49 protein-coding genes (1 of these 49 only partly in view) are annotated in these 56,313 nt (G+C 71.2%); 32 read left to right on the forward strand and 17 right to left on the reverse strand.

Annotated elements, in window-relative coordinates; all coding sequences use genetic code 11:
• Positions 1 to 91 precede the first annotated feature (91 nt).
• The 4 genes from GGQ83_RS19405 to GGQ83_RS19420 form a co-directional block, all read right to left on the reverse strand.
• A complete protein-coding gene (locus tag GGQ83_RS19405; RefSeq protein ID WP_184386655.1) occupies positions 92 to 448 on the reverse strand; it encodes a helix-turn-helix domain-containing protein in 357 nt (118 codons plus the stop codon).
• A 181-nt stretch (positions 449 to 629) separates the two neighbouring features.
• Positions 630 to 1,175, reverse strand: coding sequence for a Smr/MutS family protein (locus tag GGQ83_RS20355; RefSeq protein ID WP_184386656.1), 546 nt, complete (start codon positions 1,173 to 1,175; stop codon positions 630 to 632).
• Positions 1,172 to 1,879 (reverse strand): LutC/YkgG family protein, encoded by a 708-nt coding sequence (locus tag GGQ83_RS19415; RefSeq protein WP_184386657.1) that lies wholly within the window; start codon positions 1,877 to 1,879, stop codon positions 1,172 to 1,174. The genes GGQ83_RS20355 and GGQ83_RS19415 overlap by 4 nt, the downstream gene beginning before the upstream one ends.
• Positions 1,876 to 3,297 carry a LutB/LldF family L-lactate oxidation iron-sulfur protein gene (locus GGQ83_RS19420; RefSeq protein ID WP_184386658.1) on the reverse strand — a complete coding sequence of 474 codons (1,422 nt, stop codon included), beginning with the start codon at positions 3,295 to 3,297 and terminating at the stop codon, positions 1,876 to 1,878. The genes GGQ83_RS19415 and GGQ83_RS19420 overlap by 4 nt, the downstream gene beginning before the upstream one ends.
• Positions 3,298 to 3,426: 129 nt before the next feature.
• Between GGQ83_RS19420 and GGQ83_RS19425 the strand changes: the two genes are divergently transcribed.
• Positions 3,427 to 4,755 (forward strand): aspartate aminotransferase family protein, encoded by a 1,329-nt coding sequence (locus GGQ83_RS19425; RefSeq protein WP_184386659.1) that lies wholly within the window; start codon positions 3,427 to 3,429, stop codon positions 4,753 to 4,755.
• A 21-nt stretch (positions 4,756 to 4,776) separates the two neighbouring features.
• Here GGQ83_RS19425 and GGQ83_RS19430 read toward each other — a convergent pair whose 3' ends face one another.
• Complete coding sequence (locus GGQ83_RS19430; protein ID WP_207017802.1) at positions 4,777 to 5,598, reverse strand: potassium channel family protein; 822 nt, start codon at positions 5,596 to 5,598, stop codon at positions 4,777 to 4,779.
• A 631-nt stretch (positions 5,599 to 6,229) separates the two neighbouring features.
• Here GGQ83_RS19430 and GGQ83_RS19435 point away from each other — a divergent pair.
• The 6 genes from GGQ83_RS19435 to treY are packed head-to-tail and all read left to right on the forward strand — an operon-like array spanning position 6,230 to position 21,401.
• Positions 6,230 to 9,427, forward strand: a complete 3,198-nt coding sequence (locus tag GGQ83_RS19435; protein ID WP_311728799.1) for a maltotransferase domain-containing protein — start codon at positions 6,230 to 6,232, stop codon at positions 9,425 to 9,427.
• A 3-nt stretch (positions 9,428 to 9,430) separates the two neighbouring features.
• Positions 9,431 to 12,664: a maltose alpha-D-glucosyltransferase gene (treS, locus tag GGQ83_RS19440; protein ID WP_184386661.1), complete on the forward strand. Its 3,234-nt coding sequence runs from the start codon at positions 9,431 to 9,433 to the stop codon at positions 12,662 to 12,664.
• Positions 12,661 to 14,814, forward strand: coding sequence for a 1,4-alpha-glucan branching protein GlgB (gene glgB / locus GGQ83_RS19445; RefSeq protein WP_184386662.1), 2,154 nt, complete (start codon positions 12,661 to 12,663; stop codon positions 14,812 to 14,814). The genes treS and glgB overlap by 4 nt, the downstream gene beginning before the upstream one ends.
• 1 nt (position 14,815) lies before the next feature.
• The gene (gene glgX, locus GGQ83_RS19450) at positions 14,816 to 16,921 is read left to right on the forward strand and encodes a glycogen debranching protein GlgX (protein WP_184386663.1); all 2,106 of its coding nucleotides are present in this window, start codon (positions 14,816 to 14,818) and stop codon (positions 16,919 to 16,921) included.
• Positions 16,918 to 18,669 (forward strand): malto-oligosyltrehalose trehalohydrolase, encoded by a 1,752-nt coding sequence (treZ, locus tag GGQ83_RS19455; protein ID WP_184386664.1) that lies wholly within the window; start codon positions 16,918 to 16,920, stop codon positions 18,667 to 18,669. The genes glgX and treZ overlap by 4 nt, the downstream gene beginning before the upstream one ends.
• Positions 18,666 to 21,401, forward strand: coding sequence for a malto-oligosyltrehalose synthase (gene treY, locus GGQ83_RS19460; protein WP_184386665.1), 2,736 nt, complete (start codon positions 18,666 to 18,668; stop codon positions 21,399 to 21,401). Before treZ ends, treY begins: the two co-directional genes overlap by 4 nt.
• Here the strand turns inward: treY and GGQ83_RS19465 are convergent.
• Genes GGQ83_RS19465 through GGQ83_RS19475 form a run of 3 tightly spaced genes read right to left on the reverse strand, consistent with a single transcriptional unit; the run spans position 21,368 to position 23,558 of the window.
• Complete coding sequence (locus GGQ83_RS19465; protein ID WP_184386666.1) at positions 21,368 to 22,033, reverse strand: phosphorylase family protein; 666 nt, start codon at positions 22,031 to 22,033, stop codon at positions 21,368 to 21,370. The genes treY and GGQ83_RS19465 overlap by 34 nt on opposite strands.
• On the reverse strand, positions 22,027 to 23,382 hold the full coding sequence (locus GGQ83_RS19470) for an amidase (RefSeq protein ID WP_184386667.1): 1,356 nt from the start codon (positions 23,380 to 23,382) through the stop codon (positions 22,027 to 22,029). Before GGQ83_RS19470 ends, GGQ83_RS19465 begins: the two co-directional genes overlap by 7 nt.
• Positions 23,379 to 23,558 carry a hypothetical protein gene (locus GGQ83_RS19475; protein WP_184386668.1) on the reverse strand — a complete coding sequence of 60 codons (180 nt, stop codon included), beginning with the start codon at positions 23,556 to 23,558 and terminating at the stop codon, positions 23,379 to 23,381. The genes GGQ83_RS19470 and GGQ83_RS19475 overlap by 4 nt, the downstream gene beginning before the upstream one ends.
• Positions 23,559 to 23,860: 302 nt before the next feature.
• Here GGQ83_RS19475 and GGQ83_RS19480 point away from each other — a divergent pair, with 302 nt between their 5' ends.
• The 8 genes from GGQ83_RS19480 to ychF all read left to right on the forward strand — a co-directional run bounded on the left by GGQ83_RS19480 (position 23,861) and on the right by ychF (position 30,837).
• Complete coding sequence (locus GGQ83_RS19480; protein ID WP_184386669.1) at positions 23,861 to 25,027, forward strand: CaiB/BaiF CoA transferase family protein; 1,167 nt, start codon at positions 23,861 to 23,863, stop codon at positions 25,025 to 25,027.
• On the forward strand, positions 25,024 to 25,911 hold the full coding sequence (locus tag GGQ83_RS19485) for a hydroxymethylglutaryl-CoA lyase (RefSeq protein WP_184386670.1): 888 nt from the start codon (positions 25,024 to 25,026) through the stop codon (positions 25,909 to 25,911). Before GGQ83_RS19480 ends, GGQ83_RS19485 begins: the two co-directional genes overlap by 4 nt.
• A 164-nt stretch (positions 25,912 to 26,075) precedes the next feature.
• The gene (locus GGQ83_RS19490; protein ID WP_184386671.1) at positions 26,076 to 26,381 is read left to right on the forward strand and encodes a hypothetical protein; all 306 of its coding nucleotides are present in this window, start codon (positions 26,076 to 26,078) and stop codon (positions 26,379 to 26,381) included.
• Between the two features lie 10 nt (positions 26,382 to 26,391).
• Positions 26,392 to 27,855: a methyl-accepting chemotaxis protein gene (locus GGQ83_RS19495; RefSeq protein WP_184386672.1), complete on the forward strand. Its 1,464-nt coding sequence runs from the start codon at positions 26,392 to 26,394 to the stop codon at positions 27,853 to 27,855.
• 127 nt (positions 27,856 to 27,982) lie between these two features.
• Positions 27,983 to 28,675 carry a 50S ribosomal protein L25/general stress protein Ctc gene (locus GGQ83_RS19500; RefSeq protein WP_184386673.1) on the forward strand — a complete coding sequence of 231 codons (693 nt, stop codon included), beginning with the start codon at positions 27,983 to 27,985 and terminating at the stop codon, positions 28,673 to 28,675.
• Between the two features lie 15 nt (positions 28,676 to 28,690).
• Positions 28,691 to 29,266: an aminoacyl-tRNA hydrolase gene (gene pth / locus GGQ83_RS19505; RefSeq protein WP_184386674.1), complete on the forward strand. Its 576-nt coding sequence runs from the start codon at positions 28,691 to 28,693 to the stop codon at positions 29,264 to 29,266.
• 1 nt (position 29,267) lies between these two features.
• Positions 29,268 to 29,714, forward strand: a complete 447-nt coding sequence (locus GGQ83_RS19510; protein ID WP_184386675.1) for a hypothetical protein — start codon at positions 29,268 to 29,270, stop codon at positions 29,712 to 29,714.
• Positions 29,715 to 29,742: 28 nt separating this feature from the next.
• Complete coding sequence (gene ychF / locus GGQ83_RS19515; protein ID WP_184386676.1) at positions 29,743 to 30,837, forward strand: redox-regulated ATPase YchF; 1,095 nt, start codon at positions 29,743 to 29,745, stop codon at positions 30,835 to 30,837.
• Positions 30,838 to 31,060: 223 nt separating this feature from the next.
• Here the strand turns inward: ychF and GGQ83_RS19520 are convergent, their stop codons facing one another.
• Positions 31,061 to 31,249 (reverse strand): DUF1674 domain-containing protein, encoded by a 189-nt coding sequence (locus tag GGQ83_RS19520; protein ID WP_242534794.1) that lies wholly within the window; start codon positions 31,247 to 31,249, stop codon positions 31,061 to 31,063.
• Between the two features lie 36 nt (positions 31,250 to 31,285).
• Between GGQ83_RS19520 and htpX the strand changes: the two genes are divergently transcribed.
• The 5 genes from htpX to GGQ83_RS19545 all read left to right on the forward strand — a co-directional run bounded on the left by htpX (position 31,286) and on the right by GGQ83_RS19545 (position 36,833).
• Positions 31,286 to 32,224, forward strand: coding sequence for a zinc metalloprotease HtpX (gene htpX / locus GGQ83_RS19525; protein ID WP_184386677.1), 939 nt, complete (start codon positions 31,286 to 31,288; stop codon positions 32,222 to 32,224).
• 151 nt (positions 32,225 to 32,375) lie between these two features.
• Positions 32,376 to 33,350, forward strand: a complete 975-nt coding sequence (locus GGQ83_RS19530; RefSeq protein WP_184386678.1) for a tripartite tricarboxylate transporter substrate binding protein — start codon at positions 32,376 to 32,378, stop codon at positions 33,348 to 33,350.
• Between the two features lie 69 nt (positions 33,351 to 33,419).
• Complete coding sequence (locus GGQ83_RS19535) at positions 33,420 to 35,078, forward strand: thiamine pyrophosphate-binding protein (RefSeq protein WP_184386679.1); 1,659 nt, start codon at positions 33,420 to 33,422, stop codon at positions 35,076 to 35,078.
• A 16-nt stretch (positions 35,079 to 35,094) separates the two neighbouring features.
• Entirely contained in the window at positions 35,095 to 36,075 is a 981-nt protein-coding gene (locus GGQ83_RS19540) for a 3-hydroxyacyl-CoA dehydrogenase family protein (RefSeq protein ID WP_242534793.1), read from the forward strand.
• Complete coding sequence (locus GGQ83_RS19545; RefSeq protein WP_184386680.1) at positions 36,072 to 36,833, forward strand: SDR family NAD(P)-dependent oxidoreductase; 762 nt, start codon at positions 36,072 to 36,074, stop codon at positions 36,831 to 36,833. Before GGQ83_RS19540 ends, GGQ83_RS19545 begins: the two co-directional genes overlap by 4 nt.
• Before the next feature lie 63 nt (positions 36,834 to 36,896).
• Here GGQ83_RS19545 and GGQ83_RS19550 read toward each other — a convergent pair whose 3' ends face one another.
• Genes GGQ83_RS19550 through GGQ83_RS19560 form a run of 3 tightly spaced genes read right to left on the reverse strand, consistent with a single transcriptional unit; the run spans position 36,897 to position 38,563 of the window.
• Positions 36,897 to 37,805: a CopD family protein gene (locus tag GGQ83_RS19550; protein ID WP_184386681.1), complete on the reverse strand. Its 909-nt coding sequence runs from the start codon at positions 37,803 to 37,805 to the stop codon at positions 36,897 to 36,899.
• Positions 37,802 to 38,191, reverse strand: coding sequence for a copper resistance CopC family protein (locus GGQ83_RS19555; RefSeq protein ID WP_184386682.1), 390 nt, complete (start codon positions 38,189 to 38,191; stop codon positions 37,802 to 37,804). The genes GGQ83_RS19550 and GGQ83_RS19555 overlap by 4 nt, the downstream gene beginning before the upstream one ends.
• Before the next feature lie 33 nt (positions 38,192 to 38,224).
• Positions 38,225 to 38,563 carry a RidA family protein gene (locus GGQ83_RS19560; protein ID WP_184386683.1) on the reverse strand — a complete coding sequence of 113 codons (339 nt, stop codon included), beginning with the start codon at positions 38,561 to 38,563 and terminating at the stop codon, positions 38,225 to 38,227.
• A 134-nt stretch (positions 38,564 to 38,697) separates the two neighbouring features.
• On the opposite strand from GGQ83_RS19560, the gene GGQ83_RS19565 reads away from it, so the two are divergent.
• Genes GGQ83_RS19565 through GGQ83_RS19580 form a run of 4 tightly spaced genes read left to right on the forward strand, consistent with a single transcriptional unit; the run spans position 38,698 to position 43,232 of the window.
• Positions 38,698 to 39,897: a Zn-dependent hydrolase gene (locus GGQ83_RS19565; RefSeq protein ID WP_184386684.1), complete on the forward strand. Its 1,200-nt coding sequence runs from the start codon at positions 38,698 to 38,700 to the stop codon at positions 39,895 to 39,897.
• Positions 39,890 to 41,089 carry a Zn-dependent hydrolase gene (locus tag GGQ83_RS19570; RefSeq protein ID WP_311728813.1) on the forward strand — a complete coding sequence of 400 codons (1,200 nt, stop codon included), beginning with the start codon at positions 39,890 to 39,892 and terminating at the stop codon, positions 41,087 to 41,089. Before GGQ83_RS19565 ends, GGQ83_RS19570 begins: the two co-directional genes overlap by 8 nt.
• Before the next feature lie 24 nt (positions 41,090 to 41,113).
• Positions 41,114 to 42,244 (forward strand): MFS transporter, encoded by a 1,131-nt coding sequence (locus tag GGQ83_RS19575; protein WP_184386685.1) that lies wholly within the window; start codon positions 41,114 to 41,116, stop codon positions 42,242 to 42,244.
• 7 nt (positions 42,245 to 42,251) lie between these two features.
• A complete protein-coding gene (locus GGQ83_RS19580) occupies positions 42,252 to 43,232 on the forward strand; it encodes a glutathione S-transferase family protein (RefSeq protein WP_184386686.1) in 981 nt (326 codons plus the stop codon).
• Positions 43,233 to 43,263: 31 nt separating this feature from the next.
• Here the strand turns inward: GGQ83_RS19580 and atzF are convergent, their stop codons facing one another.
• The 5 genes from atzF to GGQ83_RS19605 form a co-directional block, all read right to left on the reverse strand.
• On the reverse strand, positions 43,264 to 45,000 hold the full coding sequence (atzF, locus tag GGQ83_RS19585) for an allophanate hydrolase (RefSeq protein ID WP_184386687.1): 1,737 nt from the start codon (positions 44,998 to 45,000) through the stop codon (positions 43,264 to 43,266).
• Positions 44,997 to 45,830, reverse strand: a complete 834-nt coding sequence (locus tag GGQ83_RS19590; protein ID WP_184386688.1) for an alpha/beta hydrolase — start codon at positions 45,828 to 45,830, stop codon at positions 44,997 to 44,999. Before GGQ83_RS19590 ends, atzF begins: the two co-directional genes overlap by 4 nt.
• Positions 45,831 to 45,900: 70 nt before the next feature.
• On the reverse strand, positions 45,901 to 46,860 hold the full coding sequence (locus GGQ83_RS19595) for a D-2-hydroxyacid dehydrogenase family protein (RefSeq protein WP_242534792.1): 960 nt from the start codon (positions 46,858 to 46,860) through the stop codon (positions 45,901 to 45,903).
• An 18-nt stretch (positions 46,861 to 46,878) separates the two neighbouring features.
• Positions 46,879 to 48,681 (reverse strand): heavy metal translocating P-type ATPase, encoded by a 1,803-nt coding sequence (locus tag GGQ83_RS19600; RefSeq protein WP_184386689.1) that lies wholly within the window; start codon positions 48,679 to 48,681, stop codon positions 46,879 to 46,881.
• A 38-nt stretch (positions 48,682 to 48,719) separates the two neighbouring features.
• Positions 48,720 to 49,154, reverse strand: coding sequence for an acyl-CoA thioesterase (locus tag GGQ83_RS19605; protein WP_311728818.1), 435 nt, complete (start codon positions 49,152 to 49,154; stop codon positions 48,720 to 48,722).
• Between the two features lie 142 nt (positions 49,155 to 49,296).
• On the opposite strand from GGQ83_RS19605, the gene minC reads away from it, so the two are divergent.
• From minC to GGQ83_RS19645, 8 genes are all read left to right on the forward strand, one after another.
• Positions 49,297 to 50,061, forward strand: a complete 765-nt coding sequence (minC, locus tag GGQ83_RS19610; protein WP_184386690.1) for a septum site-determining protein MinC — start codon at positions 49,297 to 49,299, stop codon at positions 50,059 to 50,061.
• Between the two features lie 27 nt (positions 50,062 to 50,088).
• Positions 50,089 to 50,910 carry a septum site-determining protein MinD gene (gene minD, locus GGQ83_RS19615; RefSeq protein ID WP_184386691.1) on the forward strand — a complete coding sequence of 274 codons (822 nt, stop codon included), beginning with the start codon at positions 50,089 to 50,091 and terminating at the stop codon, positions 50,908 to 50,910.
• Positions 50,907 to 51,188 carry a cell division topological specificity factor MinE gene (minE, locus tag GGQ83_RS19620; protein WP_184386692.1) on the forward strand — a complete coding sequence of 94 codons (282 nt, stop codon included), beginning with the start codon at positions 50,907 to 50,909 and terminating at the stop codon, positions 51,186 to 51,188. Before minD ends, minE begins: the two co-directional genes overlap by 4 nt.
• Positions 51,185 to 52,213 carry a serine hydrolase domain-containing protein gene (locus GGQ83_RS19625; RefSeq protein ID WP_184386693.1) on the forward strand — a complete coding sequence of 343 codons (1,029 nt, stop codon included), beginning with the start codon at positions 51,185 to 51,187 and terminating at the stop codon, positions 52,211 to 52,213. Before minE ends, GGQ83_RS19625 begins: the two co-directional genes overlap by 4 nt.
• Positions 52,210 to 53,733, forward strand: coding sequence for a YifB family Mg chelatase-like AAA ATPase (locus tag GGQ83_RS19630; RefSeq protein ID WP_184386694.1), 1,524 nt, complete (start codon positions 52,210 to 52,212; stop codon positions 53,731 to 53,733). Before GGQ83_RS19625 ends, GGQ83_RS19630 begins: the two co-directional genes overlap by 4 nt.
• Positions 53,730 to 55,424 (forward strand): gamma-glutamyltransferase family protein, encoded by a 1,695-nt coding sequence (locus GGQ83_RS19635; RefSeq protein WP_184386695.1) that lies wholly within the window; start codon positions 53,730 to 53,732, stop codon positions 55,422 to 55,424. Before GGQ83_RS19630 ends, GGQ83_RS19635 begins: the two co-directional genes overlap by 4 nt.
• A 137-nt stretch (positions 55,425 to 55,561) precedes the next feature.
• Entirely contained in the window at positions 55,562 to 56,029 is a 468-nt protein-coding gene (locus tag GGQ83_RS19640) for a peptidase S1 (RefSeq protein WP_184386696.1), read from the forward strand.
• Positions 56,030 to 56,165: 136 nt separating this feature from the next.
• Positions 56,166 to 56,313 carry the start of a peptidase S1 gene (locus GGQ83_RS19645; protein WP_184386697.1) on the forward strand. It continues 320 nt past the right edge of the window, so the window shows 148 of its 468 coding nt (coding positions 1-148); the start codon lies at positions 56,166 to 56,168; the stop codon falls past the right edge of the window.

Here is a 56,313-nt window from a genome sequence, read left to right on the forward strand (position 1 = left end):
CTGCGTTCACATGCGTTCACGCAGCCTGCTCTAACCTTTGTTGAGAGCGGGATTCAGCGTTCTCGGTGATTCCACCTCAACGCATCCCGCTCTAACCGGGCTTGTTCAGTTCCTGCAGGAGGGCTTCCACCCTTTCCTCCGGCAGATCGCGGATGCGACGGGCCAACTGGTTCGCCAGCTCCGTCGCGCGCGGGCTCAGGCCCGAGGTGTCCACCACCACCCTCGGATGGGAGATGCGCGCGAGGCGGACCAGCTCCTCCGCCTCGTCCCAGATCAGCCCGAAGAACTCGTTCACCTGGTGCACCAGCCCGGCCGAGGGGCGGCCGCGCTTGCCGTGCTCCAGCGCGGAAAGATAGGCGGCCGAGACATGCACCGCCGCCGCCAATTCGCTGAGGGTGACGCCACGCTGTTCGCGCAGCGCGCGCAGGCGCAGGCCGAAGGGGGTCATGTTTTTGTGCCCTCAGGCGCCGGGCGCGCGCTCCGCGCGCTTGGCTTGCGCGCCACGCGCTGACGCTCCTGAACCAGCGGGCGGTCGAGGCGCGGCGGCCGCTGTGCGGCCGCATCCTCGGAGCACTGCTCGTTACCGGCAAAGTCGCGCTGGGCGCGCTGGGCCGGGCCGCGTCTGCGGCTCACCTGGCCCGCCGCAGCAGCAGATGCACCGCGCCCGCATTGGCCCGGTGCGGGTGGGCGGCGCCGAGGATCACGGCGCGCAGTTCGGGCGCGTTGAGCCAATGCGGCAATTCGCGGCGCAACACACCCCCCTCCGTGCTGCTGCCCTTGCCGGTGACGATGCACACCACCCGCGCGCCATCCATTTGCGCCGCGCGCAGGAAGGTGCGGACGGCGCCATGCGCGCGCTCGGCGGTCATGCCGTGCAGGTCGAGCTTGCGCTCGGGCCGCAGCGTGCCGCGGCGCAGGTCGCGCCAGCGCTTCGCGTCCAGACCGTCGGGCTGGATGCCGACATTCAGCTCGGGCGGGGGGCGGCGCGGCGGGGGCGGCGCGGGTGTGGCCGGGGCGCGTGGCGGCGGCGTGATGGTGACGCTGGGCGGGGCTGGGGGCGCTTCCGGTTCGGCCAGGGCCTTGCCGGGCAGGGGGGTGATGGTGCGCGCCACCGCCGCCCAGGCCGCGCGGTCCTCGGGCGAGAGCCCGCGGCGGCGCTTCGTGGCGCCGTTCACGGGGCGGGCAGGGCGGCGGGATCGTCATCCAGCAAGAGGATGTGCAGCCTTCTCGGCCCATGCGCCCCCAGTTCCAGCGTCTGCTCGATGTCCGCGCTGCGCGAGGGGCCGGTCACGAACATCACGTTGCGGGGCATGAACCCGCCGGTGCGGGCGTCCTGGTTCTCGGCCCGCAGCAGGTCCCAGGCCTCCTCATAGGCGCCGACGATCCGGCTGGCGCGGAGGAACACCATCTCGGTGTCGGGCAGCAGGTTCAGCGTGGTGGGGCGGTGTGGCGAGGAGGGCAGCATCAGCGTGCCCGTCTCCGCGATGCCGGCGAAGCCGTGCTGGAGGCTGACGGAATCCTGTGGGTCGCCGCGCCGCGCCTCAACCTGGAGCATGGGGCGCGAATCCCAGTCCAGCCCCTGCAATTCCGGGTGCGGCGCCATGGCGATGCGCTGGGGCAGGTTCTGCGCGGCCAGGTACTCCCCGATGGCGGCGGGCATTTCGGCGGCATCCGCCACGCGGCGGACGGTGCCGAACTCCTTCTCGACGTTGCGGATGAACAGCGCCACCTGCTCGGGCCGCGCCACACGGGAGCGCGCGGGGATCAGGTGGCGCGGATGGGTGGCAAGCCGCCCGCCCAGCATGGCCTGCTGGTCGGCGGGCAGGGGGCCGCGGCGCAGGCCGCGCCGGATGGCGGTGAGGATGGCGTCCTTGCTCATCGGTTCCGCATCCGCTTCGCATATTGCGCCATGAAGGTGCCGCCCTGGGGCACGGGCAAATCCCGCCCCGCCGTCCAGCCGCCGGCCAGCGGCAGTGACTTGAACGCGCCCTTGTGGCGGCCCAGCAGCCCCATCAACCCCACCCCGATCCGCGAGGCCAGCCGATAGGCCCCCGGCCGTTGCGCGAACCAGGCCCAGAGGCCGAGCCCGCTGCGGACCCCCTGTGGCGAGAGGTGCCGTTCGAACTCGCGCTCGCGCCAGTGGCGCATCATCTTGGGCAGCGGGATCTTCACCGGGCAGACGCTCTCGCACTTGCCGCAGAAGGTGCTGGCATTGGGCAGGTGCCCGGCCTTCTCCACGCCGATCAGCGAGGGCGTCAGCACCGACCCCATGGGCCCCGGATAGACCCAGCCATAGGCATGCCCGCCCACCGCGCCATAGACCGGGCAGTGGTTCATGCAGGCGGCGCAGCGGATGCAGCGCAACATCTCCTGGAATTCGGTGCCGACCATGGCGGAACGGCCATTGTCCACCAGCACCACATGGTATTCGCCCGGCCCGTCGATCTCCGCCTCGCGCCGGGCGCCCGTGCTGAAGGTGGTGTAGACGGAGAAATCCTGCCCGGTGGCGGAGCGCGCCAGCAGGCGCAGCAGGCTCACGCAATCCTCCAGCGTGGGCACCACCTTCTCGATGCTGGCCAGCGCGATATGGACGCGGGGCAGCGTCTGCGTCAGGTCGCCATTGCCCTCATTGGTGACGATGACGGAACTGCCCGTCTCGGCCACCAGGAAGTTGGCGCCGGTGATGCCGACATCGGCGGCCAGGAATTTCTGCCGCAGGCGGGTGCGCGCCTCGGTCAGGATGTCGCGGCGTTCGTGGAAGACGCGGTCGGGGTCGAGGTCGGTGTGGGCGCGGCGGAAATCCGCCTCCCAATCCTCGCGGTTCAGGTGGAAGGCGGGGGCGATGATGTGCGAGGGCGTCTCGCGCCGCAGCTGGATGATGTATTCACCGAGGTCCGTCTCGACGGGGTCTATCCCGTGCTTCTCCAGGTGGTCGTTGATCCCGAGCTCCTCGGAGATCATGGACTTGCCCTTGGTGACCGTCTTCGCCCCCGCCTTGCGGCAGATTTCCAGCACGGCGGCGCGGGCCTCCTCGGCCGTGCTGCACCAGTGCACATGGCCACCCGCGCGCTCCACATTGGCGGCGAAGGTTTCCAGGTAGAAATCGAGGTTGGCCAGGGTGTGGTTCTTGATGTCGCGGCCGACGTCCCGCAGCGCCTCGAACTCCGGCAGGCGGGAGACGGCCTCGGCCCGGCGTTGCAGGAAGGCGCCCTTGGCTTTGCCGAGCGCCTTCTGCAGCCCGGCATCCTTCAGCGCGTGGGCGGCGTTGTCCTTGAAGGCGGGGGAGGTGGTGAGCACGGGCTGCGGTCCTGGCTGGCTGCCCCCATAGTATAGGGCGGGGCCGGGCATGGTCGAGGTCCACCCCTTTCGCACCCCCTCGCCCCGGGCCTATCCTGCGCCCAGCCCGATCATCCAGGACCCGCGCCCATGAACGAACTCTCCGTCCCGCGCCCGAACAACCTCGACGCGTTCTGGATGCCCTATTCGGACAACAAGTATTTCAAGGGCACGCCGCGGCTCCTCGCGCGCGCCGAGGGCATGAACTACTACACGCCCGAGGGCCGGGAAGTGCTGGACGGCACGGCGGGCCTGTGGTGCTGCAATGCCGGCCATGGGCGACGCGAGATCGTGGAGGCCATCCAGAAGCAGGCCGCCATCCTGGACTTCGCGCCCACCTTCCAGCTCGGCCACCCCATCGCCTTCGAGGCGGCGGCGCGCGTGGCCGACCTGACGCCGGACGGGCTGGACCACGTCTTCTTCACCAATTCCGGCAGCGAGAGCGCCGACACCGCGCTCAAGATCGCGCTGGCCTACCAGCGGGCGCGCGGCCAGGCGCAGCGGGTCCGCCTGGTGGGGCGGGAGCGCGGCTATCACGGCGTGGGCTTCGGCGGCATGTCGGTGGGCGGCATCGGCCCCAACCGCAAGCAGTTCGGCGCCATGCTTCCTTATGTGGACCACTTGCCGCACACCCACCTGCCGGCGCAGAACGCCTTCAGCCGCGGGCAGCCCGAGCATGGGGCAAACCTCGCCGACCACCTGGAGTCGCTGGTCGCCCTGCATGGCGACACCATCGCGGCGGTCATGGTCGAGCCGGTGGCGGGCTCGACCGGCGTGCTGGTGCCGCCCAAGGGGTATTTGGAGCGACTGCGGGCGCTCTGCGACAAGCACGGCATCCTGCTGATCTATGACGAGGTCATCACGGGCTTCGGCCGCATCGGCACGCATTTCGGCGCCGAGCGCCTGGGTGTTGCCCCCGACATCATGACCATGGCCAAGGGCCTGACCAACGCCGCCGTGCCCATGGGCGCGGTCGCGGTGCGCAACGAGATCTACCAGACCATCGTGGACGGCACCCAGGCGGGCATCGAGTTCTTCCACGGCTACACCTATTCGGGCCACCCGCTGGCCGCCGCCGCCGCCATCGCCGCCATTGACATCCATGTGCGCGAGGACCTGCCCGGCCGGGTGCGCGCCATCGAGGGCTATTGGGAGGACGCCGCCCACGCCATGCGCTCGGCCCCCAACGTCATTGACGTGCGGAACCACGGCCTGATCGCGGGCATCGAGCTGGCTCCACGCGAGGGCGCGCCCGGGGATCGCGCCATGCGCGTCTTCCGCCGCTGCTTCGACGAGGGCGTGCTGATCCGCGTGACGGGCGACATCGTGGCGCTCAGCCCGCCGCTGATCATCGAGAAGCCGCATGTGGACCGTATCTTCGGCACGCTGCAGGACGCGATCCACAAGGAAGCCGCCTGAGGCGGCTGTTCATGGCGGGCCCTACTGGTGGGGCTCGCCATGATGATGGCCATGGGCCTTGCGCGCCGCCTCCTTGCGGATGCGCTGCTGCTGCGCGGCGTCGCTGAAGGCCGCGGCCAGGATGCCGGTCGGAATGGCGATCAGGCCGATGCCCAGCACCGCGATGAAGCCCGCGCAGACCCGTCCGAACCAGGTGATGGGCGCCACATCGCCATAGCCCACCGTGGTCAGCGTCGCGATGGCCCACCACATGGACCGCGGGATGGAGCCGAAGGCCTCGGGCTGGGCGTCGCCCTCCACCACGTAGAGCAGCGTGGCCGAGAGCACGAGCAGCCCCCCCGCCACACAGACCCCCAGCACCAGCTCATGGCGGCGTGAGGCCAGGGCCTCCTGAAGGAAGGCGAAGGCGCCGGAGAATTGGCCCAGCCGCGCGAAGCGCAGGATGCGCAGCATGCGCGCGAAGCGCAGCAGGAAGGCCTGCGGGCCCAGATCCTCCAGCAGCAGCGGGCTCAGCGCCAACAGGTCCAGGATGCCGGCGGGCGAGACGATGAAGCGCAGCCGTGCCCGCCAGGCGGGGCCATCGGGGTCGGCCTCCGGCGCCACCCAGATCCGCGTCAGGTACTCCGCGAGGAAGATGCCGCCGAGCAGCAATTCCAGTGTGCGGAAAATCCCCTCATTGCCCGCGTAGATCGTGATTTCGCTCTCGAGCGTGGCCACGCCCACCGAGAACAGGATGAGAAGCCCGATCATCTTGTTCGCGGGCGACATCCCCTCGGCCGGCCATTGCCGCGGGCTGAGCTGCACGAACAGGCGGCGGCGGAGCGAGGGGCGGTCGGGTGCCAAGGCAAGCCTTCCAGCGAGGGCGGTTCAGGGGTGTGGCCCTGTCTCTACGCCTCCGGGGACGGGTAGTCACCCTTGATGGCTTTCCCATATGCCCAGACGATGCTAAATAATCGGACAATCCATCAGGTCATGCGTGGCTGATTTCGTATGAATCCGCCCCGCGAGGCCCAAGGCCGGCCAGTTTTCGAATCGGAATGACGGTCAACCTGCCGTCGAGAAATTCGCCTCTGATTCGATGCATCTGTTGTTGTTGGTCGTGCGTTGGGCTTTGGAAGCGTGGTGTTTCGTCCAGATCATATGCGGTTGATTTTTTTCCGCGAGTGATACTGAGCGTAGCCGCCATGCTGCCCGATCCTGGTTCCCCGACCCAAGGGAGCCGCCGCCATGCCGGGCCCTCCGGCGTGGCGAAACCGCGCGAATGGAGGTCCGGATGGCGGAACACCGCCCGAGCAAGCCAAAGACGGCCCAACCGAAAGCCCGCACCGCGGGCCAGGCGCCCGCCCGTGCCACGGGACAGGCCGCCACACGGGCCAAGGCGACACCCAGGCCAGGTCCGTCTGAAACCATCACCGCGCCGACGGCATTTCCGGCCCAGCCCGCGCCTCGGCTCTATCTGCTGCATCCGTTGCTGGTGGGCGCCCTGCCGGCCTGGGATGCGGCGCTGGAGCGTGCCGCGTCGCTCGGGTTCAACGGCGTGCTGATCCCGCCGCCCGTGGCCCCCGGTGGGGCGGGGCACCTTTACCAGATGGGCGACCCCGATGTGGCGCATCCCGTGCTGGACGCCTCGGGCGACAGCGCCGCGGCGCTGAAGCAGCTTGCCGAGAAGGCGCGGGCGCGCGGGCTCGATCTCTACATGGACCTGGTGCTGGACCGCGTGGCGGCCGATGGGCGCCTGGCCCACGACCATGCCAGCTGGTTCGAGGCCCCCGCCGCCGATGCCCTGCCGGACCCCCGCCTGCCGCCGCCCGACCGCGCCATCGCCCTGGCCCGCTGGAGCGACGCGGAGGCCTCGGAGGCGCTGGGCGCCTGGTGGGAAGAACGTCTGCGCCGCTTCGTCGAGGCGGGCCTGGTCGGTTTCCGCTGTGAGGCGCCGGCTGCCGTGCCGGCCGGGGTCTGGCGCCGGTTGATGGCCGTCGTTCCGCAGGCGCGTTTCCTGGCCTGGACGCCCGGCCTGCCGGCCGAGGCCGTGCCCGGCCTTGCGGGCCTCGGCTTCGTCGGCGCCTTCAACAGCCTGGCCTGGTGGGATCTGCGCGACGGCTGGCTGGCGGAGGAGGCGCAGCGCCTCGCCCCCCTCGGCCCGACGCTGGCAACGGTTGAGGCGCCCTTCGGCCCGCGCCTCGCGGCGCAGGAGGCCGACCCCGGCCTCGCGCGGATGGCCGCGCTGCGCCATCTGCGCCTCGCAGCCGGCATGGGGGCGGGGTTGCTCGTGCCCATGGGCTTTGAATTCGGCGCGCGCCGCCCGCTGGATGCCGCGCGCGACCGTCCTGGCGATTGGGAATGGCTGCGCCGCAACGCCGGCTTCGACCTGGAAGACGAGCTGCGCGCCACCAATGCCACCCTCCAGGACCAGGCGTTGGCCGCGGGCGAGTTGCGGCCGCTGACCGGCCCCGGCGCCCCGGTGGCCGCGCTGCTGCGCGCCCATGGTCCTGATGCGCGAGGGGCGGAGGGCGCCACCCTTACCCTCGCCAACACTGACCTGCACCAGGCGGCCAGCGTGAGCGCGGCCGCGCTGTTGCCCGGCACGGGCGGCGTCTTCACCCGCTTCACCCCCTGCTGCCCGGAGGAGGGCGCGCCCTTGCTGCCGGGCGGCGAGGTCACGCTGCGCGGCGGCGAGACCCGCATCTATCGCGCCGAGGCATCCGCGCCCATCCGTGGCGCGGCCCTGCCCGCCGCCACCGAGGCGCCGCGCCTGGGCATCGAGGCCATCACCCCCAGCGTCGAGGAAGGCCGCTTCGCGGTGAAGCGCATCGTGGGCGAGGTGGTCGAGGTCACTTGCGACATCATCTGCGATGGGCATGACAAGCTGGGCGCCGCCCTGCTCTGGCGCGCGGTGGATGAGGAGGCGTGGCGCGAGGTGCGCCTCACGCCGCTGGGCAATGACGCCTGGACCGCGCGCTTCCCGCTGGAGCGCATGGGCCGCTACGTCTTCGTGATCGAGGCCTGGCGCGACGCCTTCGCGAGCTTCCACGACGAGCTGCAGAAGAAGCACGCCGCCGGTGTCGCCATCGGCGTGGAGCTGGAAGAGGGCCGCCGCCTGGTCGAGGCCGCGGGCCAAGGCGCCGGCGACGAGGTGGCGGCGCTGGCCGCGCGCATCACCGCGGCGGGCGACGCGGAGAAGCTCGCCCTGTTGCTGGCGCCCGACACGGCGCGTCTGATGGCGGCCGCCGATGACCGCCCCTTCAAGCTGCGCTCGCCCGAGATGCCGGTGGAGGCCGAACGCACGGGTGCCGGCTTCGCGAGCTGGTATGAGGTCTTCCCGCGCAGCCAGTCGGGCAGCGAGACACGGCACGGCACCTTCGACGACGTGATCCGCCAATTGCCGCGCATCCGCGGCATGGGCTTCGACGTGCTGTACTTCCCGCCCATCCACCCGATCGGCACCAAGAACCGCAAGGGGCGCAACAACAGCCTGACGCCGGGGCCGGATGATCCGGGCAGCCCCTATGCCATTGGCTCCGAGGCGGGTGGGCATGACGCGCTGCATCCGGAACTCGGGACGCTCGATGACTTTTTGCGGCTGGTGCACGCGGCGCGGGAGCACAACCTGGAACTGGCGCTGGACTTCGCCATCCAGTGCAGCCCCGATCACCCCTGGCTGCGCGACCACAAGGACTGGTTCGAGTGGCGGCCCGATGGCTCCATCCGCTACGCCGAGAACCCGCCCAAGAAATACGAGGACATCGTCAACGTCGATTTCTACGCGAAGGGTGCGAAGCCCGCGCTGTGGAACGCGCTGCGCGACGTGGTGCGGTTCTGGTGCGTGCAGGGCGTCAGGCTCTTCCGCGTGGACAACCCGCACACCAAGCCCTTCCCCTTCTGGGAATGGATGATCGCGGATATCCGCGCGGAGTTCCCCGATGCGGTGTTCCTCTCCGAGGCCTTTACGCGGCCCAAGGTGATGTATCGCCTCGCCAAGGTCGGCTACAGCCAGAGCTACACCTACTTCACCTGGCGCAACGACAAGGCGGGGCTGACGGAGTACCTCACGGAGCTGACGACGACAGCGCCGAAGGACTTCTTCCGCCCGCACTTCTTCGTGAACACACCGGACATCAACCCGAAATTCCTGCAGCGATCGGGGCGGCCGGGCTTCCTGATCCGGGCCGCGCTGGCGACCACCCTCTCGGGGCTGTGGGGCCTTTACCAGGGCTTCGAGTATTGCGAGGCGCGGGCCATGCCGGGCAAGGAGGAGTATCTCGACAGTGAGAAATACCAGCTCCGCGTCTGGCCCGACCGCGCGCCGGGCGACATCATCGACGAGGTGACGCGGCTGAACGCCATCCGCCGCGGCAACCCGGCGCTGCAGAGCCATCTGGGCCTCGCCTTCCACCACGCCTTCAACGACCAGGTGCTGTGGTTCCGCAAGCAGAGCGCGGACCGCACGAACGTGCTTCTCATCGCCGTCAGCCTCGACCCGCATGCGGTGCAGCAGGCCTCGGTGGAGGTGCCGCTCTGGGAATGGGGCCTGCCCGACCACGCGGCGCTGGAGGTGGAAGACCTCATGCGCGGACACAGCTTCACATGGAGCGGAAAAGTGCAGCAGATCACGCTTGATCCTCATGAATTGCCCTTCGGAATCTGGCGCGTGCGCCCGGCGGGGGGCGTCTGAGCCATGGCGCAGGACCCGTACTGGTACCGCGACGCGGTCATCTACCAGCTCCACGTCAAGAGCTTCTTCGACGGCAATGACGACGGCATCGGCGACTTCGCCGGGCTGATGCAGAAGCTGGACTACATCTCGGAACTGGGCGTGGACACGCTGTGGCTGCTGCCCTTCTACCCGAGCCCGCTGCGCGACGATGGCTATGACATCGCCGACTACCGCGGCGTGAACCCGAGCTATGGCAATCTCCGCGACGCGAAGCGCTTCGTGCGCGAGGCGCATGCGCGCGGCCTGCGCGTCATCACGGAGCTGGTCATCAACCACACCAGCGACCAGCACCCCTGGTTCCAGAAGGCACGCGAATCCAAGCCCGGCTCGCCCGCGCGGGACTTCTACGTGTGGTCCGACACGGACGAGAAATATGACGGCACGCGCGTCATCTTCTGCGACACCGAGAAGTCCAACTGGACCTGGGACGACAAGGCGAAGGCCTATTTCTGGCACCGCTTCTACAGCCACCAGCCCGACCTGAACTTCGACAACCCGCGCGTGATGACCGAGGTGCTGGGGGCCATGAAGTTCTGGCTCGACATCGGCGTGGATGGGTTGCGCCTCGACGCCGTGCCCTACCTGGTGGAGCGCGAGGGCACCAACAACGAGAACCTGGAAGAAACCCACGCCATCCTGAAGCGCATCCGCGCCAGGCTGGACCAGGACTTCCCGGACAAGATGCTGCTGGCCGAGGCGAACCAGTGGCCCGAGGACACGCAGATCTATTTCGGCGAGGGCGACGAATGCCACATGGCGTTCCACTTCCCGCTGATGCCGCGCATGTACATGTCCATCGCCCAGGAAGACCGCTTCCCCATCACGGACATCCTGCGCCAGACGCCCGACATCCCCGAGGGCTGCCAATGGGCCATCTTCCTGCGGAACCATGACGAGCTGACGCTCGAGATGGTGACCGACAAGGAGCGCGACTACCTTTGGAGCACCTATGCCGCGGACAACCGCGCGCGCATCAACCTCGGCATCCGCCGGCGGCTCGCCCCCCTGCTGCAGCGCGACCGCCGGCGTATCGAGCTGATGAACGGGCTGCTGCTCTCCATGCCCGGCACGCCCGTGATCTACTATGGCGACGAGATCGGCATGGGGGACAACATCTTCCTGCGCGATCGTGACGGCGTGCGCACGCCCATGCAGTGGTCGCCCGACCGGAATGGCGGGTTCAGCCGCGCCGACCCCGCGGCACTCGTCCTGCCGCCCCTGCAGGACCCGATGTACGGCTTCCAGGCCGTGAATGTGGAGATGCAGGCGCGCGACCCGCATTCGCTGCTGAACTGGATGCGGCGCATGCTGGCTGTCCGCAAGCGCAGCCAGGCCTTCGGGCGCGGCGGCATGCGGCTGCTCTATCCGGCGAACCGCAAGGTGCTGGCCTATGTGCGCGAGCATGAGGAGGACACGATCCTCTGCGTGTTCAACCTTTCGCGCTCGGCCCAGGCGGTGGAACTGGACCTCTCGGCCCTGGCCGGCCGCGTGCCGGTGGAGATGCTGGGCGGCACGAGCTTCCCGCCCGTCGGCCAGCTTCCCTACCTGCTGACGTTGCCGCCCTATGGCTTCTACTGGTTCGTGCTGGCGGCGGACCAGGCACTGCCGGCCTGGCACACGCCCTCGCCCGAGCCCCTGCCGGACCTGCGCACGCTGGTGCTGCGCGCCAATGTGAAGGAGATGCTGGGCGCCACCACGAGGGCGGAGCTGGAGCAGCAGGTGCTGCCCGAATACCTGCCGAAGCGGCGCTGGTTCGCGTCGAAGGGAGAGAAGCTCGGCGCGCTGCGCCTCGACGCCATCGCGACGCTGCCGGAAACCCAGGGCGCCGTGGTGATGGCCGAGGTGGAGGTGAACCTTCCCGGCCGCACCGAGCGCTACGCCCTGCCATTGGCCGGCGTGGAGGACATGGAGGGCAGCGGGCCGCTTTCCTCGCAGCTGGCGCTGGCCCGGCTGCGGCAGGGGCGGCGCGTGGGCTACCTCACCGACGCCTTCGCCGATGACCGCATGCCGGCCGCCGTGCTGTCCGCCCTGCGCGCGGGACAGCGGCTGAACAGCGATGCGGGGGAAATCCGCTTCAACGCCACCTCGCGCCTCACCGACATCGTGATGCCCGAGGGGGCGGAGGTGCGGCGGCTTTCCGCGGAGCAGTCCAATTCCTCGCTGATTTATGGCGAGCAGGTGGTGCTGAAGATCATCCGCCGCATCAACCCGGGCATCCACCCGGAGGCGGAGATGACGCGCCACCTCACCGAGGCGGGCTTCGCCAACATCGCGCCCCTGCTGGGCGAGGTGGTGCGCGTCGCCCCCGACGGCACGCCGCACACGCTGATGCTGGTGCAGGGCTTCGTCCGCAACCAGGGCGATGGCTGGGGCTGGACGCTCGATTGGCTGGGCCGCGCCATTGACGACGCGGCGCTGCATGACGAGACGCCGGAGGATGTCTTCGCGGGCTATCAGGGCTTCGCCGCCCTGCTGGGCCGCCGCCTGGGCGAGCTGCACGCCACCCTGGCCTCCGCCAGCCGCGACGAGGCCTTCGCGCCTGAGACCGCCACCGAGGCCGACCGTGCCACATGGGCGAAGGGCGTGCTGGAACAGCTGGACCCCGCGCTGGACCTGCTGGCCCGCGCCGAGCTGGACGAGGCGGATGCCGAACGCGCCCGCTTCGTGATCGGGAAGCGCAAGGCCCTGCACGCGGCGGCAAAGCGCCTCGCGCAATCGGCCGAGGGCGCGCTCAAGACGCGCGTGCATGGCGACTTCCACCTGGGCCAGGTGCTGGTGGCCCAGGGCGATGCCGTGATCGTGGACTTCGAGGGCGAGCCCGCGCGCACGCTGGAGGAACGCCGCGCCAAGGGCAGCCCGCTGCGGGACGTGGCGGGGCTGCTGCGCAGCCTCGACTACGCGGCGCATGTGGGCGAGGGGAACGACACCGTGGCCGCGGCCCCGGCCGACCGCCGCGCCGCCCTCTTCGCGCGCTGGAAGCAGGAGACCGCGACGGTCTTCCTCGACGCCTACCGCGAGGTGCATGCCGCGGCACCTGAGCCCTGGGTGCCGGCGGGGGCGGAGGCCGCGCTGCTCGACCTCTTCCTGCTGGAGAAGGCCGCCTACGAAATACGTTACGAAGCCGCCAACCGCCCCACCTGGATCGGCGTTCCCCTGCGCGGCCTCGTGGAGCTCGCCGAAAGGATGACGTCATGATCGCAGGATTGGAGGAGCTGGTTACCGGCCATCACGGAGACCCCTTCGCCATCCTGGGCCGCCAGGGCGGGGAGGTTCGCACCTTCCAACCCGGCGCGCGCGCCGTGACGCTGCTGGCGCGCGAAGGCGGGCAGGAAATGGGCCGGCTGGAACCCGTCCACCCTGGCGGCTTGTTTGCCGGCCCGGCGCGGGAGGCCCCCTACCGGCTGCGGATCGAATGGCCCGGTTCCGTGCAGGAAACTGAGGATCCCTATGATTTCGGCCTGCTGCTGGGGCCGCTCGACCTGCACCTGCTGGCGGAAGGGCGGCATTTCGAGATGGGCCGCGTCTTCGGCGCGCAGCCCATGGAGATCGAGGGCATCGCCGGCGTGCGCTTCGCTGTCTGGGCGCCCAATGCGCGGCGCGTCTCGGTGGTGGGCGACTTCAATGGCTGGGATGGCCGCCGCCACCCCATGCGGCTGCGGCGCGAGGCGGGGGTGTGGGAGCTGTTCGTCCCGCGCCTCGCCCCCGGCGCGCCCTATGCCTACGAGATGCTGGCGGCGGATGGCTCCGTGCTGCCCCTGAAGGCCGACCCGGTGGCGCTGTCCACCGAGGCGCCGCCCGCCACCGCCTCGCGCGTGCCGGAAGCGGCGCCCTTCCACTGGACGGACGAAGGCTGGATGGCGGGCCGCGAGGCGCGCCAGGCGCTGGATGCGCCCATGTCCATCTATGAGGTCCATCCCGGCTCCTGGTGGCGCGATGCGAATGGCGATGCGCCTGACTGGGACCGTCTGGCCGATCGCCTCATTCCCTACGCGCAGGGGCTGGGCTTCACGCATCTGGAATTCCTGCCCATCACGGAGCACCCTTTCGGGGGCTCCTGGGGCTACCAGCCCCTGTCGCTGTTCGCGCCCAGCGCGCGCTTCGGCGATGCGGCGGGCTTCGCGCGCTTCGTGGACCGCGCCCATGCGGCCGGGCTGGGCATACTGCTCGACTGGGTGCCGGCGCATTTCCCGACCGACCCGCACGGGCTGTACCGCTTCGACGGCAGCCCCCTCTACGAGCACGCCGACGCGCGCGAGGGTTTCCACCGCGACTGGAACACTGCCATCTACAATTTCGGGCGGAATGAGGTGCGGGCCTTCCTGATCTCCTCCGCGCTGCACTGGCTGGAACGCTTCCATGTGGACGGGCTGCGCGTGGATGCGGTGGCCTCCATGCTCTACCGCGACTATTCGCGGCCCCAGGGCGAGTGGGTGCCGAACCGCCATGGCGGGCGCGAGAATTTGGAGGCCGTGTCCTTCCTGCGCGAACTGAACACTGTGGTGCGCGAACGCTGCCCCGGCGCCGTGATGATCGCGGAGGAAAGCACCGCCTGGCCCGGCGTGACCAAGCCCGTGGAAGAAGGCGGCCTGGGCTTCCACTACAAGTGGAACATGGGCTGGATGAACGACACGCTCGGCTACATGCACCAGGAGCCGATCCATCGTCGCCATCACCACGGCGCCATGACCTTCGGCCTTGTCTATGCCTGGAGCGAGCACTTCATCCTGCCCATCAGCCATGATGAGGTGGTGCACGGGAAGGGCTCGCTGCTGGGCAAGATGCCGGGCGACGCATGGCAGAAGCTGGCTAACCTGCGCGCCTATCTGGGCTTCATGTGGATGCACCCGGGCCGCAAGCTGCTCTTCATGGGCAATGAGCTGGCGCAGCCCGCCGAATGGAACCACGACGCCGCGCTCGCCTGGCCGTTGCTCGACCAGCCGGCGCATCGCGGCGTGCAGCATCTGCTGCGGGACCTGAATGCCCTCTACCGCGCGCAGCCCGCCTTGCACCGGGCGGACGCCCGGCCCGAGGGCTTCCGCTGGATCACCGCCGACGATGCCGATCACAGCGTGCTGGCCTGGCTCAGGCTGGGCGCGGAAGGAGACGAACCCGTGCTGGTCGCCTGCAACATGACACCCGTGCCCCGGCACGGATACCGCCTCGGCGTGCCCGAGGGCGGCGAATGGGCTGAGCTGCTGAACTCAGATGCCGGCCTCTATGGCGGCGGGAACATGGGCAATGGCGGCGCCGTGCGGGCCGAGCCCGTCGCGGCGCATGGCTTCGCGCAGTCGGTGGCGCTCACGCTGCCGCCGCTGTCCACACTGGTCCTGGGGCGGCGCGCCTAGGATGGCCCCCCTTCCGGACCGGCTGCTGCCTGGCCGCGCGGACCCGCTCGGCGCCCATTGGGATGGGCTCGGCGTGAATTTCGCCGTGTTCTCGGCCCATGCCGAGCGCATCGAGCTCTGTCTCTTCGACCCGGCCGGCCGGCGCGAGATCGCGCGCCTGCCCCTCCCCGAATGCACCGACGAGGTGTGGCACGGCTATCTGCCCGAGGCGCGGCCGGGCATGCTCTACGGCTATCGCGCCCATGGGCCCTATGACCCGCGCCAAGGCCACCGCTTCAACCCGAACAAGCTGCTGCTTGACCCCTATGCGCGGCAGCTCTCGGGCGAAGTGCGCTGGTCCGACGCGCTGTTCGGCTACCGTCTGGGTGCAGGCCGCGGGGACCTCACCTTCGACCGGCGCGACAGCGCGCCCGCCATGCCCAAGGGCGTGGTGGTGGATGAGAGCTTCCACTGGGGCGACGACCGCTCGCCGGAAATCCCCTGGGACCGCACCATCATCTACGAGGCGCATGTCCGCGGCCTGACCAAGCTGCGCGAGGACGTGGCACCCCGCGAGCGCGGCACCTTCGCCGCACTCGCCGACCCGCGGATGATCGAACACCTGCAGCGCATCGGCGTGACGGCGGTGGAGCTGCTGCCCATCCACGCCTACCTCCAGGACCGCTTCCTGGTGGAGAAGGGCCTCAGGAACTACTGGGGCTATTCCACCCTCTCCTTCTTCGCGCCCGAGCCGCGCTACCTCGTCGAGCCCTGGATGCGGAACGAGCTGAAGGTGGCCGTGCGCCGCCTGCACGCCGCGGGCATCGAGGTGATCCTGGACGTCGTGTACAACCACACCTGCGAAGGCAGCGAACTCGGCCCCACGCTGTCCTGGCGCGGCCTGGACAACGCCTCCTACTACCGGCTGCTGCCCGACAACCCGCGCCACCTCATCAACGACACTGGCACGGGCAACACGGTGAACATCAGCCATCCGCGCGTGCTGCAGATGGTGATGGACAGCCTGCGCTACTGGGTGCAGCACTTCCACATCGACGGCTTCCGCTTCGACCTCGGCACCATCCTGGGGCGCGAGGCGCATGGCTTCGACCCCGGCAGCGGCTTCTTCGACACCATCCGCCAGGACCCCGTGCTGGCGCGCGTGAAGCTGATCTCGGAGCCCTGGGACATCGGGCCGGGCGGCTACCAGGTCGGCAACCACCCGCCCGGCTGGGCCGAGTGGAACGATCGCTACCGTGACGGCGTGCGACGCTTCTGGCGGGGCGACAGCGGCATGCGAAGCGACCTCGCGGCGCGGCTGACGGGTTCGGCCGAAATGTTCGACAAGCGCCGCCGCCGCCCCTGGGCCAGCGTCAACTTCCTGGCGAGCCATGACGGGTACACCCTCTATGACCTGACGGCCTATGAGCAGCGCCACAACGAGGCCAATGGCGAGGATGGCCGCGACGGCCATTCCGACAACCACAGCCGCAACTGGGGCCATGAGGGTGAGACGGAGGATGAGGGTATCCGCTCCACCCGCGCCCGCGTGGCGCGCGCCATGCTGACCACGCTGTTCGCCTCGGCCGGCACGCCCATGCTGCTGGGCGGCGACGAGATGGCGCGCACCCAGGGCGGCAACAACAACGCCTATTGCCAGGACAACGACATTTCCTGGTTCGACTGGAACCATGCGGAGACGGAGGAGGCGCAATCCCTTCAGCGCTTCACCGCGCGTCTCGCTGGCCTGCGCCAGCAGCTGCCGCCGCTGCGCCCGGCGGTCTATGAGCATGGCGCGGCGGAGCTGCGGCCCGGCCTTTCCGCCATCGGCTGGTTCGACCAGCACGGCCAGGGAATGACGCCCGAGGCCTGGGCCGAGCCGGAGGCGCGCACCCTGATCCTGCGCCGGGCGGTGGTGGCGCCGGAGGGACATGTGGATGTGGTGCTGCTTCTGCTGAACGCGGATTCTGACGGCCACCGCTTCACCCTGCCCGAGCCCGCGATGGACTGGACCATGATGCTGGACAGCGCCCATCCGGACCTCGCCGAACACCAGGCCGCCGGGCGTTCCGTGCTGGTGGCCGCGCATTCGGTGGTGCTGACGGCGACCCGGCTGCCGCCCGAATGAACACGCTCTGGGGCCCGGTGACACGGCCCGGTGGCGGCACGCGCTTCCGCCTCTGGGCGCCGGACAGCGACGCGGTGCTGCTGGAGGTGGAGGGCCGCGCCCCCATCCCCATGGCGGCGCAGGCACAGGGTTGGTTCACGCTGGACGCGCCGGTGGGCGAGGGCGCGCGCTACCGCTTTCGCGTGTCACCGGGGCTGGTGGTGCCGGACCCCGCTTCGCGCGCGCAGGTGGGCGGGGTGCATGGGGCCTCGGTGCTAGTGGACCTTGCCGCCTTTCTCTGGAAGCATGGCGCATGGCAGGGCCGCCCCTGGCATGAGGCCGTGATCTATGAGGTTCACGCCGGCACGATGGGCGGCTTCGACGGTGTGCGCGAAGCCCTGCCGCGGCTGAAGGCGCTGGGCGTCACCGCCATCGAACTCATGCCCGTGGCCGAGGCGCCAGGCGCGCGCGGCTGGGGCTATGACGGCGTGCTGCCCTTCGCACCCCATGCGGCGCTGGGTTCGCCCCAGGCCTTGCAGGCGCTGGTGGATGCGGCGCATGGCGAGGGGCTGATGGTGCTGCTCGACGTGGTGTTCAACCATTTCGGGCCGGACGGCGCCTACCTCCACGCCTATGCGAAGCGTTTCTTCGACGAGGGCGTCCACACCCCCTGGGGCGCCGCCATCAACTTCGCCGAGCCCGCGGTGCGCGCCTATTTCGAGGAATGCGCGCTGCATTGGCTGCGCGACTACCGCTTCGACGGGCTGCGCCTCGATGCCGTCCACGCCATCCCGGACCCCGACTGGTTGGACCATCTGGCGCGCCGCATCCGCGCGGAGCTGCCCGGCCGCCACATCCATCTGGTGCTGGAGAATGAGCGCAACGCCGCGCGCCACCTGGCGCCCGACGGCTCCTTCGACGCGCAGTGGAATGATGACGGCCACAACATCCTGCACCCGCTGCTGACCGGCGAGCGCGAGGGCTACTACGAGGATTTCGCGGAAGACGGTGCCACGAAGCTCGCCACCGTGCTGGGGCAGGGCTTCCTCTTCCAGGGGCAGCATTCGGCGCATCTGGACGCGCCGCGTGGCGAGCCGTCGGCCCACCTGCCGCCCACCGCCTTCGTGCTGTTCCTGCAGAACCACGACCAGGTGGGCAACCGCGCCTTCGGCGAACGTCTGCCTGCGCTGGCGGACCCCGAGGCGCTGGCGGCCGCGACGGCGCTGCTGCTGCTCTGCCCGCAGATCCCGCTGCTCTTCATGGGCGAGGAATGGGGGGCCACCGCCCCCTTCCTCTTCTTCACCGACCACAATGCGGAGCTGGCGCCGCTGGTGCGCGAAGGGCGGCGCCGCGAATTCGCGCACTTCGCCGCCTTCGCCGACGCCGCGACGCGCGCCCGCATCCCCGACCCGAACGATGCTACGACCTTCACCGCCTCCATCCCGGATGTGACGGAGGCCGCGCGCGAACCCCATGCGACGACACTGGCCCTCTACACGCATCTGCTCGCGCTTCGCCACGCGCGCATCATCTCGCATCTGCCCGGCGCGCGCGCGCTGGGCGCCGAGGCGGTGGGAGAGAAGGCCGTGCTGGCGCGCTGGCGCCTGTCCAACCAGGAGGAATTGACTCTGGCCTGCAATCTGGGAGAGGCGCCCGTCGCCTGCACGGCGCGCGGCGCGTTGCTGTTCGAAGGCCGCGAAGGCGCCGCCGCCGCGCTCGCCGCCGGCACGCTCCCCGCGCGCACCACCGTGGCGCTGCTCGGCCAATGACGCCGCGCGCCACCGCCCGGCTGCAATTCCATGCGGGCTTCACGCTGGATGACGCGGTGCCATTGGTGCCCTATCTCGCGCGGCTGGGCATCAGCCATCTCTATGCCTCGCCCATCCTAAAGGCGCGGCCAGGGTCCACCCATGGCTATGACATCGTGGATCACGGCGCCATCAACCCTGAACTGGGCGGCGAGGACGCGCTGCGCCGCCTCGTCACTGCGCTGAAGGCGGAAGGGCTGGGCCTCATCCTCGACATCGTGCCCAACCACATGGGCGTGGGCGGTGCCGACAATGCCTGGTGGCTGGACGTGCTGGAATGGGGCCGCCACAGCCCCTATGCCAGCTTCTTCGACATTGATTGGGAGCCGCCCGACCCCGCGCTGCGCCACAAGCTGCTGGCACCCTTCCTGGGCGCGCCCTATGGCGAGGCGCTGGCCTCGGGCGACCTGCGCCTGCATTTCGACGCGACGCTGGGCAAGTTCCACGCGCAGTATTTCGAGCATCGCTTTCCCATCGCGGCCCCGCACCACGCGGCGCTGCTGCAAGGGCAGGGGCCGGCCGTGGGCTTCGCCGCGCTGCGCCCGGCCAGCCGCGCCGCGGCGCAGGCCGCGCACCTCGCTTTGGCAGAGCACGCCGCCACGCCGGAGGGCGAGGCGCTCATCGCCATGGTGCTCGGCGCCCACGACCCCACGACCGAGGAAGGCCGCGCCGCCCTGCACGCGCTGCTGGAACGCCAGCACTACCGCCTGGCCTGGTGGCGCGCGGCGGCGGACGAGATCAACTGGCGGCGCTTCTTCGACATCACCTCGCTGGCCGGGCTGCGCGCCGAGGACCCCGCGGTCTTCGACGCCACGCATGAACTCGTGCTGCGCCTCTACGCCGAGGGCGCGATTGATGGGCTGCGCATTGACCATGTGGACGGGCTGGCCGATCCGCGCGCCTATTGCCGCAAGCTGCACCGCCGCATGCAGACGCTGCGGCCGGATCAGGAGCCGCTGATCTGGGTGGAGAAGATCCTCGCCCCCTTTGAGGCACTGCGCCCCGATTGGCAGGTGCAGGGCACCACCGGCTACGACTTCATGGACGAGGTGGGCGGCGTCCTGCACGACCCGGCGGGCGAGGAACCGCTCACCCGCATCTGGACCGAGCGCACCGGCCGCCCCGCGCATTTCGAGGAGGAGGCGCAGGAGGCCCGGCGCCAGATCCTGCGCGACAACCTGGCCTCGGAGCTGAACGCCACCGCGGCCGCGCTGAAGCGCGTGGCCAACCAGGAGCTCGCCACGCGCGACCATTCGCTGACGGCGCTGCGCCGCGCGCTGGCCGAGGTGCTGGTGCATTTCCCGCTCTATCGCCTCTACATCTCGAAGGGCGGGCGCAGCGAGGAGGACCGGCGTGTCCTCGACTGGGCGATCGCCGGCGCGCGGCGCACGCTGCGCCCCACGAGCCGACACCTTCTGCCGCTGCTCGATGACTGGCTGGGTGGCGAGCCCCCGCGCAGCCTGCCCCCCGCGCAGCGTCGCGAAAGGCTGGTGGCGGCGGTGCGGTTCCAGCAGCTCTCGGCGCCGGTCGCGGCCAAGAGCGTCGAGGACACGGCCTTCTACCGCTATGGCCGCATGCTCTCGCGCAATGAGGTGGGTTCCGAGCCGGGGCGTTTCTCGGTCTCGCCCGGCGCCTTCCACGGCACGGCGCGGATGCGAGCGAAGCGTTTCCCGGCGGCGATGCTCGCCACCGCCACGCATGACCACAAGCGCGGCGAGGATGTGCGCGCGCGGCTGGCCGTGCTGTCCGAAATTCCCGGTGAATGGGAAGCGGTGGTGGACCGCTGGACGCGGCTCAACGCGCCGCTGCGCCGCGAATTGCCCGATGGTCCCGCGCCGGGGATGAGCGCCCAGCTCATGCTCTACCAGATGATGGTGGGCGCCTGGCCGCTCGATCTCTCGCCTGCCGATGACGCGGGTGTGGCTGCCTTCGCCACCCGCCTGGCCGAATGGCAGCGCAAGGCGCAGCGCGAGGCCAAGCGCCGCACCGAATGGGCCGTGGAAAACGCGGATTATGAAGCCGCCTGCCAGGACTTCCTGCACGCGGCGCTGGCCGCCGACCGCGCCAGCCGTTGGCGCGAGGAGGTGGCGGGGTTTGCGGCTCGCCTTGCTCCGGCCGGCGCTGTGAACGGGCTGGCCCAGGCGCTGCTGCGCTGCACGGCGCCGGGCATTCCTGATCTCTACCAGGGCACGGAGTTCTGGGATTTCTCCCTGGTGGACCCCGACAACCGCCGCCCGGTGGATTTCGCCGCGCGCATGGCGGCGCTGGAGCAGGCCGTGCCGCCGGCCCAGCTGCTGGGTCATTGGCGCGATGGCAGGGTGAAGCAGGCCATCATCGCCCGCGCCCTGGAGCTGCGCCGCGCGCGGCCGGAGGTCTTCGCGGCGGGCGACCACCTGCCGCTCCAGGCCGAAGGTCCCGCGGCGCAGCACGCCTTGGCCTTCGCGCGGCCGCACCGCGAAGGCAAGGTGCTGGCCATCACGACACGGTTGCCGGCGGCGCTGCTCGGCGCGGCCGAGGCGCCGCTGGTGCCGGGGGCGGCCTGGGCGGAGACGCATCTCGTCCTGCCCGCGCGCCTGGCCGGCGCCAGCTGGCGCGACGTGTTGACGGGCCAGACGCTGCGTGCCCGTGGCGGGCGGCTGCGGCTGGACGAGGCGCTGTCTCAGCTTCCCTTGGCGCTGCTGGAAATGGCCTGAGCCAGCGCCGCATGGGCGCGCGCGCTGGCGCGGCCCAGGCCGATCAGGGCGGGCAATTCCCAGGGGCGCCGCGCGAGCCCTGCCAGCACGGGGCCCAGCGCGGGGCGGCCGTCGGGCGTCAGCGCTCGGTGGGCGGCGCGGGGCAGGGCGTCCTCCGGCCCATCGGCCACGGCGCGCAGCACGGCGAAGGGCAGGCCGCGCGTGGTGGCGAAGCGCGCCACCGCGCCGCTTTCCATGTCCACGGCGTGCGCGCCTGTCGCCGCGTGCAGGGCGCGCTTGGCCTGGACATCGGCGAGCAACGTCTCGCTGGCGGCGAGCGGCACCACACGCGCCCCCGTGCCTGTGGCCCCCGTGCCTTTGGCCAGCGCCGCCGTCCAGGTGGCATCGGGGGCGAAGGTCTGGCCCGCGTGCAGCGTGCCGGCCAGCAGCACCTCGCCGGTGCGGGCCTCGGGCGCCAGACCACCCGCGATGCCAAAGGACAGCACGCAGGTCACATCGGCGGGCAGGGCTTCCAGCATTTCGGCCAGCCGTGCCGCATCGCCGCCCGAGACCAGCACGCGCGTGCCGGCCGGCAGCAGCGCGGCCTCGCTGGCCAGCCCCACCGCCACCACCGCACCTTCCGGGATCAGCAAGGCGGCGCGTAGTCCTTCCAGGGGGCGGCGCGCTCATAGCCATGGGCAGCGCGCAGCAGCAGCGCATCGGCATGGGCGGGCGCGGCCAGTTGCAGCGAGAGCGGCAGGCCCTTTGCCGACAACCCACTCATCAGCGTGATGGCGGGTTGGCCGGTCACGTTGAAGGGCGTGCGGGCCTGGCGGGGATAGGTGCGCTCCACCTCCGGCTCGTCGTCGATGAGGGCGGCTTCCTCCATGCTGCTCGCGGTCAGCAGCAGATCCACCTGGCCGAAGACCTCGTTCACCCGGGCCAGAAGCTGGGTCCGGCGGCGGGCGGCGTGCATGTAGTCCACCGCCGGCAGGAACATGCCCGGCAGCAGGCGGCGGCGCGTGACGGCCGCATAGTCCTGCGGGCGGGTCTTGAGCCATTCCTCGTGCACCACGCTGCTCTCGGCGGCCAGGATGGTGCGGTTCACGGCGGCGAATTCGTCGAGGCTGGGCAGGGTCACGTCGGTGACCATGGCGCCCTCCGCTTCCAGCAGGCGCGCGGCCTCGTCGAGTGCCGCCGCCATCTCGGCCGAGGCCGGCTGGTCCTTCTCGTGGAAGTGCCGGACATAGCCGATCCGCAACCCGCGCACGCCCTGGGTCAGGCCGCGGGTGTAGTCCTGCCCGCCATCGGCCATCACGTTCAGCATCAGCGCGGCGTCGCGCACCGTGCGCGTCAGCGGCCCCACATGGTCCAGCGAGAAGGCCAGCGGAAACACGCCCGCGCGCGGCACCAGCTCATAGGTGGGCTTGAGGCCCACGATGCCGCAATGGCTGGCCGGGTGCCGAACCGAGCCACCCGTGTCCGTGCCCAGCGCCGCCGGCAGCATGCGCGCCGCCACCGCGGCACCGGAGCCGGAGGAGGAGCCGCCCGGATGGTGCGCCGTGTTCCACGGGTTGCGGGCGGGCGGGAAGGGCAGGTCGAAGGCCGGGCCGCCGATGGCGAATTCATGCGTGGCGAGCTTGCCCGGAAACACCGCGCCCGTGGCGCGCAGCCGCGCCACGACCGCCGCATCAGCATCGGCCATGTGGTCCAGGCGCTGCTTGGAATGGCAGGTGGTGGGGTGGCCCTTGAGGTCAATGATGTCCTTCAGCCCCACCGGGATGCCATGCAGGGGCGAGCGTGGGCCGTGCCGGGTGATCTCGGCCTCGGCCTCGCGCGCGGCCGCCTCGGCTTCGGCGACGTTCATGCGGATGAAGGCGTCGAGTCGCGGCTGCACGGCGGCGATGCGCGCGAGGCAATCCTCCAGCAGTTCCACCGGCGAGAGCTTGCGCGCGGCGATGAGGGCGGCGGCCTCCGCCAGCGTCAACTGGTGCGGGGTCATGCGCGGGGTGCCACGAAGGCGGGCGTGGGTTCCAGCGCGGGGTCGCCGCTGCGGGGCAATTGCCCGCGCTGGCGGGCCAGCTGCGCCAGTGCCGCCCGCACATCGGCCGGGTAGCGCGCGGCGGCGTCCTCCAGCCCCGCGGCCTTCACGAGGGCGGCGATCTCTTCATCGGTCATGGTGGGCACCCCTGCTGTCCGCGCGCAGCTTGGGCCGGGCGGGAGGGGTGGAAAAGGGGGGAAAAGCAGGGGGCGGCCGCATTCGGGGGGGAGAGTTGGCGCGACCGCCCCCTGAAGTTGGGCTCCCTGGCGGCGAGGCGCCGCCCCGGGAGGTCCGGGAGAGACGGGAGTGTTCGGGGGGAGAACACATCCCATGCCGCAATGTGGGGAGGCCGAGTTACGGAAGTGTTGCCGGCACCGCACGAATTGTCGCGGGCGGCGGCCGGGTCTATGCCGAGGGCCGGATCTGGGAAGGAAGACGGATGCTGCCGCTCACGGGCCTCAAGGTGGTGGAACTCGGGCACTACATCGCCGCCCCCTTCTGCACGCGGCTGCTGGCCGATCTGGGCGCCGAGGTCATCAAGGTGGAGCCGCCCGGCGGCGACCCCTTCCGCGGCTGGGGCGCCAAGCACAACGGGCATTCCGTGTGGTTCAGCGTGCATGGGCGCAACAAGCTCTCGGTCACGCTCGACCTCAAGAGCGAGGAAGGGAAGCGCCGGGTGAAGGCGCTCTGCGCCCGCGCCGATGCGGTGGTGGAGAATTTCCGCCCCGGCTACCTGGAGCGCATCGGCCTCGGCCCCGAGGTGCTGCATGCGGCCAACCCGAACCTCATCATCGCGCGCATCAGTGGCTATGGGCAGGACGGGCCCTATCGCGACAAGCCGGCCTTCGGCGCCATCGGCGAGGCCATGGGCGGACTGCGCCACCTGACGGCCAATCCGGGCCAGAGCGAATACCCGCCACCGCGCTGCGGCGTCTCCATCAGCGATGACCTGGCGGGGATGTATGCGGCGCTTGCCATCGCTTCGGCCTGCTGGGGGCGCGAGCGGGGCAACAATGCGGGCAAGGTGCTGGACCTGGACCTGGTTTCCTCCGTGTTCTCGCTGATGGAGGGCATGCTGCCCGAGCACGGGCTGTTCGGCTGGGTGCGCCAGCCGGCGGGTGCCGCCATCCCGACCGCGGCCCCCACCAACACCTACCCCTGCGCCGATGGGAAATGGCTTTGCGTCGCCGGCAATTCGGACCTGATCTTCGCCCGCCTCATGGCGCTGATCGGCCGGCCGGAGCTTGCCGCCGACCCGCGCATGGCCACCAATGGCGGCCGCTGCGAACACGCGGCCGAGCTGGATGCCGCCATCGCCGACTGGACGCGCACCCTGCCCGCCAAGGAGGCCGAGGCGCTTCTGGAAGGTGCGGAGGTGCCGTGCTCGCGCCTCTACGACATCGCCGACTGCGCGACCGACCCGCACTTCCTTGCGCGCGGCATGGTGCAGAAGGTGGCCGACCCGCTGCTGGGCGAGGTGCTGCACCCGGCACCCCCCTTCCGTTTCGACGGCATCGCCCCCGCCGAGATGATCCGCTGGCCCGGCCGTGCGGCCGGCGCGGACAATGACCATGTGTTCCATGAATTGCTGGGAGAAGCCCGATGAACGTCACCCTCTCCGAAGTCTCCCCGCGCGACGGGCTGCAGCCCATCAAGGAATGGGTGCCGACCGAGACCAAGGTGGCGCTGGTGCGCGCCCTGCACGCGGCCGGCGTCACGCGGATGGAGGTGGGCAGCTTCGTCAGCCCCAAGGCCATCCCGCAGATGGCCGACACGAATGAGGTGCTGAAGGCGGCGAAGCAGCTCGATGGCTTGGAATGCACCGTGCTGGTGCCCAACCGGCGCGGCTTCGACACGGCCATCCAGGCGGGCGCGGATCGCTTAGGCTTCTTCATGTCGGTGACGGAGAGCCACAACAAGGCGAACCTCAACCGCACGCGCATGGAGAGCTTCGCGGAACTGGCCAAGCTGGTGCAGGAGACGCCGAAGGGCACGAAGATCCGCTTCAACCTCTCCTGCGCCTTCCACTGCCCCTTCGAGGGCGTGGTGCCGGAGGCCGAGGCGCTGGACTGGATCGAGCGTGCCCAGGCGCTGGACGCCGACATGGAGGTGGCCATCGCCGACACCACCGGCAATGCGGCGCCCGACCAGGTGCGCCGCGTCTTCACCCACGCGATCGAGAGCTGGGGCAACCGCTTCGCCTTCCACGGGCATGACACCTATGGGCTGGGGCTGGCCAACATGCTGGCCGCCTGGGAGGCGGGGTGCCGCGTGTTCGACGCGGGCTCGGGCGGGATCGGCGGCTGCCCCTATGCGCCGGGGGCCACGGGCAACACTGCCATGGAAGATGCCGCCTGGATGTTCGAGCGGATGGGTGTCTCCACCGGGCTGAACTGGCCCAGGCTGCTGGAAGCGGCGGACATGGCCGCCGCCATCCCGGGCGCCATGCCAGGCGGGCGGGTGCGCGGCGTGCCGGGGGCGCGCGGGTGAAGCCGTGCCTGGGGCGCGCGGGTAAAGTCGTGCCTAGGGCGCGCGGGTAAAGCCTTGCCGGGGGCACGCGGGTGAAGCCTTGCCTGGCGCGCGCGGCGTGACGAGCCGCGCGGCACAGCCCGCTCGAAAGGAAATCTTCAAGACTTCCTGACATTTCTTGCCGCATGCGGGACCAGGAAGCTTCGAGCCACATCTCCGTCCTGGCCCTGCTCGGGGCCAGCTGCGTGTTCCTGCTGCTGGCCGTGCTGTGGCCGCGCGCGGGACAGCCGGTTCTCCTGACGCTCCCCGCGGCCGCGTCGCCCTCCGTGCTTGGCGTCGCCGGCTGGCGCGTCACGGGCTGGCGTGACCTGGGACCGCTGCGCCTTCTCCACCTCCAGCCCGATGATCCGCAGGCCAGCCCGCTGGCGCTGTTGCGGCGGACGGGCGGCTGGCTGGCCATCAACTCCACCCGCTCCGGCGGGTGCCTGTAGGGGCTACACCATGGACCTCACGCATTTCCGCGCCCAGACGGGCCGCTTCCTTCTCTGCCTCATGGCGGGGATGATCCTGGTGACGCCCCTGGTCGGGCTCTCCTCCGGCGCCCCGATGGAAGACCTTTTCCTCGGCACGCTCGGGGTGGCGCTGCTGGCCCTGGCCGCGGGCCTCGCGGCACGGCGTGGCGCGGGCAGCGCCCTGGCCGGGCAGACCATGGCCGTGGCGCTGATGGCGGCGATCTCCGTCCAGGTCTGGCTGGCGCCCGCCGCCTGGACCCTGGACGCGCACATGGCCTATTTCGCCGGCCTCGCGCTGCTGGCAGGCTATTGCGACTGGCGGACCGTGCTGGTGGCCACCGTCACCGTCGCCCTGCACCACCTGGTGCTGAGCTACCTGGCCCCCATGGCCGTGTTCGGCGTGCCGGACGGCAATCTCGGCCGGGTGCTGCTGCATGCCGTCATCCTGCTGGTGGAGGCGGGCGGGCTGCTGCTTCTGGTCCGTGGCCTGCCCCGGGCTGCGGCGGCGGCCGATGCCGCGCTGGCCGAGGCCCGCGCCGCCCGCGCGGCCGAGGCCGTCGAGGCGCAGCGCCGCCTGGCCGGCGAGGCGGAATCCCAGGCCGCCAGCCGCCGCACCCGCGCCACCACCGCGGACAGCGTGGAACAAGCCCTGGGCGGGGTGGCCCGCGAGGTGGACACGGCATCGGGCGCGCTGGACGAGGCCGCGCGCCGCATCAGCGGCGAAGCCAACGCCGCGGCGGAGGAGGCCGAGGCGGCGCGCAGCGCCGTGACGGAGGCGGCGAGCGGCGTGCAAACCGTGGCCGCGGCCTCGGAGGAGCTGGCCGCGGCGGTGTGCGAGATCACCCGGCGGGTGGCCCAGGCCAGCGAGGTCGCGGGCCGCGCCGCCGCCCAGACCGAAAGCACCGGCGCCATCGTGAACGGCCTGTCGGACAGCGCGCAGCGCATCGGCGACGTGCTGCGCCTCATCAGCGACATCGCGGGGCAGACGAATTTGCTGGCGCTGAACGCCACCATCGAGGCAGCCCGCGCCGGCGAGGCCGGCAAGGGCTTCGCCGTGGTGGCGAGCGAGGTGAAGAACCTGGCCGGGCAGACCGCCCGCGCCACGGAGGAGATCGGCCAGCAGATCAGCGCCATCCGCGCCGCGACCGATAATGCCGTGGCGGCCATCCAGGCCATCAGCCAGGTGGTGGGCGAGGTGAACGAGGTGGCCGGCACCATCGCCTCGGCCGTGGAGGAGCAGGGGACGGCCACGCGCGAGATCGCGGGCGCCAGCGCCACCGTGGCGCAGGGCACCGAAGCCGCCGCGGCGGCGGTGAGCCGGGCGGTGGAGCGGATGGGGCGCACGGCCGAGGCGGTGTCGGAGCTTGAAAGCATGGCCGATGCCCTCCGGAACGAGGCCGTAATCCTCCGCAACACCTTGCAGGACACGACAGCGGGCCTCCGCGCCGCCTGAGACCTTGCCGGCGGCGCCGGCATCGCCTACACCCCGCGCCAGGGCGGCACCCCTGGAGGCCGCCTGCTTCCGTTCGGGCATCTGCCTGGGCAGGGGCGAAACATACCCGCAGCAAGGAGTTTCTGGCATGGTCCAGACCATTCGGATCGAGGCCGAGGCGCGCGGGCGTGCCGGTAAGGGGGCGGCGCGCGCGACCCGGCGAGAGGGGCTTGTCCCCGGTGTCGTCTATGGGGCGAAGCGGGAGGCCACGCTGGTCGCCTTCGACCCCCGCGACATCATGAAGGAGCTGCACAAGGGCTCCTGGCAGTCGCACGTCTATGACGTGGTGGTGAAGGACGGCCCGACCGAGCGCGCCCTTCTGCGCGAGGTGCAGTTCCACCCCGTGACCGACCGCCCCATCCACATTGATTTCCAGCGCCTGGCGCCGGGGGCCCGCATCCGCATCAAGGTGCCGGTCGTGTTCAAGCACGAGGACAGCTGCCCCGGCCTGAAGGCGGGCGGCGTGCTGAACCTGGTGCGCCGTGAACTCGAAGTGCTGGTGGACCCCGAGGCGGTGCCCGAGACCTTCCACATCGACCTGGCGGAAGCCAAGATCGGCGACAGCATCCGCTGGTCGGCCGTGGTGGACAAGGCGGACGCCAAGCCCGTGATCACCGGCCGCGACTTCGTGGTGGCCACCATCGCCCCGCCGACCGTGGTCGAGGAGGTGGCCGCCCCGGTCGCCGCCGCCGAGCCCGCGAAGAAGGGCGGCAAGGCCGCGGCCAAGCCGGCCGCGAAGGCGCCCGCCGCCGCCGCCGCCGCCCCGGCGAAGAAGAAGTAAGCCGGGAGGCTTGTGGTGCGGCTTTGGGTGGGCCTCGGCAATCCGGGGTCCGAACATGCGAAGCAGCGCCACAACATCGGCTTCATGGCGCTCGACGCCATCGCACGCCGCCACGGCTTCGCGCCGTGGCGGTCCAAGTTCAAGGGCGAGGTCACGGATGGCAGCGTGGGCGGGCAGCGCCTGTTGCTGCTCAAGCCCATGACCTACATGAACCTGAGCGGCGAGGCGGTGCAGGCCGCCTGCGCCTTCCACAAGATCCCGCCCGCCGACATCTGGGCCTGGCATGACGAGCTGGACCTGGCGCCCGGCAAGGTCCGGGTGAAGAAGGGCGGCGGCACCGCCGGCCATAACGGGCTGCGCGACATGCAGCGGGCCCTGGCCACGCCGGATTTCTCCCGGGTGCGGCTCGGCATCGGCCATCCGGGCCACAAGGACCGCGTGACCGGCCATGTGCTGGGCAACTTCGCCAAGGTGGACAGCTGGGTGGAACCCCTGCTGGATGCGCTGGCCGATGCGGCCCCCTTGCTTGCCACCGGCAAACCCGAGGAATTCATGACCCGCGTGGCCTATCTGACGCAGGAGACCCCCTGACATGGAGCCAATGGTCGTGGAGGAATTCTTCGGCGGGCCCGGCCCCGAGGACATGGCCAACGCCGCCGCCGCCATCGCCCAGGCGCTGCGGCAATTCGCGGCCACCGAGGCGCAGGCGGCCGCCGGGCTGCGCGCCTGCCTGCCCACGCCCACCGAGGCCGGCCCCCTCTCCGACGTGCGGCGCCTGCGCGCGGTCTCGGCCGCGGCCGGCGAGGCCGCCATCCGCGCGGCCCTGCTGCTGGAGGCGGCCGACATCATCGCTCCCGGTGGGCCGGCGCCCGAACTCGGCGCGGCACTCGCCGCCGCGACCAAGCGCGTGGGCCTGCCGCCCGCCGTGCTGGTGCCGCTGCTGCGCGCCGCCGCCCTCAGCCTGCCCACGGATGACGCCTCGGCCCGCATTGCCGCGGCCATCCGCGTGCAGGACCTCGCCGCCGCCATCGCCGGCTGACACACCCCTTACCGCCAAGGCCAATTCCATGGGTTTCAACTGCGGCATCGTGGGCCTGCCCAATGTGGGCAAATCCACCCTCTTCAACGCGCTGACGCAGACGGTGGCAGCCCAGGCGGCCAACTACCCCTTCTGCACCATCGAGCCCAATGTGGGCCGCGTGGCGGTGCCGGACCCGCGCCTCGCGCAGCTCTCGGCCATCGCCAAGAGCCAGAAGATCATCCCCACCAGCCTTGAGTTCGTGGACATCGCGGGTCTCGTGCGCGGCGCCTCGCGCGGGGAGGGGCTGGGCAACCAGTTCCTCGGCAACATCCGCGAGGTGGACGCCATCGTCCATGTGCTCCGCTGCTTCGAGGATGGCGACGTCACCCATGTGGATGGCAGCGTGGACCCGCTGCGCGACGCCGAGACGGTCGAGACCGAGCTCATGCTGGCCGACCTCGACAGCCTGGAGAAGCGCGTGCCGCAGCTCCAGAAGAAGGCGCGCGGCAATGACAAGGAAGCCGCCGCGCAGCTCGCCCTGGTCGAGGCGCTGATCCCCGCCCTTTCCGCCGGCCGCCCCGCGCGCACCGCCGTGCCCAAGGGCGAGGAGGAGGCCGCGCGGCGCCTGGGGCTGATGACCACGAAGCCCGTGCTCTATGTGTGCAATGTGGAGGAGGCCTCCGCCGCCACGGGCAATGCCCAGAGCGAGCGGGTGATGGCCCGCGCCAAGGCCGAGGGGGCGCGCGCCGTCGTCGTCTCCGCCGCCATCGAGGCCGAGATCGCGCAGATGGCCGAGGGCGACCGGGGCGAGTTCCTCGAAACACTGGGCCTCAACGACAGCGGCCTCGATCGCGTCATCCGCGCGGGCTACGAGCTGCTGGGGCTGGTCACCTATTTCACCTGCGGCCCCAAGGAAACCCGCGCCTGGACCATCCACCAGGGCATGACCGCGCCCCAGGCCGCCGGCGTCATCCATGGCGACTTCGAGCGCGGCTTCATCGCCGCTGAAACCATCGCCTTCGACGACTACGTCAAGCTCGGCGGCGAACAGGGCGCCAAGGAAGCCGGCAAGATGCGGGTGGAAGGCAAGACCTACATCGTCCGCGACGGCGACGTGATGCTGTTCCGGTTCAACGTCTGAGGGGCATCGCGGGGGACGCTGTCCCCCGTACCCCCTGCCAAAGGCCATGGCCTTTGGAAACCGTCAGTTTTGGGGTTTGCGGGAGGGGGCATGGCCCGCCCGTGATCACGCGCGCGCCCGTGACGCCCCCTCCCGCAAACCCCAACAATCGAATGGGTGTCCAGAGGCCCTCGGCCTCTGGCAGGTGGGGTGTGGGGAGGACGGCGTCCTCCCCACGACGCCCTCAGAAATCGCTGACCCGGCCCTTGCGTTCCCAGTCGTTGTAGCGCGTAGGCTCGGGCCCGGTGGGGCCGCCGTCTTCGCCTTCGCGGCGTGCGGGCGGGTGTTTCGGCCGTTCGATCTTGGTCAGCGGGGGGGCGGTGCGGGGTTTGCCACCGGGGATGGCATCGGTCGGCTTGTCTGGCGCGTTCATGCACACGATTTGGGGGTTTGGAAGGAGTTTCGGAAGATGGCAAAGACCTTCATCCTGCTGGCGGGCATGACGGCGCTGTTCCTCGCGGTCGGCTACCTGGTGGGGGGGCAGGCGGGCGCGATGATCGCGCTGCTGGTGGCGGGCGGCATGAACCTGTTCGCCTGGTGGGGCAGTGACGGGATGGTGCTGCGCATGCACAACGCCCAGCCCGTGACGCCGCAGGAGGCGCCGCAGCTCTACGCCATGACCGAGCGCCTGGCGCAGCGCGCCGGCATTCCCATGCCCGCGCTCTACATCATCCATGAGGACCAGCCCAACGCCTTCGCCACCGGCCGCAGTCCGGAGAAGGGCGTGGTGGCGCTGAACACCGGCCTGCTCAACATGATGAGCGAGCAGGAGGTGGCGGGCGTCATCGCGCATGAGATGGCGCACATCAAGAACCGCGACACGCTGATCATGGCCGTGACGGCCAGCATCGCGGGTGCCATCGGCTTCCTCGCGCAGTTCGGCTTCATGATGGGCGGCAACCGCGACGGGCGGAGCCCCTTCGGCTTGATCGGCATGATCCTGCTGATGATCCTGGGCCCGATCGCCGCCATGGTGGTGCAGATGGCCATCAGCCGTTCGCGCGAATACGAGGCCGATGCGGAGGGCGCGCGCATCTGCGGCGACCCGGCCTGGCTGGCGAATGGTCTCGCGCAGCTGGAGCGCTACAAGCAGGGGCGTGTGAACCAGGCGGCCGAGGCCAATCCCGCCACGGCGCACATGTTCATCATCAACCCGCTCTCGGGCTTCCGCATTGACGGGCTGTTCTCCACCCACCCGCCGACGGAGGAGCGCATCGCGCGCCTCATGGCCATGCGCGGCAGCGGCGGCGGTGCGGGCGTGGCGCCGGGCGGCTGGGCCAAGCCCGCCTCGGTGGGTGGTTCGCCCTGGGGCCAGGCGCCGAAGCGCCGCAGCCCCTGGGCGCGCTGAGCCGCGCTGCCCCCTGAATGGGCCGCACCCTGCCGCTTTGTCGGGCAGGGTGGGATTTGTCCGGATGGTTTGCGGGGGTGAAAGGGTTGTTCCCTGGGCGGCGCATGCGAAGTTGCGCGCGAACCTCGACCCATCAGGGAGAAACCCGTCCATGCTGAAGCGCGCCCTGCTCGCCTGCGGCCTCGCCGTCGCCGCCATCGCCCCCGCCGCCATCGCCCCGGCCGCCGCGCAATCCTTCGAGCGGCCCATCCGCATCATCGTGCCCATCGCGCCCGGAGGTGGCACGGACGTCTTCGCGCGGCTGCTGGCGGAGCTGGTGGGGAGTTCGCTCGGCCAGCCCATCGCTGTGGAGAACCGGCCCGGTGCCTCCTCCACCATCGGCACGCAGTTCGTGGTGGACCAGCGGCCCGACGGCCACACGCTGATGTTCACCGCCAACTCGCCCATCACCGCCGCGCCGCATGTGATGAACGTGCGCTACACCGTGGATCAGCTGGAGCCGATGTTCATGGTGGGCCATGTGGGCTTCACCCTCTGCGTGCGGAATGACAGCCCCATCCAGGACGCGCGGAGCCTGATCGCGGCGATGCGCGCCGATCCCGGCGGCTTCAACTACGGCACCGACGGCGTGGGCGGGAACATGCACCTGGCCGCCGAGCGCGTCTTCCGCCGCCTGGGCGTGGAAGGGACCATGGTGCCCTTCCAGGGTGCCGCGCAGACGCTGACGGCCTTCAGCGGCGGGCATATCCAGCTCTATGGCGGTTCCATCGCCGTCGCCATGCCGGCCATCCGCGACGGGCGCGCCCGCTGCCTGATCCTGACGCAGCGCGACCAGCATCCGGCGGTGCCCACGGGCAGCGGCCTCGACGCGCTGGGCATCCCCGAGGAGGAGACGCTGATCTGGTGGGGCATGCTGGCCCCGCGCGGCCTGCCCGCCGACCGTCGCGCCGCGCTGATGACGGCCTTCGAGGCCGCCTGGCGCAGCGAGCGCTTCCAGCAGCAGCTGGCCCGCAGCGGTGTCACGCCCCAGTTCCGCGGCCCCGAGGAATCCGCCCGCCTGATCGCGGCGGAAAGCGAGGCGCTGGGCCGGGTGGTCCGCGCGATCGGCATCGAGCGCAGCCGCTGAACCTGCCCGCGGATTGACCGGGCGGCCCCCCCGCGCGACCCTCCTTCCAGCCAAGGAAGGGGGAAGCGGATGGAAGGGGCCGAATGGCTCGCCCGGTCATTGCGAGGGTCGGGCGTCTCGCACTTCTTCTTCGTGGATGCGGTGCTGCGGCGGACGCTGCTGGCGCTGGAACGGGTTGGGGTGCAGCCCGTCCTGGCCCATGCCGAGAAATCCGCGGCCTACATGGCCGATGGCTATGCGCGCATCGCCGGCCGGCCGGGCGTGGTGGCGGCGCAGGCGGTGGGGGCGGCCAATCTCGCCGCCGGCTTGCAGGATGCCTATCTGGGCCGTTCGCCGGTGCTGGCGCTGACCGGGCGCAAGCCGCTCGGCCACCAGCACCGCAATGCCTATCAGGAATTGCCGCATGGGCCGCTTTTCCAGGCGGTGACGAAGCACAGCGCCCTGGTGGAGCGCGCGGAAGAATTCCCCCGCGCGCTTCGCCAGGCCTGGTCCGCCATGCTGGCGCCGCCGCCGCGCCCCGCGCATCTCGACCTGCACGGGCTGATGGGCGAGGTGATCGAGCGCGGCGACATCGCCGACGCGCCGCTCGAACTGGCCGATTGGCATGCTCCGCGCCACCGCTCCATCGCCGATGGGCTGGACCGTGCGGCCGCGCTGCTGCTGGACGCGAAGCGCGTGGCGCTGGTGGTGGGCGAGGGCGCGCTGCTCTCAGGCTGCGGCCCGGAATTGCTGGCGCTGGCCGAGGCCCTGCAGGCGCCCATCGCGCTCTCCTTGGGCGCGCGGGGCATCGTGCCGACGCGCCACCCGCTGCACCTGGGCGTGCTGGGCGCCTATGCCGGTCCGCCCGCGAACGCGGTGGTGGATGAGGCGGAGCTCGTCTTCTTCATCGGCGCCGACACTTCGGACATGCTGACCAATTACTGGCGCACGCCGCGCATCGGCACGCGCTGCCTCCAGCTCGACGCGGACCCGCTGGAGTTCGAGCGCAGCTACGCGCTGGAACATGCGATGTGCGGCGACCCGAAGCTGAGCCTGGCCGCGCTGAACACGCTGATCGGCCGGCCGGAGCGTGATGGCGGTTACGCGCTGCGCGCCGCGACCGCCATGCGCGAATGGCGCGCGGCCATGGCGCCGCGCCTCACCTCCAACGAGGCGCCGATAGACCCCGCGCGGCTGTGCGCCGAGATCACCGCCGCCCTGCCGGAGGACGGCATCCTGGTGGCCGATACCGGCTATTCCGGCATCTGGACCGGCAACCTGGTGGAGTTGAACGGCGCGGGGCAGTCCTACCTGCGCGCGGCGGGTTCGCTGGGCTGGTCCTTCCCTGCCGCGCTGGGGGCGAAATGCGCGGCACCTCATCGCAAGGTGGTGTGTTTCTCGGGCGATGGCGCGCTCTACTACCACCTCACCGAATTGGAGACGGCGCGGCGGCGCGGCATCGGCGTCGTGCTGGTGGTGAACAACAATTCGGGCTTCGGCCAGGGCTGGCCCAACTACCTCAAGCAGGCCGGCAACCGGCCCGTGGCGGCCGAGCAGGTGCTGCGCTTCGGCCCCACCAACTTCGCCCGCGTGGCGGAGGAATTCGGCGTCACCGGCATCCGCGTGGAGACGCCGGACGCCATTGGCCCCGCGCTGCGCCGGGCCATCGCCATGGAGGCGCCGGTGGTGGTGGATGTCGCCACCGGCATCGAGTTCCGCGCCCCCGAACCCTGGACCCCCCCCTCTTGAATCGCGGAGAATTGAAATGAGCCGACAGATGCGCGTGGCGGTGCTGGGCGCCGGCACGATGGGCCATGCGCTGGCCCTGGTCTTCGCCATGGGCGGCCACAGCGTCCGCCTGACCGATGCCAACCCCGAGACGCTGGCCCGCGCGCCCGGACTGATGGCCAAGGCGCTGACCACGCTGACCGCGATGGGCGAGGCCCCTGCGGGCATGGGGCCGGAACAGCTGGCCCAGATCTGCACCTGCCATGCGGACCTGGCGGAGACGGTGGAGGGCGCCGAACTCATCATCGAGGCGATCGTCGAGAACCCCGAGGCCAAGCGCACGCTCTACGCGCAGCTCGACGCCTGCGCGCCGGCGGACGCCATCTGGGCCAGCAACACCAGCTACCTCGACGCGTTCCCGCTGATGCCGCCGCACCGCCTGCGCCGCGCCCTCATCGCGCATTGGTACACGCCCCCCTACCTGGTGGATCTGGTGGATCTCGTCGCCAGCCCGGAATGCGAGCCGGAGGCGATGGCGACCGTGAAGGAGGCGATCGAGGCCATGGGCAAGGTGCCCATCGTGCTGAAGAAGTTCATCCCCGGCTATATCGCGAACCGCATCCAGGCCGCCTTCCAGAACGAGGTGCAGTTCCTGATCGACGAGGGCTATGCGTCGGCGCAGGACATCGACGACAGCGCCATCCACGGCATCGCGCTGCGCTTCATGATCATCGGCATCATGGCCAAGGCCGACTTCACCGGCCTGCCGCTGCTGCAGCACACCTTCCGCAACAAGATGTACACGCCCCCGCCCGAGACCGACCACAGCCGCAGCATGGATGCGCTGATCGCGCGCGGGGACACGGGCGTGATGGGCGGGCGCGGCTATTACGACTGGGGCGGGCGCGCGCCCGCGGAACTGTTCGAGGAACGCGATGCCAAGCTCATCGCGCTCAAGAAGGCCATGCGGCAAATCGGCTTCATGGCGGGACGTGGCATGAAGGCGAATGACGCATGATCACCTATGACCTCAAGGGCAAGACGGCGTTGGTGACGGGCGGTGCCTCGGGCATCGGCCTCGCCACCGTGCGGATGCTGGCGAAGAATGGCTGCAAGGTCGCCATCAACCACCTGGCCGATGACGCGCGCGGGCCGGAGGTGGTGGAGGCGCTGCGTGCGGAGGGCATGGACGTGATCTCCGCCCCGGGCAATGTCGGCGATGCGGCCGATGGCCCGCGCATGGTGGAACAGGCGGCGGCCGACCTCGGGCGCCTGGACTACCTCGTGAACAATGCCGGCACGCCGGGCACCCGCGCCTCCATCCCGCCCACGAAGCTCGACCTCATCACCGAGGAGCTGTGGGAGGCGGTGATCGAGGTGAACCTGCTGGGCGTCTTCCGCTGTTCCAAGGCGGCCGCGCCGCACCTGAAGAAGACGGGCGGGGCCATCGTCTCCGTGGCCTCCATCGCGGGGCTCAACTCGCCGGGGTCCTCCATGGCCTATGGGGCGACCAAGGCGGGGGTGATTTCGCTGACGAAGAACCTGGCGCGCGGGCTGGGGCCGGAGGTGCGGGTGAACGCCATCGCGCCCGGTGCCGTGAACTCCACCTGGCAGATCGAGTGGACGAACGAGCAGCGGGCCACCTCCATCGACAAGGCCGTGCTGAAGCGCCGCTGCGAGCCGGAGGACCTGGCCGAGGTCATGGTCTTCCTGCTGGCCGGAGCCGCGATGGTGACGGGGCAGACGGTGGTGGTGGATGGCGGGCTGACGCTGTAGCGTCCGACCCGCGGAGGCGGCCACGCCGAAGCGGGAAATGGCCGCTTCGATGCCGCGCCCGGATCAGCCCGGGATGCGGTGGCCGTAGTCGATGGGGTGGACCGAGACCATCTCGGCCGCCGCCCAGAAGGCCAGCAGCACGAAGACCATCTCGACACGGATGGAACCCGCCAGCCGTGCGCCCGCACCTTGCTCACCACGCGTCAGGGCGGGGGTGTGGCGCAGCCGGTTCCAGCCGGCGAGCGCGAGTGCCGCCAGCACCGCCAGCGTCTTGGCGGCCAGCGCCCAGCCATGCCAGGCCTCCAGGATGCGGTCGAGCCGCACCGTGAGGTACCAGGTCAGCATCAGCCCCGTGGCGAGCATCGCCACCACGGCCAGCGTGGCGACCCGGCTCCAGTCCCGGACCAGCCCCGCCGCCGCCGCGCCGTCCGCCCGCCGCGCCACCCAGAGCAGCGGCGGCAGCGAGCCCACCCAGAAGGCCACCACGGTCAGGTGCAGGACCAGCAGCGCCACGATTTCCTGCCGCGGCCCGTACAGGGTCGAGTGGCCCATCGCGGCATAGGACCCCACGACCATCGCCACCCCAACCGCCGCCACGGCCGGGCCCACCCGCCAGAGCAGGGCCGCCGCCGCCAGCAGCAGAAGGCCGCCACCGCGCAGCCAGAAGGCGTCGCCGATCCGCGATCGCATGACGGCCGCCCAGACGTCGGGGTCGGTGGCGCTCGCGCCCGCGGTCAGCACCAGCACGCGCAGGGCCAGGGCCAGGACCGACAGCGCCAGCCCCGCGGCGACGGCCGCCAGCAGCGTGCGCCGCAGCCGTGCCGCTTCCATGGGCTCCAGCCGGTGGCCGAAGCCGAGGGCAAAGAGGGCAAGCCCCGCCGCGCCCAGCGTCGCGACATGCTGCGCGCCGCGCAGCAGCACGGTGGCGCCGTCCAGCAGCGAGGGGTCCGGCTGGAGGTATTCCAGGATCATGGCCGATGGCCCTCGACGCGGAAGGGGATGACGCCGCCGACCGGGTGCCCGTCGGCCGAGATGATGCGCCATTCGGCGCGGTACGCGCCGGGTTCCAGCGGCGGCAGAGCGATGACCTCCATGCGCTCGGGCCGGATGGGGCGGCGCGGCAGGGGGATCTCGGTGCCATCCGCCCGGTAAAGGCGCAGGGCCGTGAGCTGCACCCGTTCGCTGAAATGCAGCTCGATGCGCTCCGGCGCGCGGTCGAGCACGGCGCCGGGGGCCGGCACGCTCCGCCGCAATTCGGAATGGGCCCGGGCGAGCCGAACCCAGGGCGCGGCGCAGAGGACGAGCAGCCCCGCCCGACGCCCCACCGCGCCCACGAGCGAGGTTGACCTGTGTTTCATCCGCTCAGGATGCAGCTTCCCACCCTGGGAAGATCAAGGGGTCTCGTCCACCGCCGCGATGGCCTCGATCTCCAGCAGGAAGTCCGGCACGGGCAGGGCGGCCACCACGCTGGTGGTGCGCGCGGGAAGGTGCGCGGCGTCGAAGGTGGCGGCATAGAGGCGGTTCATCTCCGGCACGTCCGTGGCCCGCACCAGCAGCACGCTGGTCTTGAGCACGCGCGTGATGTCGGTGCCGGCCTCGGCCAGGATGGCGTGAAGGTTGCGGATCACTTGCTCGAACTGCGCCGCGAAGTCCCCGCGGGCGATGTTCCCCTGGCCGTCCACCGGCCCCAGCACCGACACATACAACGTGTTCCCATGGCGCACGGCCATGGAGAACGGCGGATAGGCACGCCCGCCCAAAGGTGTTGCAAAACGGGTGATCCCGGACATGTGCGCCCCCTCGCGGCCCATTGCCGCGGGCGCATCATGGCCTATCCTCCGCCGCTTCGCGAAAGGGGTGTGGCATGGCGCAGGTGGACACGGAACGCTTCCTCAAGGACCTGAACGAGCTTCGGAAGATCGGCGAGTTCAAGACGGGCGTTCACCGCCCCACCTTCTCGGCCGAGGACATGGAAAGCCGCCGCTGGCTGATGGACCGCATGCGCGAGGTGGGGCTGGAGCCCAGCATGGACGGCATCGGCAATGTCTTCGGCCGCCACCCCGGGCCGGGGCCGCATCTGCTGGTGGGCAGCCATATCGAAAGCCAGAACCAGGCCGGCTGGCTGGACGGCGCGCTGGGCGTGATGGCGGGCGTGGCGCTGGCCCGCGCCGGGCTGCCGGTGGATGTCGTGGCCTTCGCCGATGAGGAGGGCCACTACGGCAGCTTCATCGGCAGCCGCTCGCTGCTGGGCATCCTGGAGGACAGCGAGATCGACAGCCTGAAGAACCGCTACCACGGCAAGCCGCTGCGCGAGGCGCTGCGCGAGGCGGGCCTCGAAGGCCTGCCGCGGCCGAAGCTGGACCCCAGCCGCTACAAGGGCTTCTTCGAGATGCACATCGAGCAGGGAACCCAGCTCGAATCCCAGGGCCTGCGGGCGGGCGTGGTGACGGGCATCGTCGCCATCTGGCAGTTCCGCCTGACCATCGAGGGCATGCAGGACCATGCGGGCGGCACGACCATGGCCGAGCGCCGCGATGCCGGCCTGACGGCGGTGCGGCTGCTGTCCCGCGTGGACCGGGAATTCCCCCTGCTCTGCGGGCCCCGCACGGTCTGGACCTGCGGGCGCATCGCGCTGGAGCCCGGCGCGCCCTCCATCATCCCGGGCCGGGCCGAGGTGCTGTTCCAGTTCCGCGACATTGATGTGCCCACGCTGGAGCGACTGGAGGAATGCCTCACCCGCATCGTGCAGGAGATGAACCGCACCGAGCGCACCACCACCACGCTCGAAGCCATGAGCCGTTCCAAGCCCGCCCTTTGCGACCCCGCGATGCAGGCGGCACTCGCCGATGCGGCGACGAAGCACGCCAATGGCCAATGGCAGCACATGCCCTCGGGGGCCGGCCATGACGCGCAATACATGGCGCGCATCATGCCGGCCTCGATGCTGTTCACGCCCTCCATCAACGGCATCAGCCACCATTGGGCCGAGGACACGAAGGAGGAGGACCTGGCGCTGAACATCCGCATCATGGCGGACGCGGCGGAGGCCTATCTCCGTGGCTGAGCCCGATACCGCGCGCTTCCTGGCGGACCTGCACGCGCTGCGGCAGATCGGCCAGTTCAAGACCGGCGTCCACCGCCCGACCTACACGCCGCAGGACATGGAAAGCCGCCGCTGGCTGATGGAGCGCATGCGGGAGGTGGGCCTCGAACCCGAGATGGACGGCCTCGGCAACGTGCTGGGCAAGCATCCCGGCGCCGGGCCGAAGCTGCTGGTCGGCAGCCACATCGAGACGCAGAACGAGGCCGGCTGGCTCGATGGCGCGCTGGGCGTGGTCGCGGGCTTGGCGCTGGCCCGCGCCGGCATGGCGGTGGATGTCGTGGCCTTCGCCGATGAGGAGGCGCACTACGGCAGCTTCCTCGGCAGCCGCTCCATGGTCGGCGAGGTGACCGAGGCCGAGATCGACGCCGCCCGCCACAACATGGACGGCAAGCCGCTCCGCCAGGCGCTGCGCGAGGCCGGGCTGGAAGGCCTGCCGCGCATGCGCCTCGACCCCGCGCGCTACAAGGGTTTCCTGGAACTGCACATCGAGCAGGGCACGCAGCTGGAACAGGCGGGGCTGCGCAGCGGCGTCGTCACCGGCATCTTCGGCATCCGCTATTTCAAGATCACCGCCGTGGGCCAGCAGGACCACACCGGCGGCACCACCATGGCCGAACGCAAGGACGCCAACGTCGCCGCCATGCGCGTGCTGGCCATGATCGACGAACAGTTCCCCATGCATGTGGGCGAGCGCACGGTCTGGACCTGCGGCCGCGTGGTGCTGGAGCCCAACGCGCCGCACATCATCGCCGGCCGCGCGGAGCTGATCTTCCAGTTCCGCGACCTGTCGGAGGCGGTGCTGGATCGGCTGGAGACGCTCCTGACCCGCATCGTGCAGGAGGTGGACCGGCGCGACCGCTGCGCCCTCAGCCTGGAACGCCTGGGCCGTTCGGCGCCGGCCATCGCGGACCCTGCCCTGCACGGCGCGCTGTGCGAGGCCGCCACACGCCACGCCAATGGCCAATGGCAGCCCATGCCCTCGGGCGCCATCCATGACGCGCAGCATGTGGCGAAGATCATGCCCATGGCCATGCTGTTCACGCCCTCCATCGGCGGCATCAGCCACCATTGGGCCGAGGACACGAAGGAGGAGGACCTCGTCCTGTCGCTGCGCATTCTGGCCGATGCGGCGGAGAAGGCGCTGGCCTCCTGACCCGCATGGGCGCGCGCTGAGGCCATGCCGCTTCTGGCGCTCGCCTTCCTGGCCTTCATCGGGCTGGGATTGCCTGACCCGCTGCCGGGCAGCCTCTGGCCGGAACTGCAACCGCATTTCGGCGTGGCCAATGCGGGGCTGGGCCTGGTGCTGGCCGCCAATGCCACGGGCTACATCACGGCCGGGCTGCTGGCGGCGCGGCTGATCCGGGGGTTGGGCATCGGGCTGCTGCTGTCCGTCAGCCTGGCGGCCACCGCGACGGCCGCCCTGGGACAGGGCCTCGCGCCGCCCTGGTGGGGCTTCGTGGCGCTCGCCGTGCTGGCGGGTGTGGGCGGGGGCGCGGTGGACGCGGCGCTCAACCTCTTCGCCGCGCACCGCTTCCGCCCGCGCCACCTGAACTGGCTGCATGGCTGCTGGGGCATCGGCGCCACGCTGGGTCCGCTGGCGGCGGCTCTGCTGCTGGCGGGCGGCTTCGGCTGGCAGGCGGGCTACCTTGTGGTGGGCGCCGTGCTGGCCGCGCTGTCACTGGCCTTCGGCCTGACGCGCCGGCGGTGGGATGCGGGCGCACACCAGGGGGGCGGGGGCGCGGACCTCTCGGCTCTGGCCGTGCTGCGCCACCCGGTGGCGCGGCTGCAGATCGTCATCTTCTTCCTCTACACCGGCATCGAGGCCGGGGCGGGGCAATGGGCCGCCACCATCCTCACCGCCGCGCGCGGCGCCACCGCGGCCGAGGGCGCGGCCGCCGCCACCACCTTCTTCGCGGCGCTGACGCTGGGGCGCATCGGCCTCGGCTTCGTGGTGGACCGGGTGGGGGCGGACCTTCTGCTGCGGCTTCTCACCCCCGTGACGGTGCTGGGCGCGCTGCTTCTGGCCTCGGGCTGGGCGGATTTCCCGGCACTCGGGTTGATGGCGCTGGCCCTCGCCCCGATCTATCCGACGGTGATGGCCCGGACGCCCTCACGCCTCGGCGTCCAGGCGGCGGCGCAGGCGGTGGGGTTCCAGGTCTCCGCCGCCATGCTGGGCGTGGCGGTGGTGCCGGCCCTGCTCGGGCTGGCGGCCGACCTGGCCGGGGCGCGCATCCTGCCCTGGCTGCTGGCGTTGGGCTGCGTGGGGCTTTCCGCGCTCATCTGGCGCCTGCCCGCCGCGAAGGAGTGAATGCCCCATGGGCCTGCTGATCAACGGCGTCTGGCACGCCGATACCCCCCTCGTCGCCACCAAGGACGGCGCCTTCGTCCGCAACGAAAGCCCTTTCCGCAACTGGGTGACGGCCGATGGCGCCCCCGGCCCCACGGGCGAGGGCGGTTTCCAGGCCGAGCATGGGCGCTATCACCTCTATGTCTCGCTGGCCTGCCCCTGGGCGCACCGCACGCTGATCTTCCGCGCGCTGAACGGGCTGCAGGATTCCATCAGCGTCTCGGTGGTGAACTGGCTGATGCTCGGCCATGGCTGGACCTTCGTGGAGGGCGAGGGCGTGGTGCCGGACCCCATCCACAACGCCCGCTTCCTGCACGAGATCTACACCGCCGCCGACCGGCGCTTCACCGGCAAGGTCACCGTGCCCGTGCTGTGGGACAAGGCGCGCGGCACCATCGTGAGCAATGAGAGCGCCGATATCATCCGGATGCTCGACAGCGCCTGGGGCGGCGGCGGGCGCCATTACCCGGACGCTTTGCGCGAGGAGATAGATGCGCTGAACGCGCGCATCTACGACACGCTGAACAACGGGGTCTACAAGGCCGGCTTCGCCACCACCCAGGCGGCCTATGAGGCGGCGGTGAACCCTCTCTTCGAGACGCTGGACTGGCTGGAGGCCCAGCTCACCACGCGCCGCTACCTTTGCGGCGACGTGATCACGGAGGCCGATTGGCGCCTCTTCCCCACGCTGCTGCGCTTCGACGCGGTCTATGCTGGCCACTTCAAGTGCGACCGGCGGCGCATCGCGGACTACCCCGCGCTGTCAGGCTATCTGCGTGAACTCTACCAATGGCCAGGCGTGCGCGAGACGGTGAACTTCTCCCACATCCGCCGCCATTACTATGAAAGCCACCGTGGCCTGAACCCGCACGGCATCGTGCCCGTGGGGCCGGTGCTGGACTATGACCGGCCCCATGAGCGCGGCGGCGGGGGGCTTGGGGTCGCGTGATTCACGCCCGCGGGCCTTCGCCCCGCGGCGACTACCCCTTTGCCGCCAGATGCGCCCGCCACCCGCCCAGCGCGGTGATGTCGGGCGCGCTGGCCACGCCTTCGGCCTCGGCCAGGAAGCCCAGGATGCGGCTGCCGTCCTCCAGCGCCACCTGGCCGAAGCCCAGCGGCGGCGGGATTTCGGCGAGGAATGGCCCGATGCTGGCAGCAGGCACGGCCCAGGCCTCGCCCGCGATCATGCCGCCGCCGGTCGCCACATGCAGCATTCCCGGCCGGTTGCCGAGGTCATACAGCCGGTAGGCCGGCGCGGTGCGGGCCGCGCGCAGGAAGCGCCCACCATGGCCCAGCATCTGCCGGTTCAGCGGCAGCCCGGCCATGTGCGCGCCGATGGCGAAGAGCGCGATTTCATGCGGCGCCAGCGGCGCGGGCACGGGGGGCAGGGGCCCGATGCCCGCCGCGTGATGGATGGCGGCCCCCAGGCCGCACAGCCGCCCCTCGCTGTGCGCCGGCCCGACCAGGGTGACGCCCGCCGGCGCCCCATCGGCCCGGAAGCCTGCCGGCACCGCGAGTGCCGCCAAGTCGCACAGGTTCACGAAATTCGTATAGGTGCCCAGCCGCGAATTGGCCGCGATGGGCGCCGCCTCCATGGCCGCCAGGGTCGGGATGCCGGGGCAGGTCGGCAGCAGCAGCGCGTCCACCTCGGCGAAGAGGCGCCGCGCCAGCAGCCGCGCGCCGGCCGCCGCGTGGAAGTCGTCGAAGGCGTCCATGGTGCGGCGCTCCAGCCCGCCTTCCAGGATGGCGCGCGTGACCGGGTGCAGGGCGTCCGGCCGCCGCACCACCCATTCCCGCAGCGCCGCCGTGCGCTCGGCCACCCAGGCCCCGTCATAGAGGCGGCGTGCCACCTCCAGCAGGGGGGCGATGTCCACGCGGCGGATGGTGGCGCCCATGGCCTCGGCGCGGGCCAGCGTGGCGTGGAACACCGCGGCATCGCCCGGCGTGTCGAAGACGAGCTGTTCCTCCAGCGGCGCGGCCAGGCTGGGGGCCGCGGGCGGCGCGTCCAGCGCGCGCCAGGTGGCGGGGGCGGGGCGGCTGTAGGGGTCCTCGGCATCGGGCCCGGCGGCGATGGCCAGCACGGCCGCCGCATCGGCCACCGAATGGGCGAAGATGGACACCACGTCGAGCGATCGGCAGGCCGGCACCACGCCCCGCGTCGGGATCAGCCCCAGGCTCGGCTTCAGGCCCACCAGGTTCTGCGCGGCGGCAGGCACCCGGCCCGAGCCCGCCGTGTCCGTCCCCAGGCTGAAGGCCGCGATGCCGGCCGCGACCGCCGTGGCGGAGCCGGAGGAGGAGCCCCCCGGGATCAGCTCCGCGCGGATGGCGTTGCGCGGGGTGCCGTAGGGGCTGCGCGTGCCGTTCAGGCCGGTGGCGAACTGGTCCAGGTTCACCTTGCCCAGCAGCAGCGCGCCGGCCGCGCGCAGCCGCGCCACGGCCGGCGCATCGGCCTCCGGCACATGGGCGAAGTCCGGGCAGGCGGCGGTGGTGGGCATGCCGCCCACGTCGATATTGTCCTTCACCACGAAGGGGATGCCGTGCAGCTTGCCCTGCGGCAGGCGTGCCGCCTCGGCCATGATCTCGGCCTCGGGGCGCAGGTGCAGGAACAGCGCGGGGTCGTTGAATGCCGCGATGCGGGCCAGCGCCTCGGCCGCGATGGTGGTGGCGGGCGTGCCGGCGGCGAGGCGGGCGCGCAGCCCCTCCAGGGTGACGATCATCGCAGCATCTCCGCCGCCACGCGCAGCAACAGGCCATCGGGCCGGCGCAGCGCCTCCAGCACGCGGAAATGATCGGCCCCCGGCACGGGCCAGAGCGGCCCCGGTGCCTGGGCCGCCGCGCGCCGCGCATGGAAGTCGCGCGACTGTCGGCACAGCTCGGGCAGTTCCGCGGCGCCATGGACGATGGCCATGGGCTTCATCACCACCGGCCGCCGCATCGGCGAGAGGTTGATGATCTCGTCATCGGTCAGCTTCAGCGCCGCGTTCAGGTAGGTGTCGCGGATCGGCCCCAGCTCGAAGATGCCGGAGATGGCGACGGCCGCACTCACCGACGGGTGTTCGGCTCCCAGCGCCGTCAAATGCCCGCCCGCGCTCCAGCCGGACAGCACCAGCGGCCCGCCCATGCCGTGCTCGGCGCCATGGACGGAAAGCCAGTCCAGCGCCGTGTTCAACTGCCAGACGATGCGCGTCAGCGTGGCGTCGGGCGCCAGGCTGTAGCCGCAGAGGGCCACGCCCCAGCCCATGGCGAGCGCGCCTTCGGCCATGCAGGCGAAATCCTGCCGGCGGTTCCATTGCCAGTAGCCGCCATGGACGAAGACGAGCACGGGGGCCGAGGGGTCGCGGCCCGGGAACAGGTCCCAGGCTTCGCGGTCGCTGGGGCCGTAGGCGAGGTTCAGGTGGCCGGGATGGGCGGCGCGGAAGGCTTCGGAGGCCTGGTTGCGTTCCTCGGTCAGCGCGGGGCTGTCGGCCACGGCCTTGCGGTTGTCATAGGCGTCGTCGCGTTCGCGCTGCGTGAGGCTTGCCCAATCCAGACCATTCGCCAGCTTCATCCGTGCCACCTCAGGGTTTTGCGGCGCAGCACACACCGCCGCGCCGCGCCTGTCCACCGTTTCGGCCGCCTCAGCCCGTGATGACGCGGATGGGGCTGCCCGCCTCATAGGCCTGGATGGCCTCGACCGCGCCGGCGAAATAGCTGCGGTAGTTCTCCTGCGTGACGTAGCCGAGATGCGGCGTCAGCACCGTGTTGGGCGCCGACAGCAGCGGGTGGTCCATGGGCAGCGGCTCGATGTCATAGACATCAATGCCGGCACCGGCGATGCGCTCTTCGCGCAGGGCCGCGATCAGCGCCGCCTGGTCGATGATGGGCCCGCGCGAGGTGTTCACCACGAAGGCATCGGGCTTCATCAGCGCGAGTTCCGCCGCACCCACCAGCCCGCGCGACCGCTCGGACAGGATGAGGTGGATGGAGAGCACATCGGCGCCCGCGAACAGCTCGGCCTTGTCCACCCGCGTCACGCCATGGGCCTCGGCGGCGGCGGCGGTCAGGTTCTGGCTCCAGGCGATGGTCTTCATGCCGAAGGCCTGGCCCACCTTCGCCACCTTCTGGCCGAGCTTGCCCAAACCGAGCAGCCCCAGCGTGCGCCCCTGCAACCCGACGCCCACCGCCGTCTGCCAGCGGCCCGCGCGCAGCGCGTCCTGCTGCGCCGGGATGCCGCGGGCGAGTGCGAGGATCAGCCCCCAGGTCAGGTCCACCGTGGGCGCGCCGAAGCTGGGCGTGCCGCTGAAGGTGATGCCGCGCGCGGCGCAGGCGGCGGCGTCGATGCCGCGGTTGCGCTCGCCCGTGGTGATCAGCAGCTTCAGGTTCGGCAGCCGCTCCAGCAGGGCGGCGGGGAAGGGCGTGCGCTCGCGCATGGCGAGGATGGCGTCGAAGGGCGCGAGGCGCGCCACCAGCGCGTCCTGGTCGTGCAGCGTGTCCTGGAAGACGGTGGCCTCGATGTGGGGCAGCTTCTCCCAGGGGCCCATGGCGAGGGTGACGCCCTGGTAGTCGTCCAGGATGGCGAGGCGCATAAGCTTTGGCATGGAATTTCCCCTTGGTGGTCAGGCTCTCAGCGCGCGTAGGGCATTGAGAATCACCGCCACGTCAATCGCCTCCTGCAACAAGGCGCCCTGCACGGGTGTGAGATAGCCCGCCGCCGCCGCGACCATGCCGAGGGTGGAAAGGCCGATGCCCGCCACCACGCTCTGCCGCGCGATGGCACGGGCGCGGGTGGCGGCGGCCAGCACCTCCGCGAGACGGCCGAGGCCCTCGCCCAGCAGCACCGCATCGGCGGCCTGGGCGGCGGCGGCCCCGCGCACGCCGACGGCCACGCCCACATCGGCGGCCGCCAGGGCGGGCGCGTCGTTCAGCCCATCGCCCAGCATCATCACGGGGCCATGGGCGCGGGTGGCGTGCAGCAGCGCGACCTTGCCGGAAGGGTCGAGCCGCGCATGGGCCGCATCGGCGCCCACGGCGCGGCCGATGGCGGCGACCCGCGCCTCGGTGTCGCCCGAGGCCAGTTCCACCCGCGCCACCCCCTGGCGGCGCAGCGCGGCAATGAGGGCGGGCGCTTCGGGCCGCAGCCGGTCGGCGAAGAGCAGCACGCCCGCCACGCGCCCCTCCACGGCAACGAGGGAGCGGGTGGCGCCTTCCAGCCCTTCCTCGGCCGTCAGCGGGGGCGGATGGCCTGTCGCATGGGCCTGCACGAAGGCGGCCCCGCCCACCAGGACGCGCTGGCCTTCCACCACGCCCTCCAGCCCCTCGCCGGGGGTTTCGCGCACCGATTCGGGCGTGGCCAGCGCAAGCCCGTGCGCCCGCGCCGCCGCCACCAGCGCATGGGCGATGGGGTGGGTGGAGGCCTGGTCCAGGCTGGCCGCCAGCCGCAGCGCCTCATCGCCGCCCGCATGGGCCACAAGTTCCGCCTGGCCGTGCGTCAGGGTGCCGGTCTTGTCCATGATGACGACGCGGATGCGCGACATGGCCTCCAGCGCCGCCGCCGATTTCACCAGCACGCCGAGCTTCGCCGCGCGCGAAAGCCCTGCCATCAGCGCCACCGGCACGGCCAGGATCAGCGGGCAGGGGGTGGCGACCACCAGCACGGCCAATGCCCGCGTGGCCTCGCCGGTCGCGGCCCAGGCGCCGCCGGCCAGGGTCAGGGTCAGCGCCAGGAAGCTCAGCGCCCAGCGGTCCGCCAGCCGCGCCATGGGCGCGCGGCTTTCCTGCGCGGCGCGCACCAGGCGCAATATGCCGCCATAGGTGCTGGCCTCCGCATCGGTGGTGGCCAGCAGGTCGAAGGCCTCGCCGGCATTGCCGCAGCCCGAGAGCAGCGCTTCGCCGCGCGCGGCGCGCATCGGCATGGGCTCGCCCGTCACGGCGGCGGTGTCGAGCAGGGCGGAATCACCCTCCAGCACGCCATCCACCGGCAGCACGGCCCCGCGCGGGATCAGCAGCCGGTCGCCGGGGCCGAGGGCCGCGATGGGCACCTCCTCCAGGCCCTGGGAGCCGTGGCGCAGCGCCGTGCGGGGCTGGCGGGCCAGCAGGGCCGTCATCTCGGCGCTGGCGCGGTGGCGGGCGTGGTCGTCGAGGAACTGCCCGCCGGCATACATCAGCGCCACCACATTGGCGGCGAGGTTCTCGTCCATCACCAGGGCGAAGCCGATGGCCAGGGCCGCGATGAGGTCCAGGCCGAACTCGCCCCCGCGCAGGCTGCGCGCCATCTCGGCCAGCAGGAGGGCCAGCACGGGCAGGGCGCCCATGGCGAAGGCGGCGCCCGGCACATGGCCCAACGCCCAGAGCACCCCGCCCGCCAGCAGGCCGAGCAGCGGTGGCGCCAGCAGCGCCCGCCGGTCGGCCAGGGGGGTCATGGTTGGGGGGTCATGGTTGGGGGGTCATGGTTGGGATGTCATGTCAGCAGGGCCTCGGCGGCGCGGCGCAGCGCCTCGGGCAGCGGCACGGTGCGGGATTGTTGGGCGCGGTCCACATAGACATGGGTGAAATGGCCCTCGGCCGCGGCCTGGTCCTCGTCATTGCGGAACAGCGCGAGTTCGTAGGTGATGGAGGAACCTCCCAGGCGCCGCGGCCGCAGCCCGCCCGTCACCTCGTCGGGGAAGGCCATGGGGGCATGATAGCGGCAACCCGTCTCGACCACGAGGCCCACATACGGGCTGCGCGCCAGGTCCAGCACGCCATGGTCCAGCAGGAAGCGCGCCACGAGCGTGTCGAACAGGCTGTAGTGCTGCACGTTGTTCATGTGCCCGTAGATATCATTGTCCATCCAGCGGGTGGCCATGGTGCGGAACCATCTGTAGTCGGCGCGGCGGCCAGGGGGTGCTCTCACGCGGGGGTTCCTTTCGGGACGCTGGGGTGGAGGATGTCCCGGTTCATCCCCGGTTTCCACTGGGGGAATGGCGGGAAGGGCTTCGCTCCGGCGCGCGGGGCGGCTATGCAGGCGCGTTGCAGCCTGGATGACACAAAGCCCCATGTCCGTCGCCGCGAGGCCCTCCCCCATGCCGGAAAGCTTCCGCCTGCGCGCGAGCAATTACAGCCTGCTGACCCTGCGCCTGCTGACGGGCCGCATCGAGGAGGTGCTGCCCGCGCTGGGCGACCAGTTCCAGAAGGCGCCCGGCTTCCTGCGCTTCGCGCCCATCGCCATCGGCCTCGACGATCTGGGCGATGACCGGGTGGACTTCCCGGCGCTGATCCAGGGGCTGCGCGCGCTGGAAATCCTGCCCATCGGCGTCACGGGCGGCACGCAGATGCAGCGCGCGGCGGCCGCCGGCGCGGGCCTGCCCACGCTGCGCCCCACCGGCCAGAAGGAGACGGAGGTGCAGGCCCCCGCACCCGTGGCGGCACCCCCGGTGGCCATGAATCCGCCGCCCGCCGCCGCCGCCACGCCGCCGCCCATGGCCGCCGCCGCGCGCACCCTGGTCGTGGAGCAGAACATCCGCGCCGGCCAGCGCGTCCATGCCCAGGGTGCCGACCTCGTCGTCATCGGCACCGTCAATGCCGGGGCCGAGGTCATCGCGGACGGCAACGTGCACATCTACGGCGCGCTGCGCGGCCGGGCCGTCGCCGGTGCCGGCGATGACGGCGAGGCGCGCATCTTCGCGCAGATCTTCGACCCGGAACTCGTCGCCATCGCGGGCTTCTATGCCGTGCGCGACGGGCTTTCGGGCACACCCATCGGCCGCGGCGCGATCGTCCGGCTGGAGGGCGAACAGCTTCGGTTCAGCCCGATCGGCTGAGCCGACCCAACCGGGAGGGATTTCTTCATGGCGCAGGTGATCGTCGTCACATCGGGCAAGGGGGGCGTGGGCAAGACCACCAGCTCCGCCGCCTTCGCCACCGGCCTCGCGCAGCGGGGCAAGAAGACCGTCGTCATCGATTTCGACGTGGGGCTGCGGAACCTCGACCTCATCATGGGGGTCGAGCGGCGGGTGGTGTTCGACATCGTGAACGTCATCCAGGGCGAGGCGAAGCTCAACCAGGCCCTGATCCGCGACAAGCGGGTGGACGGGTTGTGCATCCTTCCCGCCAGCCAGACCCGCGACAAGGACGCGCTGACGCGCGAGGGCGTGCAGGGCATCATCGAGGAGCTGTCGAAGGAGTTCGACTACATCCTCTGCGACAGCCCGGCCGGCATCGAGAAGGGCGCGCTGCTGGCGCTGTATTTCGCCGACGCCGCGGTGGTGGTGACCAACCCCGAGGTCAGCTCGGTGCGCGACAGCGACCGCATCCTCGGCGTGCTGCAATCCAAGTCCAAGCGCGCCGAGGAGGGCAAGGAGCCGGTGAAGCAGCATCTGCTCCTCACCCGCTACGACCCCGCCCGCGTGGAGCGCGGCGAGATGCTGAAGCTCGATGACGTGCTGGAAATCCTGGCCATCCCGCTGCTGGGCGTGATCCCGGAGAGCGAGAGCGTGCTCAAGGCCAGCAACAGCGGCAACCCCGTGATCCTGGACAGCGAGAGCCCCGCGGGCCAGGCCTATGCCGACGCCGTGGCGCGCTTCCTGGGCGAGGAGAAGCCGCACCGCTTCATCGAGGCCGAGAAGAAGAAGGGCTTCTTCGGGCGCCTGTTCGGCGGGAGGGCGGCATGAGCTGGCTGAACTTCTTCCGCACCCGCCGCGACGAGGCGGCCGCCGGGAGCAACGCGAACCTGGCCAAGGACCGGCTGCAGGTCATCATCAGCCATGAGCGCGTCTCCCGCACGCGGGAGGATTTTCTGCCGAAGATGCAGCAGGAACTCGTCGCCGTGGTCACGCGCTATGTGGCGGTGGACCCCGACAAGGTGCAGGTGAACCTGGAGCGTGGCGCGGACCTTTCCACGCTGGCCATCGAGATCGAGCTGCCGGGCCCGAAGGGCAAGCTGACGTGAGCTTCGAGCAAGCGGCGGCGCACGCCCAGGCGCACGAAACCCCCTGGCCGCGCGACATCCTGGCGCATCTGGAAAGCGGCTTCTTCGAACCCGCGCCGGACAACGAGGTGCTGGGCCCGACGGCCCCGCGCGGCGGCCCGGCCGGCATCATCTTCCAGCGCGGGCAGCGCGTGGCCGAATGGGGCGACACGCAGCGCGCGGACATGACCTTCAGCGTGGCCAAGTCCTACCTCGCCATGCTGGCGGGGCTGGCCGTGCAGGATGGCCTGCTGCCCGACCTGGACGAGGAGGTGCGCCGCCGCGCCGCGCACCCGGCCTTCGAAGGCGCGCAGAACGGCCGGATCACCTGGCGGCATCTGCTGACCAACACCTCGGAGTGGGAAGGCAGCCTCTTCGGCAAGAGCGACCTGATCGACCGCGGTCGGAATTTGGGCGTGGAAGGGCAGGGGAAGAAGCGCAGCACGCGGCCCTTGCAGGCGCCGGGCGCCTATTGGGAATACAATGACGTGCGCGTGAACGCGCTGTCTTTGGGCCTGCTGCTGTTGTTCCGGCGCAGCCTTCCCGATGTGTGGCGCGAGCGCATCATGGGCCCCATCGGCGCCAGCGCGGATTGGCATTGGCATGGCTATTCGACCTCAGGCGTCGAGATCGGCGGGCAGGTCATCGAGAGCGTCTCGGGCGGCGGCCATTGGGGCGGGGGCATCTTCATCTCCGCCGAGGACCAGGCGCGCGTGGGCCTGCTGGTGGCGGCGGATGGCGAGTGGCAGGGCCGGCGCCTCATCGCGAAGGAGTGGCTCGACCTCTGCCGCGCCCCCTGCGCGCTGAACCCGCATTACGGCTTCCTGTTCTGGCTCAACACCGGCCGTACCAAGTGGCCGAGCGCCAGCGAGGGCGCGGTGTGCTTCTCCGGCGCCGGCGGCAACACGACCTGGATGGAGCCGGAAGGCGGCATCATGAGCGTGACGCGCTGGCTCGATCCCGCGCAGTTGGATGGCTACATGGCGAGGGTGCGCGCCGCCGCATGAGCCTCGCGCGCGTGGCCACCTTCGCCTTCGCCGGCATCGAGGCGGTGCCGGTGGAGGTGCAGGTGCAGCTCGCCTCCGGCCTGCCGGCCTTCCTGGTGGTGGGGCTGGCCGACAAGGCCGTGGGCGAATCGCGCGAACGGGTGCGGGCGGCGCTGACCGGGCTGGGGCTTTCGCTGCCCCCCAAGCGCATCCTGGTGAACCTGGCCCCGGCCGACCTCGCCAAGGAGGGCAGCCATTACGACCTGCCCATCGCGCTGGCCCTGCTCGCCGCCATGGACGTGCTGCCGCGCGAGGAATTGGCCGGTTTCGCCGCACTGGGCGAACTGGGGCTTGATGGCGCGCTGTTGCCGGTGGCGGGCGTGCTGCCGGCCGCACTTGGCGCCTCCCAACGCAACCTCGGCCTGATCTGCCCCGCCGCCCAGGGCGCCGAGGCCGCCTGGGCTGGGCGCGGGCAGGTGCTGGCGCCGGCGGACCTGCCGGCTTTGCTCAACCATTTCCGGGGCGTGCAGGTGCTGGCGCCGCCCGCGCCGCCGCACCTCGCCCCCGAACCCTGGCGCGGCCCCTGCCTCTCCGAGGTGAAGGGGCAGGAGACGGCCAAGCGCGCCCTGGAAATCGCCGCCGCCGGAGGGCACAACCTGCTGCTGGTCGGCCCACCCGGCGCGGGCAAGTCCATGCTGGCCCAGCGCCTGCCCGGCCTGTTGCCGGACCTCTCGCCGGAGGAGGCGCTGGAGCTTTCCCTGGTGCATTCCGTCGCCGGGCTGCTGCGCGATGGGCGCCTGCTCACGCGCCCACCCTTCCGCGACCCCCACCATTCCGCGAGCCAGGCGGCCCTCATCGGCGGCGGCAACAAGGGGCGGCCGGGCGAGATCAGCCTGGCCCACCACGGGGTGCTGTTCCTGGACGAGTGGCCCGAATTCCCGCGCCCCGCCTTGGAATCGCTGCGCCAGCCCATGGAGAGCGGCCGCGCGGTCATCGCGCGCGCCAATGCCCATGTCACCTGGCCCGCGCGCTTCCAGTTGATCGCGGCCATGAACCCTTGCCGCTGCGGCTTCCTGGGTGATCCGGGGCGCGAATGCTCACGCGCGCCCCGCTGCGGCGAGGAATACACCGACCGCCTCAGTGGCCCATTGCTCGACCGCATGGACCTGACCGTCGAGGTGCAGCCCGTGCCGGCCGCCGAACTTTCCCGCGCGCCGGCGGGCGAGACCACCGCCGCTGTCGCCGCGCGCGTGGCCCGCGCCCGCGCCGTCCAGCGCGCCCGCTATGGCGAGGACGGCCCCCGCCACAACGCGGCGGCCGAGGGTGCCGCGCTGGAGGAAAAATTGGTGCTGGACGAGATGGCCCGCCAGCTACTGGAACAGGCGACGGAACGGCTGGGCCTTTCCGCCCGCGGCCACACCCGCATGCTGCGCGTGGCCCGCACCATCGCGGACCTGGCCGGGAGTGCCGCCGTCACCCGCGCCCATGTGGCCGAAGCCTTGGCCTATCGCGGCCGGCGCGGCATGCGGAGGATCGGATGAAGCGCTTCCTGCTGGCCTTCCTGTTCTGCGCGGCACCGGCCTGGGCCCAGCCCGCCGCGCCGCAGGCGGGCGGTGTCATGCCGTCGCAGCCGGCCAACATGGTGGTGGCGGGCCATCCGCTGGCCGCCGAGGCCGGCATGGCCATGCTGCGCGCCGGGGGCACCGCGCTCGATGCCGCCGTCGCCGTCCAGGCGGTGCTGACGGTGGTGGAGCCCCAGGCTTCGGGCATCGGCGGCGGCGCCTTCCTGCTGCATTGGGACGGCCGGGCCATCACCGCCTGGGATGGGCGCGAGGAAGCCCCCTCCGCCGCCACGGGCGAATTGTTCCTGCGCGACGGCCGCCCCATGCCCTTCCGCGAGGCGGTGGTGGGCGGCCGTGCCGTGGGCGTGCCCGGCGTGATGCGGATGCTGGAGGCGGCGCACCGCGAGCATGGCGTGCTGCCCTGGGCGCAGCTTTTCCAACCCGCCATCCGGCTGGCGGAAGAGGGCTTCACGGTCTCGCCCTATCTGGCCCGCGCCCTGGCCGCGACGGCACCTGCCCTGCGGGGCGACCCCGGCGCGGCGGCGCTGTTCCTGACGCCGGCGGGCGCGCCACTGCCCGCCGGGACCACCCTCCGCAACCCCGCCTTGGCCGAGACCCTGCGCGCGCTGGCGACACGCGGCGCCGACGCGCTGCACACAGGCCCCATCGCGGAGGAGATCCTGCGCGTGGTGCGCGGCCACGCCAATGCCGGCCTGATGACGGCGGAGGATTTGGCGAACTACACCCCGCGCCGCACCCAGGCGCTGTGCATGCCCTATCGCGCCTTCACGCTGTGCGGGCCGCCGCCGCCCTCGGGGGCCGCGGTGGTGCTGCAGATCCTGGGGCTGCTCGCGCATTTCGACATGCTGGCCCTGCCGCCGGACAGCGCCGATGCGGCGATGCTGGTGGGCGAGGCCGGGCGGCTGGCCTTCGCCGACCGCAACATGTTCATGGCCGACCCGGCGCATGTGGCGGTGCCCGTCTCCGGCCTGCTGGACCCCGCCTACATGAACCAGCGCGCGCAGCTCATGAACCGCGACCACGCCATCGCGGCCATAGCCCCAGGCAATCCGCGCTTCGGCGGCCCGCCGATGGCCAGCCAGCCGCCGCAGCCCGAGGGCGGCACGGCGCAGGTCTCGATCCTGGACGCGGCCGGCCGCGCGGTCAGCATGACAACCACCATCGAGGGCGTGATGGGCGCGCATGTGGTGGCCGCGGGCTTCCTGCTGAACAATCAGCTGACCGACTTCAGCTTCGCGCCGGAGCGCGACGGGCGGCCCATCGCCAACCGGGTGGCGGGCGGCAAGCGGCCGCGTTCCTCCATGTCGCCCATCCTCGTGTTTCGCGATGGGCGGCTGGAGGCCATCACCGGCTCGCCCGGCGGGGCGCGGATCATCGGCTATGTGGCGCAGTCGCTGGTCGGGCTGCTGGATTGGGAGATGACGCCGCAGCAGGTCGCCGCCATGCCCCATGTCGGCCCGCTGAACGCCACGGTGGAGCTGGAGGCCGGCACGCCCGCCGCCGCCCTGGCCCCTGTCCTGGCCGCGCGCGGGCTGGAGGTGGCGGTGCGGGAGATGCATTCGGGCCTGCACATCATCCGCCTGCGTCCCGGCCAGCCGCCCCTGGGTGGGGCCGATCCCCGCCGCGAAGGCATGGTGGCCACGGAATAGGTGGGGTTGCCCTCCGGTTCACCCTGGCCCTAGCCTGCAACCACCGCGTGTCTCCGGCTTGGGGCAGCGGATGGGAGGCGAATGGGCGCGGGCGCCATCGGGGCGGGCCGCGCGCCGGCAAGCGGGGAGAGACAGCAATGAAGCAGGGTGTTCTGGCGGCGGTGGCGGTACTGGCGGTGACGATGGGCCCGGTGGTGGCGCAGAACTACAACCTCCGCCCCTCCTTCGGCACGGTCAACCTCAACGCGAATTTCTATCCCGATCCCTATGTGATCCGCGTCACCGCGGGTGGCTCCATCCCGGCCGAGCGGCTGGGCGGTTCGCAATGCGTGGGCACCATCGCCGAGGCGCCGGATGTCCGGCTGAACTACCGGGCGGGGCAGGGACTGCCGCTCTACCTCTCGGCCACCGCACGCGCCGACATCACCCTGGTGGTGAACCTGCCCAATGGCCGCTGGGCCTGCAATGACGACTTCATCGGGACCGATCCCGGCCTCGTCTTCCCCAATCCCATGTCCGGCCAATACGACATCTGGATCGGCCATTACGGGCGCGGTGCGGGCGTGCCCGCGCAGCTGCGGATTTCGGAGATTCCGCCGCGCTGAAGTTTGGCGCGATTTCAATTTTTGGTTGATTTTTCCTCTTCATTGATCCTGCCCGATGCGCCAGGATCAAGGCGGCAAGGAAGGGAACAGGCGGGCCACTGGGGCGCGCGCCTTTCCGCGCCCACGGAAAAACGCCATGTCCGCCAGGCTTCTTGCCGCAGCCACTCTCCTCTCCGTGACGGTGGGGCCCGTCGTCGCGCAGAACTACAGCCGCCCGCCTTCCTTCGGCACACTCAACCTCAGCGCGAATTTCGCGCCGGACCCGGTGGTGGTGAACGTCACCG

The sequence above is a fragment of the Roseococcus suduntuyensis genome, assembly GCF_014196305.1.
GTDB classification, from domain to species: domain Bacteria; phylum Pseudomonadota; class Alphaproteobacteria; order Acetobacterales; family Acetobacteraceae; genus Roseococcus; species Roseococcus suduntuyensis.

Coding starts and splice junctions, on each gene's coding strand:
- GGQ83_RS19640 (WP_184386696.1), top strand. CDS start 55,562: ATGAAGCAGGGTGTTCTGGCGGCGGTGGCGGTACTGGCGGTGACGATG.
- GGQ83_RS19545 (WP_184386680.1), top strand. CDS start 36,072: ATGATCACCTATGACCTCAAGGGCAAGACGGCGTTGGTGACGGGCGGT.
- GGQ83_RS19530 (WP_184386678.1), top strand. CDS start 32,376: ATGCTGAAGCGCGCCCTGCTCGCCTGCGGCCTCGCCGTCGCCGCCATC.
- htpX (WP_184386677.1), top strand. CDS start 31,286: ATGGCAAAGACCTTCATCCTGCTGGCGGGCATGACGGCGCTGTTCCTC.
- GGQ83_RS19490 (WP_184386671.1), top strand. CDS start 26,076: ATGCGGGACCAGGAAGCTTCGAGCCACATCTCCGTCCTGGCCCTGCTC.
- GGQ83_RS19535 (WP_184386679.1), top strand. CDS start 33,420: ATGGAAGGGGCCGAATGGCTCGCCCGGTCATTGCGAGGGTCGGGCGTC.
- GGQ83_RS19470 (WP_184386667.1), bottom strand. CDS start 23,382: ATGACCCCGCACCAGTTGACGCTGGCGGAGGCCGCCGCCCTCATCGCC.
- GGQ83_RS19630 (WP_184386694.1), top strand. CDS start 52,210: ATGAGCCTCGCGCGCGTGGCCACCTTCGCCTTCGCCGGCATCGAGGCG.
- GGQ83_RS19580 (WP_184386686.1), top strand. CDS start 42,252: ATGGGCCTGCTGATCAACGGCGTCTGGCACGCCGATACCCCCCTCGTC.
- GGQ83_RS19415 (WP_184386657.1), bottom strand. CDS start 1,879: ATGAGCAAGGACGCCATCCTCACCGCCATCCGGCGCGGCCTGCGCCGC.
- GGQ83_RS19475 (WP_184386668.1), bottom strand. CDS start 23,558: ATGACCGATGAAGAGATCGCCGCCCTCGTGAAGGCCGCGGGGCTGGAG.
- GGQ83_RS19405 (WP_184386655.1), bottom strand. CDS start 448: ATGACCCCCTTCGGCCTGCGCCTGCGCGCGCTGCGCGAACAGCGTGGC.
- GGQ83_RS19565 (WP_184386684.1), top strand. CDS start 38,698: ATGGCGCAGGTGGACACGGAACGCTTCCTCAAGGACCTGAACGAGCTT.
- treZ (WP_184386664.1), top strand. CDS start 16,918: ATGAACACGCTCTGGGGCCCGGTGACACGGCCCGGTGGCGGCACGCGC.
- GGQ83_RS19555 (WP_184386682.1), bottom strand. CDS start 38,191: ATGAAACACAGGTCAACCTCGCTCGTGGGCGCGGTGGGGCGTCGGGCG.
- GGQ83_RS19485 (WP_184386670.1), top strand. CDS start 25,024: ATGAACGTCACCCTCTCCGAAGTCTCCCCGCGCGACGGGCTGCAGCCC.
- treS (WP_184386661.1), top strand. CDS start 9,431: ATGGCGCAGGACCCGTACTGGTACCGCGACGCGGTCATCTACCAGCTC.
- GGQ83_RS19595 (WP_242534792.1), bottom strand. CDS start 46,860: ATGCCAAAGCTTATGCGCCTCGCCATCCTGGACGACTACCAGGGCGTC.
- GGQ83_RS19500 (WP_184386673.1), top strand. CDS start 27,983: ATGGTCCAGACCATTCGGATCGAGGCCGAGGCGCGCGGGCGTGCCGGT.
- minC (WP_184386690.1), top strand. CDS start 49,297: ATGTCCGTCGCCGCGAGGCCCTCCCCCATGCCGGAAAGCTTCCGCCTG.
- glgX (WP_184386663.1), top strand. CDS start 14,816: ATGGCCCCCCTTCCGGACCGGCTGCTGCCTGGCCGCGCGGACCCGCTC.
- minD (WP_184386691.1), top strand. CDS start 50,089: ATGGCGCAGGTGATCGTCGTCACATCGGGCAAGGGGGGCGTGGGCAAG.
- GGQ83_RS19635 (WP_184386695.1), top strand. CDS start 53,730: ATGAAGCGCTTCCTGCTGGCCTTCCTGTTCTGCGCGGCACCGGCCTGG.
- GGQ83_RS19550 (WP_184386681.1), bottom strand. CDS start 37,805: ATGATCCTGGAATACCTCCAGCCGGACCCCTCGCTGCTGGACGGCGCC.
- GGQ83_RS19590 (WP_184386688.1), bottom strand. CDS start 45,830: ATGAAGCTGGCGAATGGTCTGGATTGGGCAAGCCTCACGCAGCGCGAA.
- GGQ83_RS19600 (WP_184386689.1), bottom strand. CDS start 48,681: ATGACCCCCCTGGCCGACCGGCGGGCGCTGCTGGCGCCACCGCTGCTC.
- GGQ83_RS19425 (WP_184386659.1), top strand. CDS start 3,427: ATGAACGAACTCTCCGTCCCGCGCCCGAACAACCTCGACGCGTTCTGG.
- GGQ83_RS19495 (WP_184386672.1), top strand. CDS start 26,392: ATGGACCTCACGCATTTCCGCGCCCAGACGGGCCGCTTCCTTCTCTGC.
- GGQ83_RS19510 (WP_184386675.1), top strand. CDS start 29,268: ATGGAGCCAATGGTCGTGGAGGAATTCTTCGGCGGGCCCGGCCCCGAG.
- atzF (WP_184386687.1), bottom strand. CDS start 45,000: ATGATCGTCACCCTGGAGGGGCTGCGCGCCCGCCTCGCCGCCGGCACG.
- GGQ83_RS19540 (WP_242534793.1), top strand. CDS start 35,095: ATGAGCCGACAGATGCGCGTGGCGGTGCTGGGCGCCGGCACGATGGGC.
- GGQ83_RS19575 (WP_184386685.1), top strand. CDS start 41,114: ATGCCGCTTCTGGCGCTCGCCTTCCTGGCCTTCATCGGGCTGGGATTG.
- glgB (WP_184386662.1), top strand. CDS start 12,661: ATGATCGCAGGATTGGAGGAGCTGGTTACCGGCCATCACGGAGACCCC.
- treY (WP_184386665.1), top strand. CDS start 18,666: ATGACGCCGCGCGCCACCGCCCGGCTGCAATTCCATGCGGGCTTCACG.
- minE (WP_184386692.1), top strand. CDS start 50,907: ATGAGCTGGCTGAACTTCTTCCGCACCCGCCGCGACGAGGCGGCCGCC.
- ychF (WP_184386676.1), top strand. CDS start 29,743: ATGGGTTTCAACTGCGGCATCGTGGGCCTGCCCAATGTGGGCAAATCC.
- GGQ83_RS19560 (WP_184386683.1), bottom strand. CDS start 38,563: ATGGCCGTGCGCCATGGGAACACGTTGTATGTGTCGGTGCTGGGGCCG.
- GGQ83_RS19480 (WP_184386669.1), top strand. CDS start 23,861: ATGCTGCCGCTCACGGGCCTCAAGGTGGTGGAACTCGGGCACTACATC.
- GGQ83_RS19520 (WP_242534794.1), bottom strand. CDS start 31,249: ATGAACGCGCCAGACAAGCCGACCGATGCCATCCCCGGTGGCAAACCC.